Origin of the sequence: Amycolatopsis kentuckyensis (genome assembly GCF_002155975.1) — a bacterium.
Classification (GTDB): Bacteria; Actinomycetota; Actinomycetes; order Mycobacteriales; family Pseudonocardiaceae; genus Amycolatopsis; species Amycolatopsis kentuckyensis.
On record NZ_MUMI01000432.1, the window covers coordinates 1 to 52,299 of the forward strand.

Below are 52,299 nucleotides of genomic sequence, written 5' to 3' on the forward strand. Positions count from 1 at the left end.
CCTCGGCACCGGTGTCGAGGCCGCCGGCCGGGATGCCGACGGCGATGAACTCGCCGTAGTCCGAACGCCCGGTGAAGTCGGTGCCCTCGACGGACACCCCGCGCGCGGCCTGCATGAAGTCGACGAAGGTCTTCTCGATCTGCGCCGAGCCGTACGGACCGGCACCCGCGCCGACACCGTCGGAGTTGTCGCCGTCATAGGCGAAGTAGCCGGCGTTGGGCGAGCCGATCATGTCGAAGTTCAGGTAGAGCGCGATGTCGAGCTGCTGCTCGAAGGTCAGCTGGTCGACGTAGTAGGTCGAGCCGATCAGGCCGAACTCCTCCGCGCTCCAGAAGCCGAAGCGGACGCCGTTGTTGACCTTCGGGCTGCTCCCCAGCTGCAGCGCGGTCTCCAGCAGGGCGGCCGAGCCGGAACCGTTGTCGTTGATGCCCGGGCCGGCCGGGACGCTGTCGAGGTGCGACCCCAGCATCACCACGTTGTCCTTGCGGCCGGTCTTGGTTTCGGCGATGACGTTGTAGCTGGTCCGCGCCTCCTGGAAGGCCCGCAGCTCCAGCGTCACGTTCTGCCCGCCGAGCGTGGCCAGCTGCGCCCCCGCGGCCGCCGTCACGCCCCCGGTCGGGATCGCCGCGTTCTCCGGGCCCCCGAGCGTCCCGTTGAGCGCGCCGTCGGTGTTGTTGTAGACGATGGCGCCGATCGCGCCCGCGGCCGCGGCCGTCTGCTGCTTCTGCGCGAACGAGCAGCCGCCGCGCTTGATCAGGGCGATCTTGCCCGCGACGTCGGCGGTGTAGTCGGTGGCCTCGCAGCCGCTGGTGTCGTCGACCGCGATCACGGCGAGCGGCGCGGTGATGCCGCCGACCGGCGTCGACTTCGTGTACTCCATGGCGATGATCGGGACGTTGGCGCCGCCCGCGGTCAGCTTCTCGGCCAGGGTCTCCGAGTACGTGAACGGGAACTCCTGGCGGGTGACCTGGAAGCCGGCCGCCTCGAGCTTGGTCGCGATGTACTCGGCGGACTTCTTGTGGCCCTCGGTGCTCGCGGCCCGGGTGCCACCGTTGGTGTCGGCGATGCGCTGGAGAGCGATCAGGTGCCGGTTGACGCCGTTGACGTCGACCTTCTTGACGAGCTGCTTCGCCAGGGCGGGACCGTCGGGGACGGTGTTCGCCGCGGCGGCCGGGGTGAGGCCGAGCAGCAGCGTCGCGCCGGCGGCGATAGCCATCGGCGGCAGGATTTTCGTTCTGAAGAGTGACATGGTTGCTCACCTTTGTTCGATATGCGAAGTCCGTCAATGCGCCTTTCGGCGGGACCTTTCGCCGCGGTATACAGTCGACACATGTACGCGATCACCATCCGTGAACCAGGTGACCCGGACGTTCTCGAGTGGGCGGAGGTCGCGGATCCGCGGCCCGGCCCCGGCGAGGTGCTGCTGGAAGTCGCGGCGAGCGCGGTGAACCGCGCGGATCTGCTGCAACGCCAGGGCCACTACCCGCCGCCGCCCGGCGCGAGCGAAACCATCGGCCTCGAGTGCTCCGGCACGATCGCGGAGCTCGGCGAGGGTGTCGAAGGCTGGAACGTCGGCGACGAGGTCTGCGCCCTGCTCTCCGGCGGCGGCTACGCGGAGAAGGCTGTCGTCCCGGCGGGGCAGCTGCTCCCGGTGCCGGGCGAGGTCGACCTGCTCACCGCGGCCGCGCTGCCCGAGGTGGCCTGCACGGTGTGGGCGAACGTCGTGATGCACGCGAAGCTCACGGAGGGCGACGTGCTGCTGGTCCACGGCGGCGCCGGCGGCATCGGCACGCACGCCATCCAGGTCGGCAAGGCGCTCGGCGCGACGGTCGCCGTCACCGCGGGCTCGCCGGACCGGCTCGAAAGCTGCCGCCAGCTCGGTGCCGACATCACGATCAACTACAAGGAGCAGGACTTCGTCGAGGTGCTCCGCGCGGAGACCGGCGGCGCGAACGTCATCCTCGACAACATGGGCGCGTCCTACCTGGGCCGCAACATCGACGCGCTGCAGCAGGACGGGCGCCTGGTGATCATCGGCATGCAGGGCGGGGTCAAGGGCGAGCTGAACGTCGGCGCGCTGCTCGGCAAGCGGGCGTCGGTGTTCGCCGCGGGCCTGCGGTTCCGGCCGCTCGACCAGAAGGCGGCGATCGTCGCCGACGTCCGCGAGCACCTGTGGCCGCTGGTCGCCGAGGGCCTGGTCAAGCCGATCGTCGGCCAGGTCGTGCCGATGGCCGAAGCCGCGACCGCGCACCGGGTGATGGAAGAGGGCAGCGTCTTCGGCAAGGTCCTGCTGGCCGCCAAGTCCTAGCGGAGTTCTTCCAGGACCCGCACGAGCTGGTTGATCTCGAAGACGTTGGAGTAGTGGGCGAGCCCGATCCGCACGGCGCCGCCCACTTCTCCGACGCCGAGTGACGCGAAGACGCCGCTCGTGCCGTCGTCGGCGAAGGCGCACAAGCCCTGCGTCGCCAGGTACTCGGCGACCTCGGGCGCCTTCTTGCCGGCGACGGCGAAGGCGAGCGCGGGGATCCGGCGCATGGCGTTGCCGATGACCATGATGTGCCGCAGCGACAGCAGGTCCGTTGACAGCTGCGCGAGCAGCCCGGCGTGGTAGGACTTCGCCGAGCCGAGCGAGGTGACCAGCCGCTCGCGGCGGGATCCGGTGGCGGCGTCGTCGAGGCCGGAGAGGTAGTCGATCGACGCGATCAGCCCGGCGAGCAGCGGGTAGGCGTGCGGGCCGAGCTCCAGGCGGGCGGCGCCGCGGGCCATCGGGTCGAGCGAGGCCGACGGGATCCGCTCGATCAGCTCGGGGTCGCGGAAGACCAGGGCACCCACCGAAGGGCCGCCCCAGGCCTGCGCGGACACGACCATGACGTCGGCACCGAGCGCGTTGATGTCGAGCGGCAGGAAGGGCGCGGCGTAGGTGGCGTCGACGACGACGAGCGCGCCGACCCGCTTGGCGAACTCGATGATCGTCGGCACGTCCGGCCGGGTGCCGACGGACCCGGAGGCGAGCGTGACGGCGACGGCTTTGGTGCGCGCGGACACGAGCTGCTCGTACTGCCACGCGGGCAGCTCGCAGGTCTCGATGTCGATTTCGCCCCAGCGCACGACGGCGCCGACCCGCTTGGCCGCGCGTTGCCAGGGCGCCAGGTTCGCTTGTTCGTCGAGCCGGGACACGACGACTTCGTCACCGATGGTCCAGCGCTCGGCGAGCGCGTCGACGAGCCGGCGCAGCATGACGGGCGCGCTCGGCCCGAGCACGACGGCAGCCGGGTCGGCCCCGACCAGGTCGGCCACGGCCCGGCGGGCCGCGGTCACGATGCTTTCCGCGCGTTGTGAGGCCGGAAACGCTCCGCCCGGCCCGGACACCGGGGCTCGCATCGCCGTGGAAACGGCCGAAGCGACCTGTTCCGGGACCAGCATTCCGGCGGCGCCGTCGAAGTGAATCCAGCCGTCACCCAGCGCGGGAAAGAGCCCACGGATACGAGCGACGTCGAACGCCATGGGGACACCGTACGGACGTGCGGTTTCGCCGTGCGTCCGGGGTTGGGTGGAGAGCCACCGGGAACCCGGTTTACGGCTACGCTCGGAGACGGACACCCCGCGGGTGTCGCGGAGCGTGTCGAAGGCAAGCCAGGATGGAGCACATGACCGAGCCGAACTTCACAACGGGTGACCCGGGCCAGGAATCTTCACCCCACGTGGTGGTCGTCGGACCGGACGGCACGCCGGTGGGGACCACCTCCCCCGATGGCGACCACCCGGAGTCGGTGGGCGACCTCGTCGAAGAGCCGGCGAAGGTGATGCGCATCGGCACGATGATCAAGCAGCTCCTGGAGGAGGTCCGCGCGGCCCCGCTGGACGACGCGTCCCGCACGCGCGTGCGCGAGATCCACCAGACGTCGATCCGCGAGCTCGAGAAGGCGCTGGCGCCGGAGCTGCAGGACGAACTGGAGAGGCTGGTCCGGCCGTTCACGGACGACTCGACGCCGTCGGACGCGGAGCTGCGGATCGCGCAGGCGCAGCTGGTGGGGTGGCTGGAGGGGTTGTTCAGCGGGATCCAGACGGCCCTGTTCGCCCAGCAGATGGCGGCCCGGGTGCAGCTGGAGCAGATGCGGCGTGGGCTGCCGGCCGGTCCGTCGGGGGCCGCCGCCGGGCACGGGCACGAGCACGGACCGGGCATTTCGGGGACGGGTCAGTACCTCTGACGGGTGAGTTGTCCACAGACCGGAGGGCCTGTGGACAACCTCTGTGGACAACTACCGGGCGCGGAAGAACTCGCGGATGTCGCCGATCAGCGCGTCCGGTTCCTCCAGCCCCGGGAAGTGACCACCCCGGGGGAACTCGGTCCAGTGGACGATCTTGTCCGTTCGCTCCGCCAGCGTCCGGATCGGCAGACCGATGTCGTCGGGGAAGACCGCCACCCCGGTCGAGACCGGGTTCACCGGCACCGGCGCGCCCCAGCCTCCGGTCAGGGCCGCGTACAGCCGGGCCGAGGAATTGGCCGTCTGCGTGAACCAGTAGATCGACACGTCGGCCAGGAGGTCGTCGCGGTCGATCAGGTCTTCCGTGGTGTTCGAGAACGATCGGAACTTCTCCGCGATCCACGCCAGCTGGCCGGCCGGGGAGTCGTGCAGGCCGTACGCGAGTGTCTGGGGCTTCGTCGCCTGGAGCGTCGCGTAGGCGGTGCCCTCGCGAGAGAACTTCGCCCCCTTCGCCAGCGAACGCTTCCCCTTCTCCAGCTCGAGCCCCACCAAGCCCTCGAGGTCGGCTTCGCTGCGGACGACCGCAGACGCCAGCATCGTCACGTGGATGCCGAGCAGCCGCTCGGGGAACTGGATCGCCAACTCACGTGAGACGATCGCGCCCCAGTCACCACCGTGTGCGCCGAAGCGGGGGTAGCCGAGCCGGGTCATCAGCTCCGCGAAGGCCCGGGCAACCCGGTCCGGCCCCCAGTCCGACGTGGGGGTCGGGCCCGAGAAGCCGTAGCCCGGGATCGACGGCACCACCACCGTCAGCGCGTCCGCCGGATCGCCGCCGTAGGCGCGGGGGTCCGTCAGCGGCCCGATGACGTCGAGGAACTCGACGACGGAGCCCGGCCAGCCGTGCGTCAGCAGCACCGCCGGCGCCTCGGGCTCCGGCGAGACCACGTGCAGGAAGTGCACGTTCGTCCCGTCGATCGTGGTCGTGAACTGCGGGAACCCGTTGATGCGTTCCTCTTGCGCCCGCCAGTCGAAGCTGGTGCGCCAGTGCTCGGCCAGCTCACGCACGTAGCCAACGGGCGCTCCAAGCCGCCAGCCGGCATCGGCGGGCTGGTCGGGCCACCGCGTGTTCGCCAGCCGCGCACGAAGATCGTCGAGGTCGGCTTGCGGAACGTCGACGCGGAACGGCGTGATCTCGGAAGTCATGCTCGAACGGTAGAAGCGATCGAGGACGGATTCGGTCCTCGATCACCGTCGCGGCGCCGGGTGCGGCCGCCCGAACTCAGCCGGCAACCTCGCGCCGTGCCGCGAAGTCCTCCTCCAAGCGGGCCAAGCGCTCTTCGTACTGGGAAATCGCCGCCAGCCGCGCGCGGATGCGGGCGTGCTCGGCGCGAACTTCCTCCGCCTCGTCTGGGGCGTACTCGAGCCGCTCCGCGAGCCGGGCCACCGAGCCCGGCCGCTCGAATGCGGCGATGCGCGCTTCCAGGGCGGCCAGGTGCGGCGCCAGGCGCCGCTGCTCGTCGTAGAGCCACTTCACGTGGCCGTCGAGTTCCTGGGTGGCCCGCTCGGCGTCCCGGCGCAGCTCGGCGATGTCCGCGTGCAGCCGGTCGAGTTCGGGCTGCATCCGGTCGGTCGCGATCTGCTCGATCCGCGGCCGCAGCCTCGCCATCACCGGTCGCCAGGCCAGGCCGGCGAGCGCTTTCGCCCGTGGAACCACCACTCCGCGAATGTCACTCACTGTATGATCTCGATTCTTCCGGAGTCACGCCAAGTGCTCAGCAGCTTCGATTCCGCGTGCAGGCGGTGTTCCGCGGTCACCCCGACCTTGCTGCCCCAGGCGTGCTCGAAGTCGGTCTGGTCCGGCCGCTCGATGATCGACACCCCGGTGAGGCGCACCAGCGCCTTCGGGAAGAGCTGCTTGCACAGGTACGTCACCAGCGTGCCGGTCGTGGCCCAGACGTGCTCGTCCGCCGAAAGCCCCAGCAGCTTCGACAGCGGCAGCACGAACTGCCGGTTCGGAATCGGCACGAACCCCAGGTCGGCGGGCCACCAGTCGGGCAGCGTCTCGGGCTCCCAGAACAGCCGGCCCGGCTCGGCGAGCAGGTACAGCCGTGACGTGTAGTCGGCGAACGTGTACGGCGAGACCATCACCCCGCGGTGGACCACCACGACGTCGGTGCGGCGGCCGTAGGTCGGTTCGGCGTCCGGCTCGTCCAGCGCGAAGGTCGTCATGCGGAAGACGAGGTCGCTGCCGTCGATCAGCGCGGCGCGCTCGGCGTCGGGCGCCATCGGCGCGTTCCCGACCACCGCGATCGTCTCGACGCGCTGGCCGCGGGCGTAGGCGGTGAGGAGGTCACGGAGCATGCGGCCGAGGTCACCTTCGTCGAGCTGCGCGGAGGCTTCGTCCGCGAACTGAGTCCGATTCATCGCTCCCCCATGGCATCGCTGTCCGGGGCCGCCGTCAGCGGGCAGCCGAGCAGACGGACAATAGCCGACAGACCACTGTCGTTACCCGGAAGGGGTCTCTGTGACCGCGCTGGCCATCGTCCCGGCGAGGGGCGGCTCCGTCGGGCTGCCGGGCAAGAACCTGGCGCCCTTCCGGGGCCGTCCGCTGGTCGCGCACACGGTGCACACCGCCGTCGCGGCCGGGATCGCCGACGTCGTCGTCACCACCGACGACGCGGACATCGCCGCCGCGGCCGAGGCCGAGGGGGCCCGGACCGTCGCCCGGCCCGCCCAGCTCGCGGAGGCGACGAGCCGGACGCTGCCCGCGGTCACGCACGCGATCGACACGCTCGGCGTCCCCGATTCGACGCTCGTCCTGCTGCTCCAGCCCACTTCGCCGCTGCGGACGGCCGAGGACATCGCCGAGTGCCTCGACATCCACGCGGACCGGCCGACCGGCTCGGTCGTGCAGATGTGCCGCTCGACCGACCACCACCCGCTGAAGGTGTGCCTGGAGACGCCGGACGGCGGGATCGCGCCGGTCCGGGACTGGGCCGACCTCGAAGCACCCCGGCAGACGCTGCCCGTCGTGCTGCGGCCCACCGGCGGCATCTACCTCGTCCGGGCCGGCGACCTGCGCCGGCACGAGCGGTTCTTCATCCCCGAGGTGCGGCCCCAGTTCGTGCCGGTCGAGCGGGCGATCGACATCGACTCCGCCGCGGACCTCGTCCTGGCCGAGCAGCACGCGGCCGGCTAACGGTCCACGAACGCCTTGTAGAGCGACGGCCGCCAGATCTCCTCGCCCTCGAGCAGGTCGATGATCCGGCGGTGCGCGCCCGGCTCGCCGAACTCGGTGTGCGGCTCGCACCGGCCCATGGCGCGGGCCTTGCCGATCCCGGCCGTGACGGCTTCGGCGGTGGGTTCGACCGACAGCACGCTGGGCGCCATCGCCCGGTTGCGCTGCCGGGTGCCGACGGTGACCGACGGCGTCCCCAGCACGGGCGCCTCCCGCACGCCGGCGCTCGAGTTGCCCAGCACGACGGCCGCGTTCTTCATCAAGGTCACGAAGTACTCGAACCGCATCGACGGCAGGCGCACGAACCGCGGCCCCTCGAGCCGGTCCAGCTCGCTCCTGATCTCACGGCAGCCTTCGTCGTTGTTCGGGTCGATGACGACCCAATTGCCCTCGGTGAGCACGGCGTCGACCACGGCCGCCGCGTTACGCCGGTTGAGGTCGCGCTCGGTCGTCACCGGGTGCAGGGCCAGCAGGCCGTAGTCGGTGAACGGGATCTCGTAGTGGCGCCGGACCTCGTCGAGGTCGGGCAGCCGCGCCGACGTCAGGACGTCGACCTCGGGGCTGCCGACGACGAAGATCCGGTCCTCCTCCTCGCCGAGTTGCAGCAGCCGGCGCCGGGCCGTCTCGTTGGCGACCAGGTGCACGTGGGCGTGCTTCGACAGCGAGTGCCGGATGACGTCGTCGATCGTGCCGCTGACCTCGCCGCCTTCGATGTGCACGACCCGCACGTTCGCCAGCGAGCCGACGATCGCGCCGGCGAGGGCTTCGACCCGGTCGCCGTGCACGACGATCGCGGCGGGCTGCTCCTCGTGCACCAGCCGGGCCAGCGCCTGGACGGTGTTGGCCAGCACGAGCGCCATCGGCTCGTCTTCGATCTGGTTCGGGATCAGGTGCAGCCGTTCCAGCCCGGCCAGCTCGATCTCCCGCACCGTGTAGCCGTAGCTGCGCAGCATGTGCATGCCGGTGACCACGATGCGGGCGGACAGCACCGGGCTCTTCTGCACGGCGAGCATGACGTCCCGCAGCTTCCCGAAGTCGGCGCGGGTCCCGGTGAGGAACAGGACCTCACGCCGCCCGGACTCAGCCAAGGTCCGCCCAGCTCACCTGCGTGTTCGCCGGCAGCGCCCGGGTGACGGCCCGGCCGAGGAGGCTGTCGAAGTCCTTGGCCTTGATCTCGCCGGTGCCCGGGCGCTTGACCCAGATGTTGTCCGTGGTCAGCGCCTCACCCTCGGCGACGTCCTTGGTGGTGACGACGCAGGCGTAGGCGAAGTCGATCGTCGGCTGTTCCTCGGCCAGGATCTGCTTCGAGCCGCCCCGGGACGCGTGGATCAGGCGCGAGCCCTCGACGAGCTGCTTGAACTCGGCGGGCGTCGACGAGACCGGGATGTCCGGACCGGGCCAGCTCATGTCCGAGGTGAAGTGCCGCTCGAGCACGGAAGCGCCGAGCGCGACCGCGCCCAGGCACGGGTAGATCGTGGTGGTGTGGTCGGAAAGTCCGAGTTCGGCGTCCGGGAAGGCGGCGTGCAGCTCGGCGATCGCGCCGAGCCGCACCTGCTCCGGCGGCGTCGGGTACAGCGACGTGCAGTGCAGCAGCGCGAAGCCGACGCCCGCGGCCCGCAGGATCTCGACCGCCGGGGTGATGGAGGCCACGTCGTTCATCCCGGTGGAGAGGATGACGGGCTTGCCGAACGAGGCCACGTGCCGGATCAGCGGGTAGTTGTTGCACTCCCCCGAGCCGATCTTGAAGCCCTCGACGTCGAGCTCGGCCAGCCTGTCCGCGGCGGCGCGGGAGAACGGCGTCGAGAGGAAGACGAGCCCGCGCTCCTCGGCGTGCGCCTTGATCTCGCGCTCGTCCTCGGCCGTGAGCGCGACGCGGTTCATCATGTCCCAGATCGGCTCGTCGGCGTTGCCGGGCACGACGTCGTTCGGGATCATCTCGTCGTCGACCACGTGCGTCTGGATCTTGACGACCTGGACGCCGGCGTCCGCGGCGTCGTCGACCATCTTGTGCGCCTTCTTGGGGTCGCCTTCGTGGTTGATCCCGATCTCGGCGATCACGAGAGGGGGGTGGTCGGCACCGACCGGGTGCTCGCCGAGCATGAACATGGAGACCTCCGGGTCGCTGCGTGCTGCGGTCCGTCCCCGACCTTAGCCCGTGCCGCGCCGGGGCCCAGGTCACCCGACCCCGAGTGCCCTATCAATGGTGCCGCTCATCCCATCGGTACCCTCGTCCACGTGCATGCCACCAGCACGGTTCAGGCCGCAGACTCACCAGTAGCGACGTCCGCACCGCCGACGTCGGACAGCAAGACGTTCTCGCGTGCCTTCGCCGACATCAAGGCCGGTTTCTCCGCCCGCGAGCTCTGGGGTCACCTCGGCTGGCAGGACATCAAGCAGCGGTACCGCCGCTCGGTGATCGGGCCGTTCTGGATCACCATCAGCCAGGCCGTCATCGCGCTCGGGCTCGGGCTGCTGTACTCGCAGCTGTTCAACTCGCCGATCCAGGTGTTCCTGCCCTACCTGAGCACCGGCTTCATCCTGTGGGGCTTCATCAGCGGCTGCCTCGCCGAGGGCATGGAGACGTTCATCGCGAACGAGGGGCTGATCAAGCAGCTCCCGGCGCCGCTGAGCGTGTACATGCTGCGCACCGTGTGGCGGCAGACGCTGCTGCTGGCGCACAACATGATCGTCTACGTCGTGATCCTCGTGATCTTCTTCTCGGCGCTGGACGGCCCGTACTCGCTGGGCGACGAAAACGGCCTCTGCGTCGGGAACGCGTTCTGCCACCCGGGCCTGAGCTGGAACATCCTGCTGGCCATCCCCGGCTTCTTCCTGCTCGCGTTGAACGCGGGCTGGGTGACGCTGCTGCTGGGCATCATCTCCACCCGCTTCCGCGACATCCCGCAGGTCATCAACTCGCTGATCCAGCTGCTGTTCTACGGCACACCGATCGTGTGGCCGGTCGACCAGCTGCTGTCCGGCGGGACGCGCGCGAGCATCTCGTGGGTGCTGCCGATCATCCAGCTGAACCCGCTGTACCACTTCATGCAGGTGGTCCGGGCGCCGCTGATCGGCCAGTCGTTCACACCGGGCAACTGGATCGTGGTCGGCTCCATCACCATCGTCGGCTGGGCGCTCGCGCTCGTCGCGATGCGCAACTACCGTGCTCGCGTCTCCTACTGGGTGTGACAAATGGTCAGCATTGACGTTCAGAACGCCTTCGTCGACTTCCCGATCTTCGACGCGAAGACCCGGTCGATGAAGAAGAAGGTCCTCGGCAAGGTCGGCGGCAAGATCGGCACCGAGACCAAGGTGCCGATCATCGAAGCGCTGCACGACGTGACCCTGAAACTCCGCGAAGGCGACCGCGTCGGGCTCGTCGGGCACAACGGCGCCGGCAAGTCCACGCTGCTGCGGCTGCTGGCCGGGATCTACGAGCCGACCCGGGGTTCGTCGCGGATCCAGGGGAAGATCGCGCCGGTGTTCGACCTCGGGGTCGGCATGGACCCGGAGATCTCCGGCGAGGAGAACATCATCATCCGCGGCCTCTTCCTCGGCATGACCGCCAAGGAGATGGAGAAGCGGGTCGACGACATCGCGGAGTTCACCGAGCTCGGCGACTACCTGCAGATGCCGCTGCGGACGTACTCGACGGGTATGCGCGTGCGGCTGGCGCTGGGTGTCGTCACGTCGATCGACCCCGAGATCCTGATCCTCGACGAGGGCATCGGCGCGGTCGACGCGGCGTTCCTCAACAAGGCGCGCGACCGGCTCAAGGACCTCGTCAAGCGCTCCGGCATCCTGGTGTTCGCGAGCCACTCGGACGAGTTCCTGTTCGAGCTGTGCGACACCGCGCTCTGGATGGACGAGGGGCACCTCAAGCAGCAGGGTTCGCTGCGGGACGTCCTCACCGCGTACAAGGGCCGCGACCCCTTCGAGAACATGAGCCAGGAAACCTTGCAGCGCTTCGGCATCGAGCCGGTGGCGACGACGAACGGCGGGGAATGATGGCGAGCGAGACCCGGCAGCTGCCCGACGGCGCGGTCGTCGGCGTGGTCGTCACGCGGCACCGGCGCGAGCTGCTCGCGGACTCGCTGAAGATCATCGCGGCCCAGACCCGGCCGGTCGACCACCTGGTGGTCGTCGACAACGGGCCGGACGACTCCGCGCGCGAAGTCGTCGAGAACTACCCCCTGCCGTACACGTACCTGCCGTCGCACCGGAACCTCGGCGGCGCCGGCGGGTTCGCGCTCGGCATGCTGCACGCGCTTTCGCTGGGCGCGGACTGGGTCTGGCTGGCCGACGACGACGGGCGGCCGGCCGACGAGAACGTGCTCGCGATCCTGCTGGAGGAAGCGGAAAAGCGGGACCTGGCGGAGATTTCGCCGGTGGTGTCGAACATCGACGCGCCCGACAAGCTGGCGTTCCCGCTGCGCCGCGGCCTGACCTGGAAGCGTTCGCAGTCCGAGCTGGGCGTGGACTTCCTGCCGGGCATCGCGTCCCTGATGAACGGCGCGCTGTTCCGGTCGTCCACTTTGGACGTCGTCGGTGTGCCGGACCTGCGCCTGTTCTTCCGCGGCGACGAGGTCGAGCTGCACCGGCGGCTGGTCCGCTCGGGGCTGCCGTTCGGCACGTCGCTGAAGACGAAGTACCTGCACCCGGACGGCTCGGACGAGTTCAAGCCCATGCTGGGCGGCAAGTTCCACGCGCAGGACCCGGAGAACGAGGTCAAGCGGTACTACACGTACCGCAACCGCGGGTACCTGCTGTCGCAGCCGGGGATGCGGAAGATCGGCGCGCTGGAGATCGTCCGGTTCGGACTGTACTTCGTGGGCGTGAAGCGGGACCCGAAGGCGTTCCTGCAGTGGCTGAAGCTGGTGCGGCAGGGCCGCGCCGAGAAGTTCTACCGCTACTGAAGTTCCAGGCGTACGGAAAAGGGGCCCCCGTTGCGAGGGCCCCTTTTTCCGTACGCTCTCATTCGCCGATGACCGGCGGCGCCGTGCGCATGTCGGTGCCGAAGACCTCGTCGGGGTCCCCCTCGACCAGGTAGGTCGGACGCGAGTGCTCGGTGTCCTCGTCGCCCTCGCCCTTCTGACCGCGCCCCAGGCCGCCACCGGGGCCCATGCCCCCGCCGCGACCGGCGGCGCCCGCACCGAGGCCGCCCATCCCGCGTCCCGCGGCGGCTTCGGCAGCACCGATCCCACCCGGCCGGGCCGCCCCCGACGCGGCGCCCGCGCCCGTCGCGTTGCCGGCCCCCGAGCCGCCGGGCCCGAACCCGCCGCCACCACCGCGGCCGCCGCCGACCTTGGAGTTGTAGGCCTCGTCGCCGCCGAAGTTCATCCCGCCCATCGGCATCGGGCTCATCGGCGGCATCCCGCCGAACTGCTGGTTCGGGTTCTGCGTCGAGGCCGCCGGAAGCGAGCCGGGCGTGAAGCCGGACGGCGTGGTCGTGCCCGCGGGCAGGAGCCCCGCGCCGGTGGTCGAGCCGGGCCCGGAGATGTGCGCGGCGGACCCGCCCAGGCCGGGGACCGGCCCGGAGGAGAAGCCCTGGGCGTGGCCGCCGGGCGTGGTCCCCGAGTTGCCGCCGGGCATGGTCACGCTGGACGGGTTGTTGATGCCGTTCTTGTCGCCGGTGCCATTGGGGTCACCGGTGCTCCCCCCAGTGCTGAAGCTGGGCGGCGGCGCAAAAGCAGGCTGCTTGGAGGCGGCCTCGTAGAGGTTCTTGTCGTAGGTCGCCATGACGCCGGCGGCCTCGTCGTGCGCGGCCTGGCTGTCCTTCTGCTTCTGGATCGACTTGTCGACGTTGTCGGCCAGGTTGAAGGGGTTCGAGGTGGCCCAGCCCGTGAACTCGTCCTTCCAGCTGAACGGGATCGGAGCGGGCATGGAGTTCTTCGCCGTCGCGGCGGCCTGCCCCTGGTCGTAGATGGTTTCCGAGGCCAGCTTGGCGTTCTGCGAGTTGGCATCGGACCACTTGCCGAGGCTGGTGAAGTACTGCTGCGCGTTCTCGGCGGCGGTGCCTTCCCAGGTGCCCTTGGAGGCGTTGACGGCGGTGTTCATCGACTGGGCGAACTTGTCGAACATCTTGTGCACGTCGTGGTACGCGGTCGAGACGCTGGAGACCTGCTCGACGTCGAGATTGCTCTGGAGGAACGCCTGCAGCTGGGCGTGGTCATTGCCCTTGTAGTCCGCGTTGGGCGCGTTCAGCCCCTGGACGTACTCGACGTCACGGCCCTGGGTGGCTTCCTTGACGTTCTTGTCGCCCATCTGCTGGGCCTGGTTCTTCGCCTGGGCCTGGGCGATCCACTGCTGGACGGGCCCGAAGAGCCAGCTGCCGGGGTCGACGCCCTCTTCGGCCTTCTGCTGCAGGTAGGCGTCCCGCTCGGCGGGAGCCATGTCCTGGACTTCCTGGGGCGTCTTGTCCTCGGTCTTCGGCGTCGAGCCCTGTCGCGTCGTCATCTGGATCCCCTTACCCCTTGGGCAGCTTCGGCTCGACGATCTTCGTGGCCACGTCCTCGGCGACCTGGCAGGCCTTCTCGACGGTGGCGACCGCGGTGACATTCACGTCGACACGCGCCGTGTCCCCCACGCCGAGGGCGACCGTGCAGCCGAGGGGCGCGTTGCCGGACGCCTCCTTGGCCTTGCGGCCGTTGATCTCCAGGTCCTTGACGCCGTTCCCGGTGTCGTTGACGGAGTCGAGCGGTGCGTCGTCGCGGATGGCGACGTTGATGCCGATGCTCTCTTCGCTGGCAGTTGCGGTCCGGTGCAGGTAACTGCAGACCCGCGCTTTGCCGAGCTTCTGCTCTTTGGCGTCACCGAACGTGTTGTACGTGCTGACGTCGGCGGCGGTGAGCAGGGTGCACGGTTCCAGCGACGTGGTCGTGGCGCCGCCGGGACCGGCCGAAGTCGGATTGCCGGGAGTGGACGACTCCGAGTTGACCGGCGAAGCAGTGCCCTGCTGCGTGCTGGTACAGCCGGCCAGTAAGGCGGCACCTGCAGCGATGGGAAGGGCAGCGCGTGCGAAGAGATTCATCATTCCCTAGGACTTGGACTTCAGGCTGCCGAGAGCAGCGTTCTCGGATTCCGTGTAGAGACCGGCCGCACGGGCAAGCGCCTCGTCTGCCTGTACGGCCACAGCCCTGAGCTTCTCGAGCACAACACCTGCCGAGTTGTCGGCCTCCGCCGCGCCTTTCTGGTCGTGTGACGCGACCGTATGGCCGTACGGGTGGTTCCCCAGCTGAGGCGACTGGCTGAGCGTGTAGGTGGCATCACCGAGAGCGTTGATGTCGTTCATCAAGTCGTTCAGCGCGTCTCGAATCGGCTTCACACCCTCGGGGGTGATCTTGAAGCCGCCGCCCTTGGCTGCGTCCAGGAGCTTCTGAGTCTCGGCGGTGACGCTTTGCACCGCGGCACTCATCCCGGCCGCAGAAAGCGGGTTGAGGATGTCCGTGAACGAGCCTCCGCCCCCGCCGTCAGCCATCTGCATCGCTGTTCCACCCCGAATCGCTTCGCCCGTGCGTGTGCACCCGGGAGTCTACTAGCCGGGCACCCTCTGCCACGGCCGTTCACCGATCTTCACCTCGGACGCAGCCGCGCCGTGCGGGGTTCCCGAAGCTCAGAACTGGCCTTCGAGCTGGGCGTACAGCTGCTGGGCCAAGCGCGCGTTGTCGGCTGGGGCGTAGGTGATCCAGCGCTGGCCGTCCGCGGCCGCGCGGGAGGACATCAGCCAGCGGCCGTTCGGGGTGTCGAACCAGGCCAGCGGCGGGAACGTGCCCGTGCGGGTCTGGGCCGTGAACTGGCCCACGCGCTTCTTCGGCTCCTGGAAGACGCGCTCGATCATGCGGACCTGCGGGCCACCTCCGCCGCTGTGGGAGCGCGGGGCGCTGACGCCCGCGAACGGGTCGTACGCCTCGTCGCGGCGCTGGTGGCGGGGCTGCTGGGCCGGCCGCGAAATCGTCACCGACTGGCCCGGCGCCGCCGGGGTCAGCGGGAGGAGGTCGACGATCGCCGGGACGATGCCCGTCGGGCGGACCTCCTCGAAGACGATCAGGTTCTCCTCCTGGCGGGCGAGCACCGCGAACTGGCCGTCGGACGCCACCCGCGCGAACAGGTGTCGGTCGCCCAGCTCGGCCGCCGCGCTGATGGTCACGCTGCCGCGGACGAACGTCGCCAGCGCCAGTTCGGCGTCCGGGTCCAGGCGGCCGCGGCTCCACAGGCCGCGGCCGGTCAGGTCGCGGACGACGGCGTCGCGGATCATCGCGCGCTGCTCGACCGTCGTGCCCACGTGCGGGACCTCGAACGGCGTCGGCGCGCGGCCCAGCCCGAGCTGTTCGAGCAGGATGTCCACTGCCGCCAGCGACAGCGAGAACGAGTGCGGCATTCGCTTCCAACCCCCCGCGGATGAGTCCGGCCTTCCCGGAAAACGTAGTCCACCCGGCTGCTCCGCCCTCAGCGAACCCACTTGCCGGGGCAAGATCGCCGCTGGTCCGATGGACGCATGGCCGACTCCAAACCCGCCCTCGTCCTGCACCTCGCCACCGGCGGCGAACCGCTGCTGTTCGCGCTGACCACCGAAGAATCCGGGAAGCTGGCGGGCAAACTCGCCCAGCTCGTCACGGACGGCGCCGTCGAAACCGTGACCACCAAGGACGAATCGGCGGTCACGATCAACTTCGCCCACGTGGCCGCCGCGTACATCAACGACCTCTCCCGTAAGAGCACCGTGTTCGGCATGCACGCCTGAAACGACGAAGGCCGCCTCACGACGTGCGTGAGACGGCCTTCGGGAAGTACGTCAGAGCTTGTACAGGCGCTTCCAGTTCTCACGCGAGGTGAGCTCGGGCATGGCCCGCTTGTACTGCTCCTGCACCGCCGCGCCTTCCTTGCGCAGCCGCTGGACGACCTTCGCGCCCTGCTTGGCCAGCGCGAACATCTTGACCCGGTCGTAGGACCGGACGCGGACGCCTTCCTGGCTCGCGTCGGTCACCACGGCCGTGTCGAACAGCGCGATGTGCCACCAGTTGGCCTCGTCGATCGGCACCGCGCCGAGCCCGAAGCGGCTGCGGCCGAGCACCCGGTCGAGGACCCGCTTGATCAGCACCAGGCGCTGCATGCTGGGCCGCGGCGCGCTGTTGATGATGCCGATGTCGTTGGACGCGATGCCCGGGACGTCGGTCGCCTTGTGGCGCTTGGTCTCCGGGTACTCGTCGCGGATGCGGCGGATCTCCTTCATCGCCTCGACCCCGCCGTCACGCAGGACTTCCGGGCCCTTCAGGAAGTCCTCCACGGCCTTGATCAGCGTCGCCGACAGGCCGTACTGCATGCCGAGCAGGTAGCGCACCAGCTGCGCGATCAGCACCCGCGACAGCAGGTTCAGGTTGAACGGCGAGTGCAGCGCCGCGGTGATGATCGAGTTGCGCAGGTTGAAGTACCGGTGCCACTCGTCCCAGTCCTTCATGTGGAAGTCCGCGTGCCACACGCCCGCACCCGGCAACGTCACCGTCGGGAAGCCGTGCGCGCGCGCCCGGTACGAGTACTCGGCGTCGTCCCACTGGAAGAAGAACGGCAGCGGGTAGCCGGTGGCCTGGACGACCTCGTAGGGGATCAGGCACGACCACCAGCCGTTGTAGCCGGCGTCGAGGCGGCGCTCCTGGCGGTTCGGCTTCAGCGTCTCCTCGTCCACGCCGAGCAGGTCGGCGGTGGACAGCGAGTGCTCGACCGGCTGGCCGGGCTCGAGCGTGTTGAGCCGGGCGTACTCGGCGCCGACGTGCAGCTGGTTCGGGTGGAACAGGTTGAGCATCTGGCCGCCGACGATGATCGGGTTGGCGGCGCGGTTCGAGAACGCCGTCATCCGGATCACCAGGTCCGGCTCGAGCAGCACGTCGTCGTCCATGAACAGGACGTTCGCGTGCTCGGTCGCGGTGTGCCCGGCTACCTCGAACAGGCCGCGGGTGAAGCCGCCGGCGCCGCCGAGGTTCGGCTGCTTGATGTAGTGCAGCTTGTCGGCGAGGTCCTTGGCGACCTGCTCGAAGCCGTCGCGGGACTCGACGAGGTCGGTGCCCTGGTCGGCGACGTAGATCGCGTCCAGCGTCTCCAGCGAGGAGACGTCGGCGGCGAGGGCCTGCAGGTTCTTCAGGCAGTCGTCGGCGCGGTTCATCGTGCAGATGGTCACCGCGGTCGGCCGGATCTTCTCCGGCGCGTCGACCGTCCAGCGGACCTGCTCGACGCGCAGCGTCTGGCCGCCCTCGGTCTCGAGGTCGAGCCAGAGCGCGCCGCCGTCGTAGAACTTGTCCAGCTTGCCGGTCAGCGACACCTTCGCCTGCTTGGCGTCCTTGACCTGCTCGGCGGCCACCACGCGGGGCTCGCCCTCGACGTCGGAAGCGCCCATCGACAGCAGGCCGGTGCCGGTGACGACCGCCTCGACCGAGACCTCGGTCACCGTCGTCCAGCGCTGCCAGTAGCTGGCCGGGAACCGGCCGAAGTACGTGTTGCCCGACACCTTGGAGGCGGGCTCGAGGGCGATCGACGCACGTTCCCGCACGGCCGCGCCCCACTCGAGCTCGGCGTACAGGTCCTTGCTGACGATCGGCGCCGGGCCGGCGTAGAGCCCGCGCTGCGCCGTCAGGCGGCCCTGCGGAGTGTGCTCGGTGAACCGCGTCTCGGCGGCCGCGCCGGCTTCGGTGGTCGGCGCCGGGGTAGCTGTTTTACCGGGCATTGGTTCCTCAGTTCTCCTCAGTCGACGGCTCGCGGAAAACGACCCACTTGAGCATCACGAAATTGATCACGGTGGCGGTGGCCTGCGACACGGCCCAGCACAGCGTGTGCTGCCACACGGACTCCGGCAACAGCTGCAGGGCCAGCTGGTTCACCCCGACCGCGACGAAGAACGTCACGGTGTAGAGCAGGACGAACGAGCCGATCTGCGCCTTCCCGTCGCGGCGCCCGCCGGCGAAGGTGAACTTCCGGTTCAGGAAGAACGCCGTGGTCGTGCCCACGATGAAAGAGATAGCGCGGGCGATGTCGACCCACGGTGAGGTGGCCATCCCGGCCACCTGCGTCAGCAGTGTGTAGGTGCCCAGGTCGACGAGGGCGCAGAAGCCCCCGATCAGGGCGAAGCGGATGAGCTGGCCCAGCAGTCCCGGGGAGGACTGCGCAGCCGCTATGTCGGCTTGCGGATCGGTCGCCACCACTGCATTACCTCGTCACCTGTGTCACGGTCACCCGCGCGGGCGCTTGTGCCTTGATGCGCAAAGTGTAGAGATGAGCACTTCAGGGTCACGTCTCGGGCGGTATTCGGCGTGGCTACCCTGGTCGGGTGACCCACGTACCCAATACACAGCGTCGCACGCTCATGGGCTGGGCGCGGACCGCACCGACCACCGCCGATGTCCTGAGCACGCCGGACGTCGAGACCATCGCCCGCGCCGTGGCGCAGGCCGGTGCACGCGGCGTGATCGCCCGCGGCCTCGGCCGGTCCTACGGCGACCCGGCGCAGAACGCCGGCGGCCTCGTCGTCGACATGACGCCGCTGAACCGGATCCACTCGATCGACCCGGACACCGCCCTCGTCGACCTCGACGCCGGCGTCAGCCTCGACCAGCTGATGCGCGAGGCGCTGCCGTACGGCCTGTGGGTCCCGGTGCTGCCGGGCACGCGCCAGGTGACCATCGGCGGCGCGATCGCCAACGACATCCACGGCAAGAACCACCACAGCGCGGGCAGCTTCGGCAACCACGTCGTGTCGATGGACCTGATCACCGCCGACGGGCAGATCCGCACGCTGACGCCGGAGGGCCCGGACGCCGAGCTGTTCTGGGCGACCGTCGCCGGCATCGGCCTGACCGGCATCATCGTCCGGGCCAAGATCCGGATGACCAAGACCGAAACCGCGTACTTCCTCGCGGACAACGAGCGCACGAACAACCTCGACGAGACCCTCGAGCTGGTCACCAACGGCTCCGACGACAACTACACGTACTCGTCGGCGTGGTTCGACACGATCTCCACCGGCTCGAAGCTCGGCCGCGCCGCCTTCGGCCGCGGCTCGCTCGCCAAGCTGGACGAACTGCCGCCGAAGCTGCGCGCGAACCCGCTGAAGTTCGACGCCCCGCAGCTGGCGACGCTGCCGGACGTCTTCCCGAACGGCCTGGCCAACAAGCTGACCTTCGGCGCCATCGGCGAGCTGTACTACCGCAAGACGCCGAAGGCCGCCCGCGGCGTGATCCAGAACCTGACGGCCTTCTACCACCCGCTCGACATGTTCGGTGAGTGGAACCGGGCCTACGGCTCGAAGGGCTTCCTGCAGTACCAGTTCTCGACGCCGCCGAACGCGCACGAGCCGCTGCGGGACATCGTCCGGAAGATCGCCGAGTCGGGGCACGTGTCCTTCCTCAACGTCTTCAAGCGCATGGGCGAGGGCAACGCGGCGCCGCTGTCGTTCCCGCACCCGGGCTGGATGGTCTGCGTCGACTTCCCGATCAAGGACGGCCTGAGCCGGTTCTGCCAGGAGCTCGACGAAGACGTCCTGCGGCTGGGTGGCCGGCTGTACACCGCGAAGGACTCGCGCACCTCGCCCGAGACGTTCGCGAAGATGTACCCGCGCCTCGAAGAGTGGCGCAAGGTGCGCGCTTCCATCGACCCCGAAGGCGTTTTCGCCTCTGACATGAGCCGGAGGCTCGAACTGTGATCGACGCGGTGGGCAACCCCCAGTCCCTGCTCCTGCTCGGCGGCACGTCCGACATCGCGCTGGCGATCGCCGAGAAGTACCTGGCCGAGAAGCCGCTGCGGGTCGTGCTGGCCGCCCGGCCGTCGCCCCGGCTGGAGGCGGCCGCCCAGCGCCTGAAGGACCGCGGCGCCGAGGTGTCCACGGTGGACTTCGACGCGAAGGACACGGCGTCCCACCCGGACGTCCTGGCCAAGGCGTTCGAGGGCGGCGACATCGACGTGGCGGTCGTGGCGTTCGGCCTGCTCGGCGACCCGGAAGAGGTCTGGCAGGACCACGCGAAGGCCGTCGAGCTGGCGACCGTGAACTACACGGCGGCGGTGTCGGTCGGCGTCGCGCTGTCGGAGAAGCTCAAGGCCCAGGGCCACGGCACGGTGATCGCGCTGTCGTCGGTGGCGGGCGAGCGCGTCCGGCGGTCCAACTTCGTGTACGGCTCGACCAAGGCCGGTTTCGACGGGTTCTACCTGGGCCTCGGCGAGGCTCTCGCGCCGTTCGGGGCGAAGGTGACGGTCGTCCGCCCCGGGCACGTGAAGACGAAGATGACCGAGGGGCTGAAGGACGCCCCGTTGGCGCAGACGGCCGAGCAGGTGGCGGAGATCGCGGTCGGCGCGGCGCGCGCGGGCAAGGACCTGGTGTGGGCGCCGGCGCCGTTCCGGCTGGTGATGTCGGCGCTGCGGCACGTCCCGCGGCCGATCTTCCGCAAGCTCCCGATCTGAGGCCGCCACCGCCGGTGGCTGCTCAGCCGCCGGCGGCGTGGGCCGGGACCAGGTAGAGGTTCTGGCTGCCCACCCAGGGTGAGTCGATGTGCCAGCTCGCCAACGCGGCCGGCGGCGGGGCTCGGCGCGTCGTCGCCAGGACCAGGTCCGGGCTGATCGGGGCCACGCTGTGGTCGAAGTTGTGGAAGTTCGCTTCGAGCAGCGCCCGGCCGACGTCGCCGCTGCGGCGCTTGGTCTCGGTGATCGCCGGGTCGACCGCTCCTCGGTCGGAGAACTCGTCGACCAGCTCGCAGTCGCACGCGTACGCCAGTGCGCCGACTTCGCCCGCCGTCTCGACCTTGCGGCCGTGGGCGATCGCCGCCAGCTCGTGGCCGATCTCGCGGTACTCCGTCGTCGAGGCGTGGTTGCTCGTGATCGGGGCGAACTGGCGGGGCAGGCCCGGCAGGGCGTACACCGCGACGCTCGCCGCGAGCGCCGCTCCGGCAACTGTCCACGTCGCGCGCCGCACGCGCTCGGGGACCGCCGAGGCGCAGGCGGCGAGGAAGATCGTCGCGCCGATGATGCTCGGCGCGTAGTACCAGTGATACGGCGGCACGCCCAGCTGGCTGTAGGCCAGGTAGTGCAGGGCGCCGGCGATGGCGAGCGCAGCGAACGGCGTCAGGCGGCGGGCCGTCTCGGAGCCGCGGCGGTACTGGACGAGCCACGCCACTCCGGCCAGGGCCGCCAGCAGCAGCGGCAGGAACGACAGCGTCGCCGCGGCCGGGAAGTTGCGCCAGTACAGCAGCGGGCCGTTGGTGAAGCTGAACGGTCCCCACGACTGCTGGCTGATCTTGATGACGAGCGTGTCCGGCACGGCCGAGCCGAGCACCACCCAGCTGAACCCGAACCACGGCAGCGTGACGGCGAGCGCCGCGAAGGCCGTCCGCCAGATGCCGGTCCAGAACTCGCGGCGGGCGGCGAACAGCACCGCGGCGATCAGCAGCAGGTCGATCCGGACGAGCGCGAGCAACCCGATCACCACGCCCAGGCGGCCCGCCCGGCGCTCCCCCGCGTAGACCAGCGTCCAGACGACACCGGTGGCGCCGAGCGCCACCTCCAGGCCGATCGAAGACAGCAGCAACGGGTTGACCAGCAACAACGCGAACGTGAGCGGCGCGAACGCCGGCGGCAGGCCGGTGCGCTCGCCGAGACGGCGCAGGCCGAGCACGAGCAGCACCTGCGTGGCGACGAAGACGACCCCGGCGGCCAGCACGGCGTCGCGCACGATGAACGTGACCGCGCCGAGGGCCAGGACGTTCAGCGGGGACGTCGCGGTGTTCGCCGTCCCCTGTTCGATCAGGCCCCAGTGGCCGTGGAAGGCGAGGTTCTTCGCGTAGGACAGCGTGATGTAGGTGTCATCGATGAGATGGCTGCTGACCAGGGCGAACACCAGGGCGGAGGCGGCCGCGGCGCCCGCCGGCAGGGCCCAGGCTCGGGCGGCGGGGAAGGCCGTCGGCAGCGCACGGACGGCTTTGGGGAGTTCTGCGGAGGCGCTTCGCATCCCGGACACCGTACCCCGCTCGTGATGCTTCTGTGATCTGAGCGGGGTACGGGTGGCCGAGGCCACAGTGGGGGATCAGATGCCGTCCCCGGAGCCGGAGCCGGCGTTGCCGCGGCCGCCGAAGCCGGGACCGCGGCCGTCGAAGCCCTGGTTGGGGCCGTCGTACTGGCGGTGAATGCCGGGCCGGCCATCCCGCGGACCGTGGTGGCTCGCGGCGGCGATCCCGCCGACGATGCCCGCCCCGACGAGCATGCCGAGCACCCCGACGGCGACGAGCTGGGTGGCCCGGTGGCCGACGAACCGCCGGAAGCCGCCGGCCTGGCGAGGAGCGCCCGGGGGCGGGCTCCAGGCGGCGTAGGGGTGGGCTGAGCCGGGCTGACCGGGCGGCGGAGTGGGTGGCTGCTGGCCGTGGACGGCGGTCTGGTCGGCCGGGGTGGCACCGGACGCCGCCGGCCCGGCCGCACCTTGCGAGGCGGCTGGGGTCGGCGAGGCGGCGGGCTGGCCCGGCGCGGACTCGGCAGTGCTCTGCGAGGCGGCTGGGGTCGGCGAGGCGGCGGGCTGGCCCGGCGCGGACTCGGCAGTGCTCTGCGAGGCGGCTGGGGTCGGCGAGGCGGCGGGCTGGCCCGGCGCGGACTCGGCAGCGCCCTGCGCAGCGGCCGGTTGGCTGGATCCCGCGGATTCGGAGGCAAACGCGGCGGTCGGAGCACCCTGAGCTGCGGACTCCCCCGAGCCGGAGGCGGTGCCTGCCGGGGCGCCGGAGGTCTCGCTCGCCGCGGTGGGCGGCGCTGTCGGGTGCTCGACAGTCGGCTGCTCGGCTCCGTCCGGGGCCTTCTGCTCGCGCGGCTGGTCGTTCATGGTCGCTCCTGTGGTCACGGGGACGGGCGCAGTGCCCGCCCCCACCACCTCAGGGTGCGCTGGTCAGCTGTGCTTCACCTGAAACGAACCTGTCGATCCGCCATGAGACCGCCATGAGCTCACAGGTAGAACGACAGGAACAGCGTGACCACCCAGGTCGCGCCCAGGACCTGCAGGATGCGGTCCTTGAGGGCGATCTCCTCCGGCTCGCCCGCGATGCCGCCGTCGACGTCGACCGCGTACCGCAGGACCGCCACCAGGAACGGGACCATCGAAATCAGTGCCCACACCGAGTTGTGCTCGGTCTGGCGGATCTCGAACGCCCACAGGCAGTACGACATGATCAGGATCGCCGCCGAGGTCGCCCAGACGAACCGCAGGTAACTCGCCGAATACTTCTTCAGCGACGAGCGGATCTTCGCCCCTGTTCGCTCGAACAGCATGATCTCCGCGTAGCGCTTGCCCGCCACCATGAACAGCGAGCCGAACGCCGTGACCAGCAGGAACCACTGGGACAACGCGATGCCGCCCGCGACGCCGCCCGCGATGGAGCGCATCAGGAAGCCCGAGCCGACGATGGCCAGGTCGACCACCGGCTGGTGCTTGAGGCCGAAGCAGTAGCCCAGCTGCACAGCCTCGTAGACGCCCAGCACGACCGCCAGCTGCCAGCTGGCCAGGAACGACACGCCGAGGCCGGCCAGGAAGAACACGACCGCGGCCGCGTACGCGACCGGGACCGGGACGATGCCGGCCGCGATCGGCCGGTTGCGCTTGGTCGGGTGGGCGCGGTCGGCCTCGACGTCGATGGCGTCGTTGATGAGGTAGACCGAGCTCGCCACCAGCGAAAAGGCCACGAAGGCGATGATCGCGTCGATCAGGAGACCGGTGCGGTCGGTCGACTTCGAGAACGCGAAGAACGGGGCCGCGAAGACCAGGACGTTCTTCACCCACTGCCGCGGCCGCGCCGTCTTGATGACGCCGCCGACCAGGCCGAACGGGCCACGGGACGCGGTCGGCTCAACAGCCTCGGGCGTCACGGCAGTTTCGTCGCTGTCGCGCTGCTCGGTCGTCTCGCTCATGGGTTCTTCTTCAGCTTCCGTCGTATCAGACCACCGACGAGCCCCCCGAGAGCTGCACCGGCCAGAACGTCTGTCGGATAGTGAACGCCGAGCACGAGCCTCGAGGCCAGCATCGGCGGTACCAGGGCGGGCACCAGGTTACGCCCGGTCAATCCGGAGTAGAGCACCGCCGCCGCCGTCGTGGACGTCGCGTGCGACGACGGGAAGCTCAGCTTGCTCGGCGTGCCGACCAGTACCTCTACGCTCGAGTGGTCCGGTCGCGGCCGCCTGACCACGCGTTTCACCGCGATGGAGGCGGCGTGCGCCCCGACGACGCCGGCCGAAGCGACCAGCCAGTCCTTGCGCCGCTTCTTGTCGACGACGGCCCCGACCAGGCCGAGGCCGAACCAGCCGAGCGCGTGCTCGCCGAAGTGCGACATGCCGCGCGCGGCCTTCACCGAAGCTTCACTCTTCAGAAAGCCCTGCGCCTTCGCCAGGACCGCCACCTCTCCGGTGGCCTGCCCCTTCTCAAGCATCGAGGGACCCGTCGAGCGGAGCACCGTCGGTCAGGTGCGGGGCGATCTTGTTGTCGAACGCCGACAGCGCCGAGCCGATGGCCATGTGCATGTCGAGGTACTTGTACGTGCCCAGCCGGCCGCCGAACAGCACGTTCTTCTCGCGGGCCTCGGCCTTGGCCAGCTCGCGGTAGGCCTCGAGCTTCTCGCGGTTCTCCGGCGTGTTGATCGGGTAGTACGGCTCGTCTTCCTCGCCCGCGAAGCGGGAGTACTCGCGGAAGATGACCGTCTTGTCCTTGGGGTAGTCCCGCTCCGGGTGGAAGTGCCGGAACTCGATGATCCGGGTGTAGGGGACTTCCTGGTCGTTGTAGTTGACGACCGAGGTGCCCTGGAAGTCACCGGTCTCCGCGACCTCGGACTCGAAGTCGACGGTGCGCCAGGTGAACTTGCCCTCCGAGTAGCCGAAGTAGCGGTCCAGCGGCCCGGTGTAGACGGTCGGGGTGCCCGCCGGGATGTGCTCGCGGACGTCGAAGTAGTCGACGTTCAGCCGGATCTCGATGTTCTCGTGCTCGGCCATCTTCTCGAGCCACGCGGTGTACCCGTTGACGGGCAGGCCCTCGTAGGTGTCGTTGAAGTACCGGTTGTCGAAGTTGTAGCGGACCGGCAGGCGCGTGATGATGTTCTCGCCCAGGTTCTTGGGGTCGTTCTCCCACTGCTTCGCGGTGTAACCGCGGATGAACGCCTCGTAGAGGGGGCGGCCGACCAGCGAGATCGCCTTCTCCTCGAGGTTCTGCGCAGCGCTCGTCTCGAACTCGGACGCCTGCTTCGCGATGAGCTCGCGCGCTTCGTCCGGCGTGTGCGACTTGCCGAAGAACTGGTTGATCAGGGCCAGGTTCATCGGGAACGAGTAGACCTGGTCCTTGACCCGCGCGAAGACGCGGTGCTGGTAGTTCGTGAACTCGGTGAACCGGTTGACGTACTCCCAGACGCGCTTGTTCGAGGTGTGGAACAGGTGCGCCCCGTACTTGTGCACCTCGATGCCCGTCTCCGGGTCGGGCTCCGAGTACGCGTTGCCGCCGAGGTGGCTGCGTCGCTCGAGGACGAGGACCTTCTTGCCCAGCTCGGCCGCGGCCCGTTCGGCGACGGTCAGGCCGAAGAAACCGGACCCGACGACGACGAGGTCGTAACCTGCGAAATCGTCTTCAGTAATCTTGGCGGGGTTCGTGTGCGCGCTCACGGGCGTCGAGGGTACGCAGGTCGCTGACCCGGCCCGCACCCGACTATCACATTTCGGCCTACGACACACCTGGAAAGCAGTGCCTGCACCCGAGGACTTCTGGAGCTACTTCGCCGCGGTGGCCACCTACCTGGCCGTGCTCGCGGTCCCCGGCGGGGTCGTCGGGTGGGCCGCGGGCCTGCGCGGCTGGGCCCTGGCCGGCCTCGCGCCGCTGCTCAGCTACGCCATCACCGGCCTGACCGGCCCGTGGCTGGCGATCGCGCACGTTCCGTACGGCTCGCTCAGCGTGGCCGCGGTCACCCTGCTGCTCGCCGCCGTGCTCTACGGCCTGCGTCGGCTGGCCACCGCGCGCGGCTGGTCGACGCCGGGTGCCGAGGAGCCCGCGGTGCCGTGGACGCGCCGGGCGCACCTGGCCGTCGGGGCCTGCGTCGCGATCGCCGTCGCCGTGTCGATCGCCGTGGTCGTCTCCGGCCGCGGCGGGACGACCGCGGTGTTCCAGCGCTGGGACACCGTCTTCCACGCGAACGGCATCCGCTACATCGCCGAGACCGGCGACGGCTCCCTGACCGGCATGGGCACCATCAACTGGTACCCCGGCGGCTCCTTCTACCCGAACGCCTACCACCTGGTCGGCGCCCTGGTCTACGAGCTGTCCGGGACGTCGATCCCGGTCACGCTCAACGCCGTCACGATGCCGATCGCCGGCCTGTTCGCGCTCGCCATGGCCGCCCTGGTGCGCCAGCTCGGCGGCCGCGCGGTGTTCGCCGGCAGTGCCGCGCTGGTCGCGGGCGGCGCGACGACCGGGGCGTACGAGTCGGTGTCGAGCGGCCTGCTGCCGTTCGCGCTCGGCATCGTGCTGACGCCGCTGGCGGTGATCGCGCTCCAGCGGTTCGTCGCGCGGCCGGGCGTGGACACCGGCGCGGTGCTCGCGCTGACCGCGACCGGCCTGCTCGCCGCGCACTCGAGCGCGCTGTTCGGGGCGATCCTGTTCGCGTTCCCGCTGGTGGTGCAGCGCTGGTACCGGGCGCTGCGCGGCCGCCGTGTCGACGGCGTGCCCGAGGGCAGGCCCGCCTGGCGGGTCGCCGCCGGCGACGTCCTGCGGATGCTGCCGGTGATGGTGGTGGCCGGGCTGCTGGCCGCGCCGATGATCCTCGGCGCGATCGGCTTCACGTCCGGTTCGTACCCGTACCACGCCTGGGGCTCGCACATGCCGGTGTGGAAGGCGCTGGCCATGCTGGCGACGTTCAAGCAGGTGCTGCCGGTTCCGCAGATCTGGCTGACGGTGTTCCTGGCGATCGGCGTGCTCACGCTGGTGGCGCTGCGGCGGATGCGCTGGCTGGTGCTCTCGGCGCTCGGGCTGTCGGCGTTGTTCGTGGTCGTCGCCTGCTTCGGCGGCGAAGAGTGGGTCATCTCGCTGTCGCGGCCCTGGTGGAACGACCGGTTCCGGCTGATGGCGCTCGCGTCGATCCCGCTGTGCCTGCTCGCCGCGCACGGCATGAGCGAGACCCAGCGGTGGCTGGCGAAGGTCGCGAGCGGCCGCGCGTGGGTGCGCGCGCGGCCGTGGCTGACCGGCCGGGTCGGACTGGCGACGGCGGTGCTGCTGGTCGTCGCGATGGGCGTGCTGACCGGCGGGTTCTACCGCGCGGCCAACGCCAAGACGGTGTCGCTGCTGTACTACAACGGCCTGCCCGGCGAGGTGGTCCCGCCGGTCAGCCAGGACGAGATCGACGCGATGGACCGCCTCGGCACGCTCGGCATCCCCGCCGACCAGAAGGTGCTCAACGACCGGCTCGACGGAACGGCCTGGATGTACGCCCTGACCGGCGTGCACCCGGTGGCCGGCCACTACGACGCCGGCGTGGCCCCGCCGGACGCGATCTACCTGGCCCAGCACTTCGCCGACTACGACAGCGACCCCGAGGTGCGCGCGGCCGTTCACCGGCTCGGCGTCCACTACGTGCTGATCGGCAGCGGCACCATCCGCCGGGACACGCCCATCGCGCCCGGCCTGCAGCACCTGGACGGGCACGACTTCCTGCAGGTCGTCTACCGGAACCCGGGTGCGGTCATCTACCGGATCGTGAAGTAGAACGCCCTCGTGGCCGCGGCGCCCCTCCGCGGCCACGAGGGCCCCCGCACCCCCGGGGTGATCCCGGTCGTCTGCAAAGTATCGACGCCCGCGGACCGGCAATCGGTTTCCGAATCACCCCGATGTCACTCGTTCGGACTAGCGCAGCTCCGGCAGGACGTCGCTCGCGACCTGCTCCAGCACGGCTTCCCGGCCTTCGTAGGGCGACGACGACCGCGGCCAGTGCGAGATGACGTCGGTGAACCCGAGCTCCTTCGCCCGGCCCACCGCGTCGCGGAACGCCTCCACGCTGCTCAGTGAAAACACCGGGGACGCGTCCAGGCTGAGGAACCGCTGGATGCTCGGCCGGTCGCGGCCCACCGCGTCGAGCCGCTGGTCGAAGACCTCGGTGAGCTGCGCGATGCCGGCCCACCACTCGTCGGCGGTCTCGCCGCCCTTGCCCGTGGTCACCCAGCCCGCGCCGAAGCGCGCGGCGAGGGTCATCGTGCGCGGGCCGTTCGCCGCGACGACGAACGGCAGCCGCGGCCGCTGGACCGGGCCGGGCAGGTTCCGGGCCTCGCGGGCCCGGTAGTACTCGCCGTCGAAGTCGAACTTGTCGGTCATGAGCAGCCCGTCGAGCGCCTCGACGAACTCGGTGAAGCGGTCCGCGCGCTGCTTGGGCGTCAGCTCGGGGGCGCCGAGCACCGCGCCGTCGTAGTGGCGGTGGTCGACACCCGCGCCGACGCCGAGGACCAGCCGGCCGTCCGAGATGTCGTCGAGGGTGTTCAGCTCGCGCATGAACGGCACGGGGTGCCGGGCCACCGGGGACGCCACGAACGTGCCGAGCCGGATCCGGGACGTCACCATCGCCGCCGCGGTCAGGGTCGGGACGGCGGAGAACCACGGGCCGTCGACCAGGTTGCGCCAGCCCAGGTGGTCGTAGGTCCAGGCGTGGTCGAAGCCGTACTCCTCGGCGGCGCGCCACTTCGGCTCGGCCGCCCACCAACGATCTTCAGGGAGAATGACGATGCCTACTCGCACAGGTCCGGACGCTATCGGTTACCACCGACAGTCGCACGGACGGGCAAGCCTTCGCCCGAACGAGTCAGGGACAATGGCGGGGTGGAGAGACCCCAGTTGATCGCGTCCGACGTAGACGGCACCCTGCTCGGCCCCTCCGAATCCCTCACCGGCCGCACGATCGCCGCCGTCCGCCGGGCGATCGAGGCGGGGGTGCCGTTCGTGCTGGCCACCGGACGGCCGCCGCGCTGGATCGCGCCCGTGGCCGGGCCGCTCGAGCTGACCGGGTACGCGGTGTGCGCGAACGGCGCCGTCCTGTACGACTGCGGCCGCGAGGAGGTCGTCGCGGTGCACGGCCTGCTGCGGCCCGAACTGCTCCACGACATCGCGCACGCGCTCGACAAGGCCCTGCCCGGCTGCCGGCTGGCCACCGAGCGCGTCAGCACCGGCGCCGACCACGACATGCGCAACTTCGTGATCGAGCCGGACTACCACAACCCGTGGGGCGACGGCGAAGGCCGCACCGCGCCACGGGCCGAGGTGCTCGGGCACCCGGCGATCAAACTGCTGGTCAGCCACCGCGGGATGTCGTCGGAGGAGATGGCCGACGCGGTGAACGCGCTGTTCGACCGGGACGTCGACGTCACGTACTCGTCGTCGGGCGGCCTGGTCGAGCTGTCCGCGCACGGCATCACCAAGGCGACCGGGCTCGCCGACGTCGCCGGGCGGCTCGGCGTCGAGCCCGAGCGGGTGATCGCCTTCGGCGACATGCCCAACGACGTGGAGATGCTCCGCTGGGCCGGCCACGGCGTCGCGATGCAGAACGGGCACCCGCAGGCGCGGTCCGTGGCCGACGAAATCACCGGCCCGGCCGGTGAGGACGGTGTCGCGCAGGTGCTCGAGCGCTGGTTCTGACCGTCCTGCGAGGGTCCGGGGCTTAGCCCCGGACCCGGGACTGGGCCCCGGATGTCACCGCCGGTCGAGCTCGGCCGCTTCGGCCGGGGTCGGCGCCGTGCCACCGAGGTGGGCGGGCAGCCACCAGCGTTCCTCGTCGGACGCCGGCTGGTCCGGGTACTCGGCCTGGGCGCGCTCGAGCAGCGTGCTCATCCGGGTGCGCAGCTCCTTCGTGACGACGTCCCAGTCGTCGCCCTTCGCCGGGCGCATCGGCTCGCCGATGAGGATCGAGACGGGCACGTGCCGCCGGGTCAGGTCCTTCGGCCGGCCCTTCGTCCAGAGCCGCTGGGTGCCCCACAGCGCCATCGGCACGACCGGGACGTCGGCCGCCGCGGCCATCCGGACGGCACCCGACTTGATCTCCTTGACGGTGAACGACCGGCTGATGGTGGCCTCGGGGAAGACGCCGACGACCTCCCCGGCCTGCAGCTTTTCGAGCGCCTCGCGGTAGGAGGCCAGTCCGGCGGAGCGGTCGACGGAGATGTGGTGCATCCCGCGCATCAGCGGCCCGGCGATCTTGTTGTCGAAGATCTCCTTCTTGGCCATGAACCGCGTCAGCCGCTTGGCCGGGCGCGCGCCGAGACCGCAGAAGATGAAGTCCAGGTAGCTGATGTGGTTGCACGCGATGACCGCGCCGCCGCGGCGCGGGATGTTCTCCGCGCCCTCGATCCGGATGCGGTTGTCGAGTACCCGGAACATCGTCCGGGCCGCCGCGATCACGGGCGGGTAAACCAGGTCAGCCATCCGGCAAGGTTACGGGACCGTAGGTTCGGAACGGCGGTTCAGCGGGGAAGAACACAAAACGAGGGCGATCAAGATCGAAAACAGCGCGACGGACTGGTGCTTGATGCCCTCGATGCCGTCGCCGAGCGCCGCGGTGCCGAACTGCGTCACCGAGACGGCGAGCAGGAAGGCCACCGGGACACCGAGTGCCGTCCGCCGCCGCGACCAGGCCCGGACCGCGACGATCAGCCAGATCGGCACCAGCGCGAACAGCCCGAGCGGGGCGAGCAGGCCGGTCAGCCACGACACCACCGGCACCCGGTGCTCCTGGGCGTGCGGCGGGAACCCGGCGCTCTGGTCGAAGCTGCCGAGGTAGTCCGGGCGCGCGGTGAGCTGGTCGGTGGCGGCCCGGTCGAGCACTTCGAGGGTCCGGCCCGGGTGGGTTGCGAAGTACGTCACGACGTTCCGGCGGCTGATCCTGTCTCGGTACTGCGGGTACGCCGGGTCCGCCGTCGCCGGGTGCGGGTGCCACCAGCCGTTGCCCGCGTACTGGGCGAACGACGGCGGCAGCCCGAGCTCGGCCAGGTCGGCCCGGGTGTCGTGCTTCCCGTCGACGATGTTCAGGAAGATCGAGTTGAAGACGTTGATCTCGCGGGAGTCGTCGCCCGGGAACTCGGTGTAGGTGCCGTCGGGCGCCCGCGCGGGCTCGACACTCTGCTGCGCGTAGAGGGTGACGGCGCCGATCGCGCCGATGACGAGGGCCGCCGACGCCCACCGCTTGGCCCCGCGCAGCGTGCCCGGCCGGACCAGCAGGATCGCCACGGCGAGGAGCGGCAGGATGATCAGCGTCTGGACCTTGGCGTTGACCGCCAGGACGCCCCCCACGAACGTCACGGCCATGCCCGCGTAGCTCCACCGGCCCTCGCGCGCGGTCAGGAGCAGGCCGCCGACGGCGAGTAGCAGGCCGAGGAAGGCCGCGCCTTCGCCGAGGATCGCCGCGAAGTAGCCGAAGAACGCCGAGTCCGCGACGACCAGCAGGAGCCCGGCCGCCACGAACAGCCGGGTCCGGCGCGGGTGCGGCAGGCCGAGCACGATCGCCGTGACCGCCGCCGCGGCGATGACGCTGCTCAGCAGGCCCAGGATGACCAGGCTCAGCGTGCCGTGGAGACCGATCAGCCGACCGAGCCGGACGGCCAGGTCCGCGAGCCAGCTCTGCGTCAGCAGGTACGTCGGCCGGCACGGCGGCGCCCCCGGCGCGGGCGTGTAGGCGAGGTGGACGAACGGCTCGGGCAGGCCCTTCCAGGTGATCCCGGCGCCGCACAGCACGCGGCCGCCGTCGCCGTTGTTGGACATCGCGATCGGGCGCGGCACCAGGAACCGCACCACGAACAGGGCGAGCGACGCGCCGAACACCCCGATCCCCAGCCGCGCTTCCGCGCCCAGCTGCCGGTCCGGGGCCTCGAGCTTCACGAAGGACAGGGTACGTAGCGGAAGTCCGGGCCCTTGTCGAGGTCGGCGACCAGTGACTTCGCCTGCTCGGCCCGCGGGTACACCGAGACCCAGTACGGCGTGCCGACGCGACGGAAGGTCGCGACCTCGTACTTGCCCGCGTAGACCGGGTCGATCGCGCAGTGCTGGCGGTCGGCGTAGCCGCCGTCGGCCGGCACGGCGACGGTCGGGCGGCGGCCGTTGACCACGTAGTCGTAGTCGGTGGCGACGCCGCCGTCGTGCCGTCCTTCGCGGGCGATGTGGTCGTCGGTGCGGCCGAGGACGTCGATGATGAGCAGCTGCCCGCCGTGGGCGGCGAGCGCGCCGGGCGCGGCGGCGCTGACCACCGACCCGGGCGGCAGGTAGTCGCCGAGCCAGCCGCCGATTTCGGCGAGTTCGGTGCCGTGCGAGTGCCAGACGCGAACCCGGTCGAGCATCTCGGGGCTGAACACCGAGACGAGGACCGCGAGCCCGGCCAGTCCGCAGGCGGTCACCGGGACCAGCCGCTGGGCGAGGGGTTTCGGCCGCGGCGACGGCTTCGCCACGAGGCCCGCGGTCAGCACGCCGTACGTCCCGGCGGCCGCGACGGCGAGCAGTGGCGGGATCGGGGCCAGCAGCCGCCACGACGGGCCGGGGTCGCCGCCGATGAGCACCGCGGCCGCGGCCAGCCCGGCGGCCAGCGCGAACAGCAGCCAGAGCAGGGCCCGGGCCTCGAAGGCGGGGACGACCGGGGCGGCACCGCGGGCCGGGGACGCCGCCACTCGGCCCCCCGGAACGCGGGCTGCGGCAACCGCGGCTTCGCCGCGGGCCGGGGACTCCGCTACCCGGTCCCCCCGAACCGCGGCGTCGGTGCGGCGCAGCACCAGCGCGACCGCGGCGACCAGGCCCAGCAGCAGGAATCCCTGGTGCGCCAGCGCGAATCCGGACAGGTACGGCCAGCCGGTGGCGAGGCGCTCGCCGAGCGGCCCGCCGAGCTTCGCGGCCAGCGGCGCCGGGAGGAAGTGCTGGTAGAACGTCGCACGCCAGGCCAGCCGCGGGATCAGGAAGACCAGCGCGCCCAGCAGGTACCCCACCGGCGCCCACCAGCTGTGCTTCTCCTTGAGCGCGGCCCCGGCCAGCCACAGGCCGGCCAGCACGCCGACCACCAGGCCTTCCGGGCTGGTCATCACGGCGAAGGCGACGAGCACCCCGGCGACCACCGGGCGGCGCGCGGCGAGCGCGTAGCCGACGGCGAGGACGAGCAGCACGAACAGCGGAACTTCGGAGCCCGAGGCGCCGTAGACGGCGAGTCCGCCGGCGCTCGCGGTGAGCACCGCGGCGGCCACGCCGATCGCCGGCCTCGGCCCGGCGCCGTCCGGGGCGGCCGCGGCGACGATCCGGTTGACGAGGAAGCAGGACAGCAGCACGCAGCCGAGCGCGGCGAGGACCCCCAAGACGACGGCCGTGGTGCGGATGTCGGCGCCGAACGCGGCGCGCGGCAGGGCGACCAGGACCAGCCAGGAGAAGTTCGTGTACCCCTCGACGCGCTCGCCGGGGTTGAAGACCGGGCCGTTGCCGTCGGCGATGTTCTGCGCGTAGCGGAAGGTGACGAGCGCGTCCTCGGTGACGGTCGCGAACAGCAGCTGGTGCAGCAGCGAAAGGCCGAGCGTGAGGGTGAGGACGAAGGCGCGCCAGCCGCGGTCGACGTCGAGGCGGGGCCAGGTCAGCACCACGATCGCGGCGACGACCAGCCACGCCACCACGACCGCGTAGACCACCCGGCCCCCTCCGCCTCGGCACCGCACCCGCCCGGCCGGCTCCTCGGCCAGGTTATCGATCATCGGCGGCGAAGTGTTTCGTGTGGACCGATCACCGGCCCGAATGGGGGTGGATCACTTCGCCGGCGACAGTCAATCAGGGAAATTCACCGCCCAGAATAACCCGATCGGGTGTAGCCCCGGAGGGCTGAAGTGACGTCCCGGAAAAGCGCCGATCGGGGTATCCCGTCGGCGCGACGAGCCGGTCATTCCCGGCTTAGTCTCCACCGTGCTCTCCGTAGGCATCGCCATTGTCGTCATCGCCGGGCCCGGTCTCCTGACGGGCCTCGCGGTGGGTTTGCGCGGCTGGGTCCTGGCCGGGACGGCGCCGTTGCTGAGCTACGCCGTCGGCGGGCTGACCGGTCCGTGGGCCGCCGCGGCCGGGCTGTCGTTCAGCCCGCTGACGTACGCCGGCTCGACCGTCGTGTTCGCCGGGATCGCTTTCGGTGTCCGGAAGTTCACGGTGCGCGGCCGCCGTCCGGAGCCGCCGTTGTGGGCGCGCCGCGGGCACCTGGCCGTGCTGGCCTGCCTGCTGTTCGCGGCGGCCATCGGGTGCTGGGCGGCCCTGCTCGGGCTGGGCCGCATCGGGGCGCTGCCCCAGGGCTTCGACGCGGTGTACCACGGCAACGCCGTCCGCTACATCGCCGACACCGGCGACGGCAGCCTGTTCGGCACGGGCCACGTGAACTGGTACGGCGACGCGGCGCCGGTGTTCTACCCCAACGCCTACCACCTGCTGGCGTCGGTGACGTACCGGCTCGGCGGGGCGTCGATCCCGGAGACGCTGGACGCCAACACCGTGCTGCTGCCGGGGCTGCTGGCGTTGTCGCTGGTGACGCTGGTGCGGGAGTTCCGCGGCCGGGCGGTGCTCGCGGGCGCCGTGGCGCTGGTGGCGGTGGCGCCGGTGACGGGCGTCTACGAGTCGATGAACCGCGGTCCACTGCTGCCGTTCGCACTGGGCGTGACCCTGACGCCGCTGGCCGCGGTGGCCCTGCGGCGGTACCTGGAGCGGGCCGCGCCGGACACCGGGCTGGTGCTGGTGCTGACCGCGGCCGGGCTGCTGTGCATCCACTCGTCGACGTTGTTCGGCGGGATCCTGTTCGCCGGCCCGATGCTGGTGCAGCGCTGGCTCACCGGGTGGCGCCGGCTCGGCCGCGACCTGCTGGCGTTGCTCCCGATCGCGGTGGTGTCGCTGCTGGTGGCGTGGCTGCAGCTGTTCGGAGCACTGGGGCTGGCGTTGCCGTACTACGGCTGGCCGAGCGAGTACCGCGCCTCGACGGCGTTGGGCGCGCTGCTGGGGTTCCAGCACTTCGAGCCGCACCCGCAGGTCTGGCTGTCGGTGGCGTTGTTCCTGGGGATCGTGTTCTTCGCGCGGGCGGGCGAGCTGCGCTGGATCGGCCTGACGGCCTTGTTGACGGGGTTGGCGTACATCGCGGTGGCGTCGTCCAACGCGCCGATCGTGATGGCGCTGTCCCGGCCCTGGTGGGACGATCCGTTCCGGTTCTTCTCGATGGCGGCGGTCCCGCTGTCGGTCCTGGCGGCCCACGGCTTGGCGTCGACGCAGGCCTGGCTGCGCGACCGGCTGCCGTCCCGGGTGCCGGCTGTCGCCGTGCTGGTCCTGCCGGGGTTCGTCCTGCTTTCGGACGGGCTGTACGTCCGGTCGAACGGGGACCAGGTGTACCCGGGTTACCAGGCGGCGGACCCGTCGACGCTGCGCGTGACACCCGGCGAGGAGACGGCGATGGCGAAGCTCGGCACCTTGGCGGCCCGGGGCGAGTGGGCCATGAACGACCGGTTCGACGGAACCGCGTGGACTTACGCTTTGACGGGAATTCGAACGGTCGCCGGACATTTCGACGAAACTTCCCCACCGTCGGACGCGGTGTTGCTGGCGAACCGCTTTCGAAACTATTCGACGGATCCGGCGGTCCGGGCCGCCGTGCGCCGGTTGAACATCCATTGGGTCATTTTGGGAAAGCCGTCCGGCGATCCGGGCCGGCCATATCAGCCGGGGTTGACCGGATTGGCGGGCGAGCCGTTCCTGACGGAGACCTACCGCAACCCGGACGCGGTGATCTACCGGCTGACACCCTGAGTTGTCCACATGTGAGCAGAGCCTGTGGACAACCGGATCAGACGGGGGTGGCCACCGTCCGGGCCGCGACCGCCGCGATGCCCGCCGTCAGCAGGTCGGCCACCGTGAACATCACTCGGGAGGCCACCGCGAAGGCCGTGGCCTGGCCGACCGTCAGGCCGCTCGCCGTCAGGACCGCCACCTGGGCCACCTCGCGGACGCCGACGCCGCTGGGGAGGATGAACGCGAACGTGCCCACTGTCATCGCCACGGCCATGGCGCCCACGCACAGCACGAAGCCGCCGATGCCCGGGGTGCCCACCGAGTTGGCCAGGAGCCAGAGGTGGACACCCTGCAGGCACCAGGCCGCCGTCGAGGCGCCGAAGACCTTGCCGATCACCGCCCAGCCCAGGGGGTGGGCCAGCGGGGGGCGGCGGAGGATCCGCAGGACCAGCGACGTGCCCCAGGTGAGGATCTTGGGGTGCAGCATCGCCAGGCCGAGCGGGATGAGCACGAACAACCACAGCGCGCGCGGGCTGTTGCTGAACACCGCCGGCGCCGCCAGGAGGGACACCACCAGCGCCGACACCATGCCCACGCCGAGCTGGATCAGGGACCCGGTGAAGATGCGGGCGCGGGCCAGGCCCGCCTTGCGGCCCAGCTCCATCTGCAGCAGGTACGCCCAGACCGAGCCCGGCACGTACTTGCCGAGCGAGCCGACCAGGCAGATCTGGGCGCCGCGGGCGTAGCCGATCGGCGCACCCAGGTCGTCGACCATCACCTGCCAGCCCCAGGTCGACACCAGGATCGCCGCGACCAGGGCGACCAGGCTCAGCAGGGACGACTCCCAGGCGACGTCGCTCAGGGTGTGCCAGAACTCACCCCAGTTCGCCGCCAGCTGCTTCGCCGCGAAGCCGATGACCAGCAGGATCGCGACCCACCGGACGACGTCGAGGATCTTCGCCCGGGTGGACTTCGGCTGCTTTCCCGCAGCCGGCAGGTCCTCAACTGTCGTCATCGACGGCTCTCCTCAGGCCTGCACCGTGACCAGGCGGCTGAACTCGGAGAGCAGATCGTAACCGTCCCAGACCGCCGAGAAGGTCAGGGCGGAGCCGAACGGCACGATCCGGTCGACGCCGCGGCCCGCGAGCTCGTGCGCGAACGCCGTCAGCTCCTCGGCCGTGAAGCCGAACTGGCTGACCGTCTGGTCCTTCCGGAGGACGATCGGCACCAGATCGGACAAAGAGGACACTCGCGCGTTGGCGAACGTGCCGGCGCCGAGCCACTCGCGCGGCAGCACCGCCGGGTCGGTCAGCTCCAGCGTCGCCAGGCCGTTGCCCTGGAACGCGATCCCCTTGACCAGGCCGTCGACCGCCGCGCCGTACGCCGAGACGCGCTTCTGGACCGCCATTGCGGGCTCGGTGACGTGCTGCTTCGTCTCCAGCACCGCCGCCAGCAGCGTCCGGAACTCGCTCCCCGCCGCCTGCGCACCGGCTTCGTCGCCGACCCAGAACACCGCACGCGGTGACGAGCAGGCGGCCTGGTCGAACCAGTACGAGTCGTTGTAGAAGCCCTCGGCGGCCGCGCGACGCTCTTCGGCCGACGCCCGCTGCCAGCCCGCCACCGACGCGACGGCGAAGGACGAGCGGTCCGGGAACGTCAGGTCACGCGCGTGCGGGGCCAGGGGGTACTTCCGCAGGGCCGCGACCGAGCCGTCGCCGCCCCAGATGACGCGCAGGTCGGCGGCCAGCGACAGGGCGCCGCTCACCTCGTCGCTGCGGTCGTAGGTCACCATCCGCTGCGTCGCCCGGACAACGCCGGAAACCGAAGGGTCCACTTCGGACAGCGCCGCGTTCAGCGCTTCGAGCACCGCCTCGGCGGCCCCGGCCGAGCGCGACGAGACCCGCACGACGTTGTGGTTGCCCGCCAGCGCGGACAGCGCCCACGAGTAGACGAAGATCGTGTCGACGTTCGCCGGCGGCACGTGGAACACCAGCCCGCGCGGGAACCGCAGCGCGTTCCCCGAGGTGTCCAGAGTGGACAACGCCTTGGCGATTTCGCCCTTGCGCAGGAAGAAACCGAGGGAGGCGAGCTCCGGGAACCGGCGCGCGGTGGCCGGGGCCAGCAGCTTGCGCGCGAACTTCGTGACGAACTCGACGATCCGCGGGTCGCCCACCCGCAACCGGCCGCCCGGCGGCGAAGCACGCAGCTCGTCGACCAATTCGGTCACGGCGATCGGTTCAGCAGCAGGAAAACGCTGGGTCAGAGAAGTCACGCCGCCGCTCCCGAGAACGTGTCGGAGCACCCGCGGGCCTCCGCCTTCGGCAGCCGCCCGAGCACGGAGAAGTGCTTGCCCGGCCAGTCGCCGTCGTCGATGCCGTTGTAGACGCCGAGGTCTTCGGTCAGCAGCACGTGCCCGGGGTACGACCGCGGCAGCGTCGAGACGACCTCGATCACGCCCGGCTCCCCGACCGGCTGCTCTTCCCACGTCTCCGGGTTCCGGATGACGACGTCGGCGAAGTCCGGGCAGTACAGCGAGTTACCGGACGGGCCTTCGAGGAACACCGTGCCGATCTGCTCGATCATCCCGTAGTAGTTGTGGATCCGGGTCAGGCCGGTGTCCTCTTTGAACCGCCGCCGGAACTCGGTGTTGTCCACCGCGCGGTCGATCAGCTTCTTCCAGCCACCGGAGTGGATCAGGATGCCGTTCGACAGGTCGAGCCCGTGGTCCCGAGCGACCTCGTACAGGTACAGCCACACCATGAACGTGAAGCCGAAGATCAGGAAGGGCTTGTCGCCGTACTCGGCCAGGAACTTCTTGACCGCTTCGACGTCCGGCTGGTCGTTCTCGTCGAGCACGTACGTGTGCTTGCGGCCGAAGTTCGCCATGCCCAGCACCCCCGCGCCGCGCGCGGAGAACGAGCGGCGGTTCTTGATGATGCCGATCGTGTCGACCATCAGCATCGGGAGCCGCTCGCCGCCGAGGACCTCCTGCAGCGTCGCGCCCAGCTGCTTGGTCTGCGCGCCCGCCGCCTCCTTGTCCAGGTAGATGCGGGACGCGCCGGCGCCGGTGGTGCCCGACGACGTCAGGGTCTTGAAGACCTCGCTGTCCGGCACGGACTTGAGGTCGTGCGTCTTGAACATCCGCACCGGCAGCCACGGCAGGTCGGCGATCGAGCCGAAAGCGGCGTCCGAAGCGATGCCCAGCGACGACAGGATCCGGTCGTAGCCTTCGGAATGCGCCCGGTGGTGGGCGGTGAGCGAAGCCAGCTCGGGCAGCAGCAAGGCTTCCCGGTCGGCCTGCGACCGCGTGAACACACTCATACCCGCCCCTCCAAGGTCCGGTAGTCGATCTTGCCGCTGGCCAGCAGCGGCACGGTTTCGATCGGGCGGACGTCGAACCCGCTGACGTGCAGGTGCAGCCGCTCGGACAGCGCCCGTGACGCGTCCTTGCAGATGCCGGCGTCGGCACCCTCGGCGAACAGCACGACCTTGTCGCCGGCCGCCACCGCGGCCACCACGTCGATCCCGACCGCCGCCGTGCGCACGGCCTGCTCGAGATCGTCGAGGCTGACGCGGTTGCCGAAGACCTTGCCGATGCGCTTGAGCCGGCCGGTGATGAACAGGTACCCCTCTTCGTCGAGGTACCCGAGGTCACCGGTGGCCAGCACGCCACCGTATTCGTCGCCCTTGGCCAGTCCGGACTCGTCGTCCGCATAGCCCATCATCACGTTGGGCCCACGGTAGACGACCTCACCGACAATTTTCGGGTGCGTGGTCTCCGAGCCGTCGTCCCGGCGCACCGCGAACCGGCCGCCCGGCAGCGCCGGCCCGGCGGAACCGAGCTTTTCGGCCAGCCTTTCGGCGGGCACCGTCGTCATCCGCGGCGAGGCCTCGGTCTGGCCGTACATGACGTACATCCGGCCGCCGACGGCGAGCATCTTGTCGTTGAACTCGGCGATCAAGTCGTCGCGCAGCTTCCCGCCGGCCTGCGTCAGCGTCCGCAGCGTCGGGTACTTCGCGGGGTCGAACTTGAGCCGCCGCAGCATTTCGTAGTGGTACGGGACACCGGAAAGCGACGTGACGCCGTAGGTGTTCACCGCGTCCCAGAAGCCGCGGCCGAGCACGCCGGACGGCTCGATCACGATCGTCGCGTCCCGCACCAGGTGCGAGTTCAGCACCGAAAGGCCGTAGCTGTAGTGCAGCGGCAGGCAGGTCGGCGCGACCTCGTCCGAGTCGATGTGCAGCACCTGCGCGATGGCGTCAGCGTTCGAGAGGATCGCCTGCCGCGAGAGCCGGACGAGCTTCGGGTTGCCGGTCGACCCGCTGGTCGGCAGCAGGACGGCGAGGTCAGGGTGCGGAATGACGCCGTCGGCCGAAGAACGGAGCCAGTCGGCGCCCTGCGCGGTGTAGCCGTCGGGTGCGTCCCCGGAGGCCGACAGCACGGCCGCCGGCCGGAACCGCGAGACCAGTCCGGCCAGCACGTCCGCGTCCAGCGCCGGATCGATCAGCGCGATCGCCCGCCCGGACTCGAACGCGCCCAGGTAGGTCAGCACGCTGTCCAGGTCGACCGACATCCGCGCGAACACGACGCCGGTGGGCAGCGCCGCCAGCTTCTCCACCGCGCGGCCGACCTCGGCCGACAGTTCCGCGCCCGCCAGCGTGCGGCCCCCGGCCACATCCACCAGCCGAGCCCCCGCACCCAGCAACGTCACAGCACCAAGCCTCCGTCGATCCCCAGCACCTGGCCGGTGATGAACGACGCCTCGTCGCTCACCAGGAACCGGATCGCGTTCGCCACTTCTTCGGGCCGGCCGAGCCGCCCGAGGGGCGTCTTGCCGGCGTTCTCGGCCTTCGCGTCCTCGCTCAGGCCCGCGGTGAGATCCGTCTCGATGACGCCCGGCGCGACCGCGTTGACGCGGATGCCGGACCGGCCGAGCTCCTTCGCCGCCGAGCGCGCGATGTTCGCCACCGCCGCCTTCGACGCCGCGTACACCGTCTGACCTGCGCTTCCGTACTCGCCGACGATCGAGGCGAGCACGACGATCGCGCCGGACTTCTTGCGCATCATCGCCCGGGCCGCGGCCTGGACGGTGTGCAGCGTGCCGGCGACGTTCGTGCTCAGCGTCGTGTCGACCAGCTCTTCGCGGATCATCCCGAGGAGCGCGTCCTCCATGATCCCGGCGTTCGCGACGACGACGTCGAGCTTGCCGTGCTCCTTGGCGACCGCCCTGACCAGCGAAGACACTGCCTTTGCGTCGGTGACGTCCAGCGCCAGCCCGGAAGCACCCACGGACGCGGCCGCTTCCTTGGCGCGAGCTTCGTCACGGCCGGTGAGGACCACCGTGGCGCCCGCCTCCACCAGAGCGCGGGCGGTGGCCAGGCCGATCCCCCGCGTCCCGCCGGTGACGAGCGCGACCCGGCCCGACAGCGACGAATCAGTCATTCTTCGACTGCAGCTCGGTCACCATGTCGACGGCGACCTTGAAGCTCGACATGTCGATGACCTGGTCGGTGTCGAACTCGACGTCGAACTCGTCCTCGATGGCCGCGACCAGCGCCATGTGGCCGACCGAGTCCCACGCCTCGATGTCGCGGTACTTCAGGTTCTCGACGTCCACACCGCCGTCGAGGTCCAGCGCCTCGACGAAGACCTCGCGCAGCTTGGGGGCGACTTCAGACATCTGCATAGCTCCTAGTGCTCGTCGCGCGGGCGAGCGTCCCACGCCTTTACCAAGGTAGAGAGGTCGCCGGGCAGCGTGACGTCCGGGAGAGCTTCCTTGCCCTTCAGCCACGGCCCGAGTGCCTCGATCGTCTCCTCGTCGAGACCGCGGCGGGACAGGCCCACGACGTTGACGCCGGTGACGCGGGCCGGGTTGCCGACGGCGATGGTGAACGCGCCGATCTCGCGCCGCACCGCCGAGCCCATCCCGATCATCGCGCCGGGGCCGATCACGACCTTCTGGTGCAGGATCGCGCCCATGCCGAGGTTGGCGCCGTCCCAGATGTGGCAGTGGCCACCCGTCACGGCGTTGGAGGCGATCGTCACGCCGTCGCCGACCAGGCAGTCGTGCGCGATGTGGGAGTTGCGGAGGAAGTAGCTGTCGCTGCCGACGGTCGTTGTCCGCCAGGTCCCTTGGTGGACACTCACGTACTCGCGGATCCGGTTGCGGCTGCCGATGACGACGCCGTGGCCGTCGTGATCCGGGTCACCGGCCGGGGCGTCTTCCCAGGCCGCGGGGTGGGGACGGCTACGGTCTTCGCCGGGCGTGCCGATCGTCACGTGCGGGCCGATCCAGTTGCCGTCGCCGATCCGCGTCGGCCCGGCGATCACCGCGAACGGCCCGATGACGTTGTCCTCGCCGAGCTCGACGCCTTCGCCGATGACGGCGGTCGGGTGGATGCGGTTGGCCACGGGCGGGTATCCGTTCGTCGGCGGCTGGGTACTGGGCGTGCTACCGCGCCCGGTAACGTGTGGCCCGCGTTGCTGCAGGGCGGCCGGGCGCAGAACCGGCGGCTCACTGTACCGGACGCACCGAAATCGCCTGCCGAGAGAGACTGCCCATGATCCCCATCACTGTGGTCGACGTCCGCGACGCGGAGGACCTCGTCGTCGAGGTGCTGCGCTCCGGCGCCATCGCACAGGGACCGATGGTCAAGCGCTTCGAAGACGCCTTCGCGGCGGTCTCCGGGACGAAGCACGCGATCGCGGTCAACAACGGGACCACCGCGCTGGTCGCGGCCCTGCAGGTGCTGGACCTGAAGCCCGGCGACGAGGTCATCACCTCGCCGTTCACCTTCGTGGCGACGCTGAACGCGATCCTCGAGGCCGGCGCGACCGTCCGCTTCGCCGACATCCGGCGCGACGACTTCGCGATCGACCCCGACGCCGTCGCCAAGGCCGTGACGGACCGCACGAAGGTCCTGATGCCGGTGCACCTCTACGGCCAGACGGCGGACATGGGCAAGCTCGCGCCCCTGGCCGCCGAGCGCGGCCTGCAGGTGATCGAGGACTCGGCGCAGGCCGTCGGCGCGTCGTTCGAGGGCAAGCAGGCCGGCTCGTTCGGCATCGGCTGCTTCTCGCTGTACGCGACGAAGAACATCACCACCGCCGAGGGCGGCGTCATCACCACGGACGACGACGCGCTGGCCGACAAGCTGCGCGTGCTGCGCAACCAGGGCATGCGCGCCCGGTACCAGTACGAGGTCGCCGGGCACAACTACCGGATGACCGACCTGCACGCCGCCGTCGGCATCCCGCAGCTGGCGAAGCTCGACCAGCTGACCGCCGCCCGCCAGGCGAACGCGAAGCGGCTGTCGGAGGGCCTCGCCGGCACGCCGGGCCTCGACGTCCCGCAGGTGCTGCCGGGCCGGGAGCACGTGTGGCACCAGTACACCGTGCTGGTCGGGCCGCACGCGTTCCTCTCGCGCGACGAGCTCGCCGCGGCGCTCACCGAGCGCGGCATCGGCAACGGCATCTACTACCCCAAGATCGTCTTCGACTACGACTGCTACGCGGGTCACGACCTGATCCCGGGCGCGCGCGTCGAGGACTTCCCGGTGGCCCACGCCGTTTCGCAGCAGGCGCTGTCGCTGCCGGTGCACCCGCACCTGACCGAGTCCGACCTGGACACCATCATCGAAACCGTTCGCGAGGTACTGGGCGCATGACGCATCGGATCGCTCTTGTCGGTTCCGGGAACATGGGTTCCCTCCACGCCCGCGTGCTCGCCGGGAACGAGCGCGTGGACCTGGTCCGCGTGATCGATCCGCGCGAGGAAGCGGGCAAGGCCGTCGCCGAGCGGTACGAAACGCGGTGGACGCCGGAGATCGGCTCGCTGTCCGATGTGGACGCCGTGGTGCTGGCGTCGGCCACCGAGGTGCACTACGACCTGGCGCAGGAGATCTTCCGCCAGGGCAAGCCGATGCTGGTCGAGAAGCCGGTCTGCAACAGCTTCGAGAAGTCCCAGGAAATCGTCTCGCTGTCGGCGAAGAACGACATCCCGCTGATGTGCGGCCTGCTGGAGCGCTACAACCCGGCGGTGATGACCGCGCTGGCGCTGGTCCAGGAGCCGATCCACCTGATGGCCCGCCGCCACGGCCCGTACGCGCCGCGGATCAAGACCGGCGTCGCGTGGGACCTGCTGGTGCACGACGTCGACCTGGCGATCCAGTTCTTCGGCGGCGCGACGCCGGCGCGCGTGACGTCCGGCGCGGGCTACTTCCACCCGTCGTCGGTCGAGGGCGCCGAGGACACCATCGAGACGGTGCTGTCGTTCCCGACCGGCCTGGCCACGGTGTCGGCGTCCCGGCTGGGGCAGCGCAAGGTCCGGTCGCTGATGGTGTCCGAGCTCGACCGGCTGATCGAGATCGACCTGCTGCGCCGGGACGTCACGATCTACCGGCACATCTCGCACGACTCCGTGACCCCGGACGGCCTCGGCTACCGGCAGCAGACGGTCATCGAGATCCCCGAGCTCATCACGGCCCGGGAGCCGCTCGCGACGCAGCTGGACCGGTTCTGCGACCTCCTCGAAGGCAAGGTCGACGCCGACACCGAGCGCGACCTGATCCTGCCGTCGCACCACGTCGTCGAGCAGGTCCTGACGCAGGCGGCGGCCTAGCTCACCGGCGCCGGGAACGCGGCCGGGCTCCGGTGACCGCCGGGGCCCACCGCGCGGACGCCGAAGAAGACGTTGTCCTTGGACAGGTCGATCTTCGCCGTCAGCGCCGGGCCGACGTCGATGGCGTGCGTCCAGTCCGGCGCCGTCGTCTCGCGCCACAGGACCTCGTAGCTCGACGCGCCCGGCGTGGCGGTCCAGAGCAGTTCCGAGTCGTTCGTCAGGGCCGCCGTGCGGATCTTGACGCCCTTCGGCGTGCCCGGGGCCGTGGCCAGTGACCACAGCGCGGCGCCGTTCACCCGGGCGACCCGCGCGGTGAACGGGAAGTCGCAGAACTCCGGCAGATCGCCGTACCGGACACCGTTTTCGACGCGGACGTCCTGGTGCTGGTGGGCGAAGTCCTCGTTCGGCTCGGTGAACCGCGCCGCCGGGTAGCCCTGTTCCAGGAAGCCGATGTGGTCACCGCCGCGCAGGTAGCGGTCGCGGCGGTGGACGACCCGGACCGTCATGCCGGTGGCGTCGTTCTCCGCCACGGACTTCACGAACCGGGCCAGCTGCCGCGGTGGGGAGTCGTTCTCGCCGCCGATGCTGCGGCGCAGGCTTGCCTCGGCCGGGGTTTCCGCCGTCGGGACGCCTTCGGCGAAGAGGCGGATCGTGAAGGGGTCGCGGGTGCCGTCGTCGGCGCGGCTCGAGCCGACGATGTCGTCGGTGAACATCGCCTGGACGTCGGTGCCGGCCGCCTTGAACTGCTGCGCCATGTACCGCGAGCCGTACAGGCCCTGCTCTTCACCCGCGACGGCGGCGAAGACGATCGTCGCGGCCGGCTGCCGCGTCGAGAGCACCCGGGCCAGCTCCAGGGCGACCGCGACACCCGAAGCGTCGTCGTCGGCGCCCGGCGCGTCCCCGGTGAAGTCCATGACGTCGCTGCGGCGCGAGTCGTAGTGCCCCGAAACGACGTACACGCGGCCGGGATCGGTGGCCCCGCGCAGCGTCGCGACGACGTTGGTGATCTTCGTCGGCACCGGGATCCGGTCGGCGGGCGGCTGGACGTACGACTGGAGCTCGACGCCCAGCCGTCCGCCGGACCCCGCCGCGATCCGCTGGAACTGCGCGAAGAGCCAGTCACGCGCGGCGCCGATGCCGCGGACCGGGTCGTCCTGGGCGGAGAGCGTGTGCCGGGTGCCGAACGCGGCCAGCCGCCGCACGGTCGCTTCGATCCGCCGTTCGTCGACCTGGCGGAGGAGGGCCCGCAGCTCCGCGTCGGGACGCTGCGGGCGGACCGGGCCACCGGGCCCGCGGTCCCCGAGCTCGGCGGCGCCGGCCGGAGCGGCGGCAACCATGCCCAAAGCGGCCGTGGCCGTGAGGAACGCTCGTCGAGAGGTCACGATTCACGTCATACGCCCGCTTCGGGTGGGCGGGTACCGCCTACTTGGTGAGCCGCTTGCCGTCGGCGTCGTAGGCGATCAGGGGCGTCAGGACGGCGGAGTCGGGGACGACGTCGGGGTTGAACCAGAAGATGACCACCTCGGGGTCCGCGGTCCACTTGGCCAGGTTCGCCTCGACGGTCTGGCCGTGCACCGTGGTCGTGATCCGCGCCGCCGGGCCGGCGAAGTAGCCGAACACCGGGATGACCTGGTTGCCGATGGTCTCGCCGCCGTCGGTGGCGTGGAAGCCGAACGACCGGTCGGACCCGCGGAACTCGTTCGTCGCCAGCAGGGACTGCAGCGACGTCCCGGACCGGAAGCCGGCCACCAGGCCGAAGCGGACTCCCGGCAGCTCCGGCGCGTCGACGGCCCGCGCGTAGAAGACGAGCTCGCCCGACGGCGTCCGGATCCCGGTGCCGACGACGTCGCCGATCGGCTGTTCCGCGGGCGGTGCCGGGGACGTCGTGGAAAGCGACGGCGACGGTGGCTGCGCGACCGGCGCCGTCGCGGGCTGCCGCAGCTGGATGGCGAACACCACGACGAGCACGACGGCGGCCGCGGCGGCGACCCCGCCGGCGCCGGTCAGCAGCCGTCGGCGACGGCGGATGCGCGTCCCGTCGGCCATGATCCTGGCCAGGTCGGGTTCGGCGAAGGGCTCCTCGGGCGGCTGCCGGAGGACGGCGCGGAAGTCTTCGAGCTCGTTCACCGCCCGCTCCCTCCGATCAGCGTGTCCTCCGGGTCCGCCTCGACCCGCAGCTTGGCCAGCGCCCGCGAGTTCGTGCTCTTCACGGTACCCAGGGAAACGCCGAGCTCACGGGCCACGTCGGCTTCGGGCAGGTCGAAGAAGTGGCGCAGCACGACGACGGCGCGTTCGCGGTCGGTGAGCGTCTTGAGCACCGCGGTGAGCCACGCGCGCTGGGTGACGGCCTTGCCGACGTCGAGGCGGTCCTGCTGCTCGGGCAGGGCTTCGGTGGCGTACTCGCGGATGGGGCGCCGCCAGCCGTCGATGACGTGGTTCACCAGGACGGTCCGGGCGTAGCCGTAGGCGTCCTTGTGCCGGACCCGCGACCAAGCCGCGTAGGTGCGCGTGAAGGCGGTCTGGGCGGCGTCCTCCGCCTGGTGGCGGTCACCGGTGAGCAGGAACGCGGCGTGCGTGAGCCGAGCCGACGACGCGCGGACGAACTCCGCGAACTCTTCGTCGCCGCGCGCCATGGATCACCTCGTTTCGTCGTTCCCAGCGACGGCCGGGCCGAGGAAAGGTTGCTCGCCCAGCTTGCCACGGTTCGCCGGACGGCCGGCAGCTGCCGAAACGTTGTGTAACCGATATCTTGCGCTCGGTCACTGAGTACTAGATTGTCCAGCGGGCGGACCGTGCGGTTCCGTGCGTAGAACTTCACCGCCGGGAGGATCGGGCGGTTTCACGACGGCGGTATCGGCGTTCGGCGCCGGTGCCGCCGTCATCCACGTCCGGGGCCTACTCCGAGAAGTCCCCCGACGGCGCGCCCCAGCCGGACGCATCTCCGCCGCGTTCCTCGGCGATCTCCCGGCGACGCGCGTTCTCCGCCCGCACCCGGTCCACTTCGGACTGGATGTACTCCTCGTCGTACCGCTGGAACACCCGCGCCGGGTTGCCCGCCACCAGGGTCCGCGGCGGGACGTCCTTCGCCACCACCGAGTTCGGCTGGACCGTCGCGAAGTCCCCGATCGTCACGCCCGCCATGATCACCACCAGGCCGCCGATGAAGCAGCCCTTGCCGATCTTCACCGGCTTGCGCTCGATCAGGTCGCTGCCCGAGTGGTTCTGCAGCGTCATGTTCGCCAGCCAGCTCGAGTGCGTGAAGATCAGCGTGTTCAGCCCGATGCTGGTGTGCTCGCCGATCTCCAGGCCGCCGCTCGCGTCGAGGGCCGCTCCTTCACCCACCCAGCAGTGGTCGCCCATCTTCAGGTTCTCCGGGCTGATGATCTTCACGCGCTCGCGGACGCGGCACGTCGAAGGCAGCCCGTAGAACTGAGCGCGCTCGGCGTCGTTCATGTACTGCGAGACGAGCTCGGTCAGGATCTGCGGGCGCAGCCGGTGGCTGCGCTCGTCATCGAAGAACATCGGCTTCCGACACCAGCTTCTCGAAGGTCCTGAGGTGCTCTTCCGCGACGACGTCGAGGCCGAAGTTCGACCGCACCAGCTCGCTCTCGCGCTGCGCGATCAGGGCCCGCTTCTCCGGGTCGTCGAAGAGCTCGATCACCGTGCGGGCCACGGCTTCCGCGTCGTCCGGGCGCACCAGCAGCACGTTCTCGCCGTTGCGCAGCTCGATGCCCGGGTAGTTGTCCTCGGTGACCGACGCGATCGTCGCCGTGCCCGACAGCATCGCCTCCAGGGACGCCGTGCCGCAGCCGCCGTTGAGGTCGTGCGTGACGATGTCCGCGGCCGCGAAGTACGCCGGGACGTCCTCCTTCGGCACCGCGCCCGTGACGATCAGCGCGTCCGACACGCCCAGCTCCGCGGCGCGCTTCAGGAACGCGTCGTGGTACACGCGGCCGACGACGACCACCCGCACCCCGGGGTGCTTGTCCAAAATGGCCGGGAGGGCCTCGATCAGCGGCAGCCGGTTGCGCAGCGGGATGACGTGGCCCAGCGACACGATCAGCGGTGCGTCGCCGATCCCGTGCTCCGCGCGGACGTCCTTCGTCACCGGCTTGGCGAAGTGCCCGGTGTCGACGGCGATCGGGAAGTACTCGGAGTTCGCGTCGCTCGTCCCGTACCGCACGACGCAGTAGTCGACGCCGAGCTTGTCGAGGATGACGTACCGGGGCCGCATGTAGGCCAGGAGAGGCCGCACGAGCACCGCGTCGAGCAGCCGGAACACGCCGCCGTACAGCTTGTTGTCGCTGATCAGCAGGGTGTGGATGGTCAGCAGCGCCGGGACGCCGTGCCGCCGGGCCCAGATGCCGGCCAGCCACGAGAGGTCGAAGAACTGGCCGTGCAGGTGGATGGCGTCCGGCCGGAACTCGTCCAGCAGCTTCCACAGCCGCCGCCAGTTGCCCGGCCGCAGGGACGCGAAGCTCATGTCGAAGTCGATCGACAGGCCGATCTGCGGCATCTTCACCGCGGGGAAGCGCACGACGCGGTAGCCGTCGCGCTCCTCCTCGGCCGGGGCCTCGCCGTACGCCGCCGTGATCGCGAGGACTTCGTGCCCGGCCGCGGCGAACTGCGCCGCCAGCGAGGCGGCCATGTGCGCGCTGCCGCCCACGCGCGGCGGGAAGAAGTTGTTCACCACCGCGATGCGCATCGCACGCCCTTGGGCCGGCCCCGCGGTGGTGTTCACTCCGTTTCCTTGACCAGATCCCGCATGCCGTCTTCGACGGTGATCCGCGGCTCCCAGCCCAGCACGTCCCGCGCCCGGCTGATGTCGGCGGCGCGCCGCGAGACCAGCACGTCACGCTCGTTGAACAGCGGCTCGACGTCGACGCCGACCGCCTCGATGAGGATCTTGGCCAGCGCCGCGATCGACGTGTCGATGCCGGTGCCGATGTTGATCGGCACGTTCGCCTTCTCCGACTCCAGCGCCGCGACGACGGCGTGCGCGAGGTCGGTGACGTGCACGAAGTCCATCGACTGGTCGCCGCGGCCGTCGATGATCGGCGGCTGGCCGTTGCGCAGGCGCTGGATGAAGTGGTTGATCACCGACGTGTAGTAGGCCTCGATCTTCTGGCCGGGGCCGTACACGTTGAAGAACCGCAGCGCGTTCCAGGACAGGCCCTTCTGGCGCTCGTAGAAGCCGAGCAGGTCCTCGCCGGCGCGCTTGGAGATGCAGTACGGCGTCAGCGGGCGCAGCTCGTCGTCCTCGTGCATCGGCAGCCGCTTCGGGTCGCCGTAGACCGACGCGGTCGAGGCGAACACCAGCCGCTCGACGCCCTCGTCCGCGGCCGCCGCGAACACGTTGTGGTTGCCGATCATGTTGATGTCGATCGACTCGTGCGGGTCGGCGATCGACTTGTTGATCGACACCGTCGCGAAGTGGATGACGTGCGTGCAGCCACGCATCGCCTCGCGCACCGCGCCGCCGTACCGGACGTCCTTCTCGACCAGCTCGACCCGGCCGGTCGCGACGAACTCGTTGACCCGGGCGCGGTCGCCGCGGGTCATGTTGTCGAAGATCCGGACCGTGTAGCCGCCTTCGAGCAGCAGCGGGATCACGTGCGCGGCGATGAAGCCACCGCCCCCGGTGAAGAGCACCTTCTTGTCGGACACCAATTTCTCCTCGGTCGGTGGCTTCAGGACAGGGACTGCACGGCTTCGCGCACGACCTCGGCGACGCGCGTGACTTCGGCGTCGGTGAGGTTGGCGTGCATCGGGATGGCGAGCTGACGCGCGAACGCGTCGGCCGAGACGGGCAGCGGGGCCTGAGGCCCGTAGATCGGCTGCAGGTGCGAGGCGTACGTGCCGAAGTTGCACTGGACGCCCTGGGAGCGGATCCGCAGGGCCAGCGTGTCGCGGCTGACTTCGGGCGCGACCGTGAGCAGGTAGGCCTGCCACGGGTGCTCGCGGTCGGGCAGCTCCACCGGCACGGTCAGCGCACCGACGTCGGCGAACGCCTCGTGGTAGCGCTTCGCGACCGAGCGGCGGGCGGCGAGGAGGTCGGGGAGGCGGTCGAGCTGGACGTTCATGATCGCGGCCTGGACGTCCGACAGGCGGAAGTTGTAGCCGAGCTCGTGGAACTCCGGGATGGGCAGCGTGTCCGAGCCTTCGCGGCTGATGGCCGGCTCGATGCCGTAGGTGTGCAGCTTGCGGGCGTGCGCGATGAGGTCTTCCCGGTCGGAGACCAGCGCGCCGCCCTCGCCCGCGGTGATGCCCTTGCGGCCGTGGAAGGAGAACGCGGCGAGGTCGGCGAGGCTGCCGGCCGGGCGCGTCCGGTACGTCGCTCCCGCGGCGCAGGCGGCGTCCTCGAAGAGCCAGAGACCGTGCTTGTCGGCGATCGCGCGGTATTCGTCGAAGTCACCGGGCTGGCCGGCGACGTCGACCGCGAGAATGCCGACCGTCTTCGGCGTGACCAGGGCTTCGACGTGCGCCGGGTCCGCGCTGAAGACGTCCGGGCGGATGTCGGCGAACACCGGCTTCGCGCCGGCCTGCACGACGGCGTGGCCGGTCGCCGGGAACGTGTAGTCGCCGACGATCACCTCGTCGCCCGGCTGGACGCCGAGGACCTTGAGCCCGAGGAAGAGCGCCGAGCCGCAGTTCGCGGTGGTCAGCGCGTGCGCCGTGCCGGTGACCTTGGCGAACCGCTCTTCGAAGCGACGGCACGCCGGGCCGGCACCGGCCAGCCAGCCGGAGCGGAAGACTTCGGCTACGGCAGCGAGCTCCTCTTCGCCCACGGTGGGTTGACCTAGGGCAATGCTCTCGGACGACATACCTCTCCCATTGCGTGGGGACCCGGCGAAGTGTATAGACGCACGCTCAGGTGATTCACAGGACCACGCCGAACTCCCCTGTGGAGTGACGCCCGCCGCAGGTGGGGGACGTCTTAGGCTGGGTCCATGCGATTCGGGGTGCTGGGGGCCGTCGCCGCGTGGCGCCCCGACGGCACGCAGGTGGCGGTGGGCGGCCCGCGGTCGCGGACGCTGCTGGCGCTGCTCGCCCTCGAGGCCGGCCGGTTCGTGTCGGCCGAGCGGCTGATCGACGGCATGTACGGCGAATACCCGCCGGACGGCGCGGCGAACGCCCTCCAGTCGCAGGTGTCGCGGCTGCGGACGGCGCTGAAAGACCTCGCGCCGGTCGAGTTCACCGCGGCCGGGTACCGGCTGGCCGTCGCACCGGACGAAGTGGACGTTCACCGCTTCGAACGGCTCGTCCGCGAGGGCCGCACGCTGCTGAAGAACGCCGAGCACACGCGGGCGGCGGACGTGCTGGGCGAGGCGCTGGCGCTGTGGCGCGGGCCCGCGTTCACCGACCTGGCCGATGCGCCGTTCGCCGCCCCGCAGGCCACCCGGCTCGACGAGCTGCGGGCGGACGCCGTGGACGACCACGTCGAGGCCCGGCTGGCGCTCGGGCAGGCCG

General features: G+C 70.6%; 51 protein-coding genes. 15 read left to right on the forward strand and 36 right to left on the reverse strand.

The window, feature by feature from the left end; genetic code table 11:
- Positions 1 to 1,249 (reverse strand): M28 family peptidase (locus CCN39_RS35105; protein WP_208630516.1); only part of this gene is annotated, 1,249 nt, incomplete at its 3' end.
- A gap of 81 nt (positions 1,250 to 1,330) precedes the next feature.
- On the opposite strand from CCN39_RS35105, the gene CCN39_RS35110 reads away from it, so the two are divergent.
- Positions 1,331 to 2,308, forward strand: coding sequence for an NAD(P)H-quinone oxidoreductase (locus CCN39_RS35110; protein ID WP_086849394.1), 978 nt, complete (start codon positions 1,331 to 1,333; stop codon positions 2,306 to 2,308).
- Here CCN39_RS35110 and CCN39_RS35115 read toward each other — a convergent pair.
- Positions 2,305 to 3,504, reverse strand: coding sequence for a cysteine desulfurase-like protein (locus CCN39_RS35115; RefSeq protein WP_086849396.1), 1,200 nt, complete (start codon positions 3,502 to 3,504; stop codon positions 2,305 to 2,307). The two genes, CCN39_RS35110 and CCN39_RS35115, sit on opposite strands and share 4 nt — an antisense overlap.
- A gap of 134 nt (positions 3,505 to 3,638) precedes the next feature.
- On the opposite strand from CCN39_RS35115, the gene CCN39_RS35120 reads away from it, so the two are divergent.
- Positions 3,639 to 4,208, forward strand: a complete 570-nt coding sequence (locus tag CCN39_RS35120) for a bacterial proteasome activator family protein (protein ID WP_086849398.1) — start codon at positions 3,639 to 3,641, stop codon at positions 4,206 to 4,208.
- 51 nt (positions 4,209 to 4,259) lie between these two features.
- On the opposite strand, the gene CCN39_RS35125 is transcribed toward CCN39_RS35120, so the two are convergent.
- From CCN39_RS35125 to CCN39_RS35135, 3 genes are all read right to left on the reverse strand, one after another.
- Entirely contained in the window at positions 4,260 to 5,408 is a 1,149-nt protein-coding gene (locus CCN39_RS35125; protein WP_086849399.1) for an epoxide hydrolase family protein, read from the reverse strand.
- A gap of 76 nt (positions 5,409 to 5,484) precedes the next feature.
- Complete coding sequence (locus CCN39_RS35130) at positions 5,485 to 5,922, reverse strand: hypothetical protein (protein WP_086849401.1); 438 nt, start codon at positions 5,920 to 5,922, stop codon at positions 5,485 to 5,487.
- Between the two features lie 14 nt (positions 5,923 to 5,936).
- Complete coding sequence (locus CCN39_RS35135; protein ID WP_086849403.1) at positions 5,937 to 6,629, reverse strand: hypothetical protein; 693 nt, start codon at positions 6,627 to 6,629, stop codon at positions 5,937 to 5,939.
- 100 nt (positions 6,630 to 6,729) lie between these two features.
- Between CCN39_RS35135 and CCN39_RS35140 the strand changes: the two genes are divergently transcribed.
- Positions 6,730 to 7,404: an acylneuraminate cytidylyltransferase family protein gene (locus CCN39_RS35140; RefSeq protein WP_086849405.1), complete on the forward strand. Its 675-nt coding sequence runs from the start codon at positions 6,730 to 6,732 to the stop codon at positions 7,402 to 7,404.
- Here the strand turns inward: CCN39_RS35140 and neuC are convergent.
- Together neuC and CCN39_RS35150 are read right to left on the reverse strand one after the other, a co-directional pair.
- Positions 7,401 to 8,531, reverse strand: a complete 1,131-nt coding sequence (neuC, locus tag CCN39_RS35145; RefSeq protein ID WP_086849407.1) for a UDP-N-acetylglucosamine 2-epimerase — start codon at positions 8,529 to 8,531, stop codon at positions 7,401 to 7,403. The two genes, CCN39_RS35140 and neuC, sit on opposite strands and share 4 nt — an antisense overlap.
- A complete protein-coding gene (locus CCN39_RS35150; RefSeq protein ID WP_086849409.1) occupies positions 8,524 to 9,549 on the reverse strand; it encodes an N-acetylneuraminate synthase family protein in 1,026 nt (341 codons plus the stop codon). The genes neuC and CCN39_RS35150 overlap by 8 nt, the downstream gene beginning before the upstream one ends.
- A 129-nt stretch (positions 9,550 to 9,678) precedes the next feature.
- On the opposite strand from CCN39_RS35150, the gene wzm reads away from it, so the two are divergent.
- The 3 genes from wzm to glfT1 are packed head-to-tail and all read left to right on the forward strand — an operon-like array spanning position 9,679 to position 12,359.
- A complete protein-coding gene (gene wzm, locus CCN39_RS35155) occupies positions 9,679 to 10,632 on the forward strand; it encodes a galactan export ABC transporter permease subunit Wzm/RfbD (protein ID WP_086849411.1) in 954 nt (317 codons plus the stop codon).
- A gap of 3 nt (positions 10,633 to 10,635) precedes the next feature.
- Positions 10,636 to 11,451, forward strand: a complete 816-nt coding sequence (wzt, locus tag CCN39_RS35160) for a galactan export ABC transporter ATP-binding subunit Wzt/RfbE (protein ID WP_086849413.1) — start codon at positions 10,636 to 10,638, stop codon at positions 11,449 to 11,451.
- Positions 11,451 to 12,359, forward strand: coding sequence for a galactofuranosyltransferase GlfT1 (gene glfT1, locus CCN39_RS35165; protein WP_167455271.1), 909 nt, complete (start codon positions 11,451 to 11,453; stop codon positions 12,357 to 12,359). The genes wzt and glfT1 overlap by 1 nt, the downstream gene beginning before the upstream one ends.
- A gap of 58 nt (positions 12,360 to 12,417) precedes the next feature.
- Here the strand turns inward: glfT1 and CCN39_RS35170 are convergent, their stop codons facing one another.
- The 4 genes from CCN39_RS35170 to CCN39_RS35185 form a co-directional block, all read right to left on the reverse strand.
- The gene (locus CCN39_RS35170; protein ID WP_086849417.1) at positions 12,418 to 13,899 is read right to left on the reverse strand and encodes a hypothetical protein; all 1,482 of its coding nucleotides are present in this window, start codon (positions 13,897 to 13,899) and stop codon (positions 12,418 to 12,420) included.
- Positions 13,900 to 13,909: 10 nt separating this feature from the next.
- On the reverse strand, positions 13,910 to 14,473 hold the full coding sequence (locus CCN39_RS35175) for a DUF3558 domain-containing protein (RefSeq protein WP_244211142.1): 564 nt from the start codon (positions 14,471 to 14,473) through the stop codon (positions 13,910 to 13,912).
- A 6-nt stretch (positions 14,474 to 14,479) separates the two neighbouring features.
- Positions 14,480 to 14,926, reverse strand: coding sequence for a hypothetical protein (locus CCN39_RS35180; RefSeq protein WP_086849421.1), 447 nt, complete (start codon positions 14,924 to 14,926; stop codon positions 14,480 to 14,482).
- Positions 14,927 to 15,055: 129 nt separating this feature from the next.
- Positions 15,056 to 15,820 (reverse strand): ESX secretion-associated protein EspG, encoded by a 765-nt coding sequence (locus tag CCN39_RS35185; RefSeq protein ID WP_086849423.1) that lies wholly within the window; start codon positions 15,818 to 15,820, stop codon positions 15,056 to 15,058.
- 117 nt (positions 15,821 to 15,937) lie between these two features.
- Here CCN39_RS35185 and CCN39_RS35190 point away from each other — a divergent pair, with 117 nt between their 5' ends.
- The gene (locus tag CCN39_RS35190; protein ID WP_086849425.1) at positions 15,938 to 16,183 is read left to right on the forward strand and encodes a hypothetical protein; all 246 of its coding nucleotides are present in this window, start codon (positions 15,938 to 15,940) and stop codon (positions 16,181 to 16,183) included.
- Positions 16,184 to 16,234: 51 nt separating this feature from the next.
- Here CCN39_RS35190 and CCN39_RS35195 read toward each other — a convergent pair whose 3' ends face one another.
- Both CCN39_RS35195 and CCN39_RS35200 read right to left on the reverse strand, forming a co-directional pair.
- Positions 16,235 to 18,154, reverse strand: a complete 1,920-nt coding sequence (locus CCN39_RS35195; protein WP_086849427.1) for a glycosyltransferase — start codon at positions 18,152 to 18,154, stop codon at positions 16,235 to 16,237.
- Between the two features lie 7 nt (positions 18,155 to 18,161).
- Entirely contained in the window at positions 18,162 to 18,629 is a 468-nt protein-coding gene (locus tag CCN39_RS35200) for a GtrA family protein (protein ID WP_167455272.1), read from the reverse strand.
- Between the two features lie 161 nt (positions 18,630 to 18,790).
- Here CCN39_RS35200 and dprE1 point away from each other — a divergent pair, with 161 nt between their 5' ends.
- Entirely contained in the window at positions 18,791 to 20,125 is a 1,335-nt protein-coding gene (gene dprE1, locus CCN39_RS35205; protein WP_167455276.1) for a decaprenylphosphoryl-beta-D-ribose oxidase, read from the forward strand.
- Positions 20,122 to 20,877: a decaprenylphospho-beta-D-erythro-pentofuranosid-2-ulose 2-reductase gene (gene dprE2 / locus CCN39_RS35210; protein ID WP_086849430.1), complete on the forward strand. Its 756-nt coding sequence runs from the start codon at positions 20,122 to 20,124 to the stop codon at positions 20,875 to 20,877. Before dprE1 ends, dprE2 begins: the two co-directional genes overlap by 4 nt.
- 22 nt (positions 20,878 to 20,899) lie before the next feature.
- Here the strand turns inward: dprE2 and CCN39_RS35215 are convergent, their stop codons facing one another.
- The 5 genes from CCN39_RS35215 to glf form a co-directional block, all read right to left on the reverse strand.
- Positions 20,900 to 22,417, reverse strand: a complete 1,518-nt coding sequence (locus tag CCN39_RS35215) for a hypothetical protein (RefSeq protein ID WP_086849432.1) — start codon at positions 22,415 to 22,417, stop codon at positions 20,900 to 20,902.
- A 75-nt stretch (positions 22,418 to 22,492) separates the two neighbouring features.
- Positions 22,493 to 23,272, reverse strand: coding sequence for a hypothetical protein (locus CCN39_RS35220; RefSeq protein ID WP_244211143.1), 780 nt, complete (start codon positions 23,270 to 23,272; stop codon positions 22,493 to 22,495).
- Positions 23,273 to 23,391: 119 nt separating this feature from the next.
- Positions 23,392 to 24,351 carry a decaprenyl-phosphate phosphoribosyltransferase gene (locus tag CCN39_RS35225; RefSeq protein ID WP_086849434.1) on the reverse strand — a complete coding sequence of 320 codons (960 nt, stop codon included), beginning with the start codon at positions 24,349 to 24,351 and terminating at the stop codon, positions 23,392 to 23,394.
- Entirely contained in the window at positions 24,348 to 24,866 is a 519-nt protein-coding gene (locus CCN39_RS35230; RefSeq protein ID WP_086849436.1) for a phosphatase PAP2 family protein, read from the reverse strand. Before CCN39_RS35230 ends, CCN39_RS35225 begins: the two co-directional genes overlap by 4 nt.
- Positions 24,859 to 26,082, reverse strand: coding sequence for a UDP-galactopyranose mutase (gene glf, locus CCN39_RS35235; protein WP_086849438.1), 1,224 nt, complete (start codon positions 26,080 to 26,082; stop codon positions 24,859 to 24,861). The genes CCN39_RS35230 and glf overlap by 8 nt, the downstream gene beginning before the upstream one ends.
- Positions 26,083 to 26,161: 79 nt before the next feature.
- On the opposite strand from glf, the gene CCN39_RS35240 reads away from it, so the two are divergent.
- The gene (locus tag CCN39_RS35240) at positions 26,162 to 28,171 is read left to right on the forward strand and encodes a DUF6541 family protein (protein ID WP_086849440.1); all 2,010 of its coding nucleotides are present in this window, start codon (positions 26,162 to 26,164) and stop codon (positions 28,169 to 28,171) included.
- A 138-nt stretch (positions 28,172 to 28,309) separates the two neighbouring features.
- Here CCN39_RS35240 and CCN39_RS35245 read toward each other — a convergent pair whose 3' ends face one another.
- On the reverse strand, positions 28,310 to 29,191 hold the full coding sequence (locus CCN39_RS35245; protein WP_086849441.1) for an LLM class flavin-dependent oxidoreductase: 882 nt from the start codon (positions 29,189 to 29,191) through the stop codon (positions 28,310 to 28,312).
- A gap of 96 nt (positions 29,192 to 29,287) precedes the next feature.
- On the opposite strand from CCN39_RS35245, the gene CCN39_RS35250 reads away from it, so the two are divergent.
- Entirely contained in the window at positions 29,288 to 30,085 is a 798-nt protein-coding gene (locus tag CCN39_RS35250) for an HAD family hydrolase (RefSeq protein ID WP_086849443.1), read from the forward strand.
- A gap of 54 nt (positions 30,086 to 30,139) precedes the next feature.
- Here the strand turns inward: CCN39_RS35250 and CCN39_RS35255 are convergent, their stop codons facing one another.
- From CCN39_RS35255 to CCN39_RS35265, 3 genes are read right to left on the reverse strand one after another with little or no spacing between them, the layout of a single operon-like run.
- Positions 30,140 to 30,868: a lysophospholipid acyltransferase family protein gene (locus CCN39_RS35255; RefSeq protein ID WP_086849445.1), complete on the reverse strand. Its 729-nt coding sequence runs from the start codon at positions 30,866 to 30,868 to the stop codon at positions 30,140 to 30,142.
- Between the two features lie 9 nt (positions 30,869 to 30,877).
- Complete coding sequence (gene wsfD, locus CCN39_RS35260; protein WP_086849447.1) at positions 30,878 to 32,317, reverse strand: glycan biosynthesis hexose transferase WsfD; 1,440 nt, start codon at positions 32,315 to 32,317, stop codon at positions 30,878 to 30,880.
- Positions 32,314 to 34,092, reverse strand: coding sequence for a DUF8728 domain-containing protein (locus CCN39_RS35265; protein WP_086849449.1), 1,779 nt, complete (start codon positions 34,090 to 34,092; stop codon positions 32,314 to 32,316). Before CCN39_RS35265 ends, wsfD begins: the two co-directional genes overlap by 4 nt.
- 268 nt (positions 34,093 to 34,360) lie before the next feature.
- Here CCN39_RS35265 and CCN39_RS50845 point away from each other — a divergent pair, with 268 nt between their 5' ends.
- On the forward strand, positions 34,361 to 36,226 hold the full coding sequence (locus tag CCN39_RS50845; RefSeq protein WP_167455273.1) for a DUF6541 family protein: 1,866 nt from the start codon (positions 34,361 to 34,363) through the stop codon (positions 36,224 to 36,226).
- Between the two features lie 37 nt (positions 36,227 to 36,263).
- Here the strand turns inward: CCN39_RS50845 and CCN39_RS35280 are convergent, their stop codons facing one another.
- From CCN39_RS35280 to CCN39_RS35310, 7 genes are read right to left on the reverse strand one after another with little or no spacing between them, the layout of a single operon-like run.
- Entirely contained in the window at positions 36,264 to 37,223 is a 960-nt protein-coding gene (locus CCN39_RS35280; protein WP_086849451.1) for a lysylphosphatidylglycerol synthase transmembrane domain-containing protein, read from the reverse strand.
- Between the two features lie 12 nt (positions 37,224 to 37,235).
- Positions 37,236 to 38,480 carry an acyl-CoA reductase gene (locus CCN39_RS35285; protein WP_086849453.1) on the reverse strand — a complete coding sequence of 415 codons (1,245 nt, stop codon included), beginning with the start codon at positions 38,478 to 38,480 and terminating at the stop codon, positions 37,236 to 37,238.
- Positions 38,477 to 39,529: a LuxE/PaaK family acyltransferase gene (locus tag CCN39_RS35290; RefSeq protein WP_086849455.1), complete on the reverse strand. Its 1,053-nt coding sequence runs from the start codon at positions 39,527 to 39,529 to the stop codon at positions 38,477 to 38,479. Before CCN39_RS35290 ends, CCN39_RS35285 begins: the two co-directional genes overlap by 4 nt.
- On the reverse strand, positions 39,526 to 40,920 hold the full coding sequence (locus CCN39_RS35295; RefSeq protein WP_086849457.1) for an AMP-binding protein: 1,395 nt from the start codon (positions 40,918 to 40,920) through the stop codon (positions 39,526 to 39,528). Before CCN39_RS35295 ends, CCN39_RS35290 begins: the two co-directional genes overlap by 4 nt.
- Positions 40,917 to 41,651 (reverse strand): SDR family NAD(P)-dependent oxidoreductase, encoded by a 735-nt coding sequence (locus CCN39_RS35300; RefSeq protein ID WP_086849459.1) that lies wholly within the window; start codon positions 41,649 to 41,651, stop codon positions 40,917 to 40,919. Before CCN39_RS35300 ends, CCN39_RS35295 begins: the two co-directional genes overlap by 4 nt.
- On the reverse strand, positions 41,644 to 41,889 hold the full coding sequence (locus CCN39_RS35305) for an acyl carrier protein (RefSeq protein ID WP_003096467.1): 246 nt from the start codon (positions 41,887 to 41,889) through the stop codon (positions 41,644 to 41,646). Before CCN39_RS35305 ends, CCN39_RS35300 begins: the two co-directional genes overlap by 8 nt.
- Positions 41,890 to 41,900: 11 nt before the next feature.
- Positions 41,901 to 42,620, reverse strand: a complete 720-nt coding sequence (locus CCN39_RS35310; protein ID WP_086849461.1) for an acyl-ACP--UDP-N-acetylglucosamine O-acyltransferase family protein — start codon at positions 42,618 to 42,620, stop codon at positions 41,901 to 41,903.
- A 149-nt stretch (positions 42,621 to 42,769) separates the two neighbouring features.
- Here CCN39_RS35310 and CCN39_RS35315 point away from each other — a divergent pair, with 149 nt between their 5' ends.
- Both CCN39_RS35315 and CCN39_RS35320 read left to right on the forward strand, forming a co-directional pair.
- The gene (locus CCN39_RS35315; protein WP_086849463.1) at positions 42,770 to 43,876 is read left to right on the forward strand and encodes a DegT/DnrJ/EryC1/StrS family aminotransferase; all 1,107 of its coding nucleotides are present in this window, start codon (positions 42,770 to 42,772) and stop codon (positions 43,874 to 43,876) included.
- On the forward strand, positions 43,873 to 44,829 hold the full coding sequence (locus tag CCN39_RS35320; RefSeq protein WP_086849465.1) for a Gfo/Idh/MocA family protein: 957 nt from the start codon (positions 43,873 to 43,875) through the stop codon (positions 44,827 to 44,829). The genes CCN39_RS35315 and CCN39_RS35320 overlap by 4 nt, the downstream gene beginning before the upstream one ends.
- On the opposite strand, the gene CCN39_RS35325 is transcribed toward CCN39_RS35320, so the two are convergent.
- The 7 genes from CCN39_RS35325 to CCN39_RS35355 all read right to left on the reverse strand — a co-directional run bounded on the left by CCN39_RS35325 (position 44,826) and on the right by CCN39_RS35355 (position 51,653).
- Positions 44,826 to 46,166: a M20/M25/M40 family metallo-hydrolase gene (locus CCN39_RS35325; RefSeq protein ID WP_208630519.1), complete on the reverse strand. Its 1,341-nt coding sequence runs from the start codon at positions 46,164 to 46,166 to the stop codon at positions 44,826 to 44,828. The genes CCN39_RS35320 and CCN39_RS35325 overlap by 4 nt on opposite strands.
- An 85-nt stretch (positions 46,167 to 46,251) precedes the next feature.
- Positions 46,252 to 46,956 (reverse strand): hypothetical protein, encoded by a 705-nt coding sequence (locus tag CCN39_RS35330; protein WP_086849469.1) that lies wholly within the window; start codon positions 46,954 to 46,956, stop codon positions 46,252 to 46,254.
- Complete coding sequence (locus tag CCN39_RS35335; RefSeq protein WP_086849471.1) at positions 46,953 to 47,462, reverse strand: SigE family RNA polymerase sigma factor; 510 nt, start codon at positions 47,460 to 47,462, stop codon at positions 46,953 to 46,955. The genes CCN39_RS35330 and CCN39_RS35335 overlap by 4 nt, the downstream gene beginning before the upstream one ends.
- 262 nt (positions 47,463 to 47,724) lie before the next feature.
- A complete protein-coding gene (locus tag CCN39_RS35340) occupies positions 47,725 to 48,351 on the reverse strand; it encodes an acyltransferase (RefSeq protein ID WP_086849473.1) in 627 nt (208 codons plus the stop codon).
- Complete coding sequence (locus CCN39_RS35345) at positions 48,338 to 49,534, reverse strand: glycosyltransferase family 4 protein (protein WP_086849484.1); 1,197 nt, start codon at positions 49,532 to 49,534, stop codon at positions 48,338 to 48,340. Before CCN39_RS35345 ends, CCN39_RS35340 begins: the two co-directional genes overlap by 14 nt.
- A 32-nt stretch (positions 49,535 to 49,566) precedes the next feature.
- Entirely contained in the window at positions 49,567 to 50,496 is a 930-nt protein-coding gene (locus CCN39_RS35350; RefSeq protein WP_086849475.1) for an NAD-dependent epimerase/dehydratase family protein, read from the reverse strand.
- Positions 50,497 to 50,519: 23 nt separating this feature from the next.
- On the reverse strand, positions 50,520 to 51,653 hold the full coding sequence (locus CCN39_RS35355) for a DegT/DnrJ/EryC1/StrS family aminotransferase (protein WP_167455274.1): 1,134 nt from the start codon (positions 51,651 to 51,653) through the stop codon (positions 50,520 to 50,522).
- A 126-nt stretch (positions 51,654 to 51,779) separates the two neighbouring features.
- Between CCN39_RS35355 and CCN39_RS35360 the strand changes: the two genes are divergently transcribed.
- A partial coding sequence (locus CCN39_RS35360; protein ID WP_208630518.1) for an AfsR/SARP family transcriptional regulator occupies positions 51,780 to 52,299 on the forward strand: 520 nt, incomplete at its 3' end.

Excerpts from the sequence above, each read along its gene's own strand:
- CCN39_RS35150 (WP_086849409.1), bottom strand. The coding sequence starts at position 9,549 with ATGTTCATGCTCGGCGAGCACCCGGTCGGTGCCGACCACCCCCCTCTC.
- CCN39_RS35230 (WP_086849436.1), bottom strand. The coding sequence starts at position 24,866 with ATGCTTGAGAAGGGGCAGGCCACCGGAGAGGTGGCGGTCCTGGCGAAG.
- CCN39_RS35305 (WP_003096467.1), bottom strand. The coding sequence starts at position 41,889 with ATGTCTGAAGTCGCCCCCAAGCTGCGCGAGGTCTTCGTCGAGGCGCTG.
- CCN39_RS35110 (WP_086849394.1), top strand. The coding sequence starts at position 1,331 with ATGTACGCGATCACCATCCGTGAACCAGGTGACCCGGACGTTCTCGAG.
- CCN39_RS35190 (WP_086849425.1), top strand. The coding sequence starts at position 15,938 with ATGGCCGACTCCAAACCCGCCCTCGTCCTGCACCTCGCCACCGGCGGC.
- dprE1 (WP_167455276.1), top strand. The coding sequence starts at position 18,791 with ATGGGCTGGGCGCGGACCGCACCGACCACCGCCGATGTCCTGAGCACG.
- CCN39_RS35185 (WP_086849423.1), bottom strand. The coding sequence starts at position 15,820 with ATGCCGCACTCGTTCTCGCTGTCGCTGGCGGCAGTGGACATCCTGCTC.
- CCN39_RS35170 (WP_086849417.1), bottom strand. The coding sequence starts at position 13,899 with ATGACGACGCGACAGGGCTCGACGCCGAAGACCGAGGACAAGACGCCC.
- CCN39_RS35280 (WP_086849451.1), bottom strand. The coding sequence starts at position 37,223 with ATGACGACAGTTGAGGACCTGCCGGCTGCGGGAAAGCAGCCGAAGTCC.
- CCN39_RS35220 (WP_244211143.1), bottom strand. The coding sequence starts at position 23,272 with ATGAACGACCAGCCGCGCGAGCAGAAGGCCCCGGACGGAGCCGAGCAG.
- CCN39_RS35175 (WP_244211142.1), bottom strand. The coding sequence starts at position 14,473 with ATGAATCTCTTCGCACGCGCTGCCCTTCCCATCGCTGCAGGTGCCGCC.
- CCN39_RS35345 (WP_086849484.1), bottom strand. The coding sequence starts at position 49,534 with ATGCGCATCGCGGTGGTGAACAACTTCTTCCCGCCGCGCGTGGGCGGC.
- wzt (WP_086849413.1), top strand. The coding sequence starts at position 10,636 with ATGGTCAGCATTGACGTTCAGAACGCCTTCGTCGACTTCCCGATCTTC.
- CCN39_RS35320 (WP_086849465.1), top strand. The coding sequence starts at position 43,873 with ATGACGCATCGGATCGCTCTTGTCGGTTCCGGGAACATGGGTTCCCTC.
- CCN39_RS35180 (WP_086849421.1), bottom strand. The coding sequence starts at position 14,926 with ATGCAGATGGCTGACGGCGGGGGCGGAGGCTCGTTCACGGACATCCTC.
- CCN39_RS35315 (WP_086849463.1), top strand. The coding sequence starts at position 42,770 with ATGATCCCCATCACTGTGGTCGACGTCCGCGACGCGGAGGACCTCGTC.
- CCN39_RS35115 (WP_086849396.1), bottom strand. The coding sequence starts at position 3,504 with ATGGCGTTCGACGTCGCTCGTATCCGTGGGCTCTTTCCCGCGCTGGGT.
- CCN39_RS35355 (WP_167455274.1), bottom strand. The coding sequence starts at position 51,653 with ATGTCGTCCGAGAGCATTGCCCTAGGTCAACCCACCGTGGGCGAAGAG.
- glfT1 (WP_167455271.1), top strand. The coding sequence starts at position 11,451 with ATGGCGAGCGAGACCCGGCAGCTGCCCGACGGCGCGGTCGTCGGCGTG.
- CCN39_RS35135 (WP_086849403.1), bottom strand. The coding sequence starts at position 6,629 with ATGAATCGGACTCAGTTCGCGGACGAAGCCTCCGCGCAGCTCGACGAA.
- CCN39_RS35300 (WP_086849459.1), bottom strand. The coding sequence starts at position 41,651 with ATGACTGATTCGTCGCTGTCGGGCCGGGTCGCGCTCGTCACCGGCGGG.
- CCN39_RS35325 (WP_208630519.1), bottom strand. The coding sequence starts at position 46,166 with ATGGTTGCCGCCGCTCCGGCCGGCGCCGCCGAGCTCGGGGACCGCGGG.
- CCN39_RS35290 (WP_086849455.1), bottom strand. The coding sequence starts at position 39,529 with ATGAGTGTGTTCACGCGGTCGCAGGCCGACCGGGAAGCCTTGCTGCTG.
- CCN39_RS35215 (WP_086849432.1), bottom strand. The coding sequence starts at position 22,417 with ATGCGAAGCGCCTCCGCAGAACTCCCCAAAGCCGTCCGTGCGCTGCCG.
- CCN39_RS35340 (WP_086849473.1), bottom strand. The coding sequence starts at position 48,351 with ATGTTCTTCGATGACGAGCGCAGCCACCGGCTGCGCCCGCAGATCCTG.
- CCN39_RS35120 (WP_086849398.1), top strand. The coding sequence starts at position 3,639 with ATGGAGCACATGACCGAGCCGAACTTCACAACGGGTGACCCGGGCCAG.
- CCN39_RS35225 (WP_086849434.1), bottom strand. The coding sequence starts at position 24,351 with ATGAGCGAGACGACCGAGCAGCGCGACAGCGACGAAACTGCCGTGACG.
- CCN39_RS35255 (WP_086849445.1), bottom strand. The coding sequence starts at position 30,868 with ATGGCTGACCTGGTTTACCCGCCCGTGATCGCGGCGGCCCGGACGATG.
- CCN39_RS35335 (WP_086849471.1), bottom strand. The coding sequence starts at position 47,462 with ATGGCGCGCGGCGACGAAGAGTTCGCGGAGTTCGTCCGCGCGTCGTCG.
- CCN39_RS35125 (WP_086849399.1), bottom strand. The coding sequence starts at position 5,408 with ATGACTTCCGAGATCACGCCGTTCCGCGTCGACGTTCCGCAAGCCGAC.
- CCN39_RS35195 (WP_086849427.1), bottom strand. The coding sequence starts at position 18,154 with ATGCCCGGTAAAACAGCTACCCCGGCGCCGACCACCGAAGCCGGCGCG.